Annotated in this window: 53 protein-coding genes (2 of these 53 cut by a window edge); 5 read left to right on the top strand and 48 right to left on the bottom strand. The window is 65.0% G+C overall.

Annotation, left to right across the window (positions count from 1 at the left end; translation table 11 throughout):
• From napA to ehuR, 18 genes are all read right to left on the bottom strand, one after another.
• Positions 1-1,959, bottom strand: partial view of a periplasmic nitrate reductase subunit alpha gene (napA, locus tag LQK81_RS00525; RefSeq protein WP_230802720.1) — the 5' portion only. 549 nt of this gene lie to the left of the window's left edge; the window shows 1,959 of its 2,508 coding nt (coding positions 1-1,959); its start codon is at positions 1,957-1,959; the stop codon falls past the left edge of the window.
• Positions 1,934-2,221, bottom strand: coding sequence for a chaperone NapD (locus LQK81_RS00520; RefSeq protein WP_230802719.1), 288 nt, complete (start codon positions 2,219-2,221; stop codon positions 1,934-1,936). Before LQK81_RS00520 ends, napA begins: the two co-directional genes overlap by 26 nt.
• Positions 2,214-2,732: a ferredoxin-type protein NapF gene (locus tag LQK81_RS00515; protein WP_230802718.1), complete on the bottom strand. Its 519-nt coding sequence runs from the start codon at positions 2,730-2,732 to the stop codon at positions 2,214-2,216. Before LQK81_RS00515 ends, LQK81_RS00520 begins: the two co-directional genes overlap by 8 nt.
• Positions 2,733-2,741: 9 nt before the next feature.
• A complete protein-coding gene (gene napE, locus LQK81_RS00510) occupies positions 2,742-2,921 on the bottom strand; it encodes a periplasmic nitrate reductase, NapE protein (protein WP_230804358.1) in 180 nt (59 codons plus the stop codon).
• A gap of 284 nt (positions 2,922-3,205) precedes the next feature.
• Positions 3,206-3,358, bottom strand: a complete 153-nt coding sequence (locus tag LQK81_RS00505) for a twin-arginine translocase TatA/TatE family subunit (protein WP_183799448.1) — start codon at positions 3,356-3,358, stop codon at positions 3,206-3,208.
• 209 nt (positions 3,359-3,567) lie between these two features.
• Entirely contained in the window at positions 3,568-3,744 is a 177-nt protein-coding gene (locus LQK81_RS00500; protein WP_230802717.1) for a hypothetical protein, read from the bottom strand.
• Positions 3,745-3,833: 89 nt separating this feature from the next.
• Positions 3,834-3,962, bottom strand: coding sequence for a hypothetical protein (locus LQK81_RS26185; protein ID WP_263812065.1), 129 nt, complete (start codon positions 3,960-3,962; stop codon positions 3,834-3,836).
• 100 nt (positions 3,963-4,062) lie between these two features.
• A complete protein-coding gene (locus LQK81_RS00495) occupies positions 4,063-4,962 on the bottom strand; it encodes a DMT family transporter (RefSeq protein WP_442967044.1) in 900 nt (299 codons plus the stop codon).
• A 132-nt stretch (positions 4,963-5,094) separates the two neighbouring features.
• Positions 5,095-6,099 (bottom strand): N(2)-acetyl-L-2,4-diaminobutanoate deacetylase DoeB, encoded by a 1,005-nt coding sequence (doeB, locus tag LQK81_RS00490; protein WP_230802716.1) that lies wholly within the window; start codon positions 6,097-6,099, stop codon positions 5,095-5,097.
• Between the two features lie 7 nt (positions 6,100-6,106).
• Positions 6,107-7,288, bottom strand: coding sequence for an ectoine hydrolase DoeA (doeA, locus tag LQK81_RS00485; RefSeq protein ID WP_230802715.1), 1,182 nt, complete (start codon positions 7,286-7,288; stop codon positions 6,107-6,109).
• A 32-nt stretch (positions 7,289-7,320) separates the two neighbouring features.
• Entirely contained in the window at positions 7,321-8,313 is a 993-nt protein-coding gene (eutC, locus tag LQK81_RS00480) for an ectoine utilization protein EutC (RefSeq protein WP_230802714.1), read from the bottom strand.
• Positions 8,310-9,314, bottom strand: a complete 1,005-nt coding sequence (eutB, locus tag LQK81_RS00475; protein ID WP_230802713.1) for a hydroxyectoine utilization dehydratase EutB — start codon at positions 9,312-9,314, stop codon at positions 8,310-8,312. The genes eutC and eutB overlap by 4 nt, the downstream gene beginning before the upstream one ends.
• Positions 9,315-9,318: 4 nt before the next feature.
• On the bottom strand, positions 9,319-10,101 hold the full coding sequence (gene eutA / locus LQK81_RS00470; RefSeq protein ID WP_230802712.1) for an ectoine utilization protein EutA: 783 nt from the start codon (positions 10,099-10,101) through the stop codon (positions 9,319-9,321).
• Positions 10,098-10,760: an ectoine/hydroxyectoine ABC transporter permease subunit EhuD gene (ehuD, locus tag LQK81_RS00465; protein ID WP_230802711.1), complete on the bottom strand. Its 663-nt coding sequence runs from the start codon at positions 10,758-10,760 to the stop codon at positions 10,098-10,100. Before ehuD ends, eutA begins: the two co-directional genes overlap by 4 nt.
• Positions 10,761-10,762: 2 nt before the next feature.
• Complete coding sequence (ehuC, locus tag LQK81_RS00460; protein ID WP_230802710.1) at positions 10,763-11,422, bottom strand: ectoine/hydroxyectoine ABC transporter permease subunit EhuC; 660 nt, start codon at positions 11,420-11,422, stop codon at positions 10,763-10,765.
• Positions 11,423-11,584: 162 nt separating this feature from the next.
• Positions 11,585-12,436, bottom strand: coding sequence for an ectoine/hydroxyectoine ABC transporter substrate-binding protein EhuB (gene ehuB, locus LQK81_RS00455; RefSeq protein ID WP_230802709.1), 852 nt, complete (start codon positions 12,434-12,436; stop codon positions 11,585-11,587).
• A gap of 61 nt (positions 12,437-12,497) precedes the next feature.
• Complete coding sequence (ehuA, locus tag LQK81_RS00450; protein ID WP_230802708.1) at positions 12,498-13,283, bottom strand: ectoine/hydroxyectoine ABC transporter ATP-binding protein EhuA; 786 nt, start codon at positions 13,281-13,283, stop codon at positions 12,498-12,500.
• 121 nt (positions 13,284-13,404) lie between these two features.
• Positions 13,405-14,790, bottom strand: a complete 1,386-nt coding sequence (gene ehuR / locus LQK81_RS00445) for a MocR-like ectoine utilization transcription factor EhuR (RefSeq protein WP_230802707.1) — start codon at positions 14,788-14,790, stop codon at positions 13,405-13,407.
• A 104-nt stretch (positions 14,791-14,894) separates the two neighbouring features.
• Here ehuR and LQK81_RS00440 point away from each other — a divergent pair, with 104 nt between their 5' ends.
• The 3 genes from LQK81_RS00440 (at position 14,895) to LQK81_RS00430 (ending at position 18,428) form a co-directional block, all read left to right on the top strand.
• A complete protein-coding gene (locus LQK81_RS00440; RefSeq protein ID WP_230802706.1) occupies positions 14,895-15,392 on the top strand; it encodes an Lrp/AsnC family transcriptional regulator in 498 nt (165 codons plus the stop codon).
• 121 nt (positions 15,393-15,513) lie between these two features.
• On the top strand, positions 15,514-17,010 hold the full coding sequence (locus LQK81_RS00435; protein ID WP_230802705.1) for an NAD-dependent succinate-semialdehyde dehydrogenase: 1,497 nt from the start codon (positions 15,514-15,516) through the stop codon (positions 17,008-17,010).
• 41 nt (positions 17,011-17,051) lie between these two features.
• Positions 17,052-18,428, top strand: a complete 1,377-nt coding sequence (locus LQK81_RS00430) for an aspartate aminotransferase family protein (protein WP_230802704.1) — start codon at positions 17,052-17,054, stop codon at positions 18,426-18,428.
• 78 nt (positions 18,429-18,506) lie between these two features.
• On the opposite strand, the gene LQK81_RS00425 is transcribed toward LQK81_RS00430, so the two are convergent.
• From LQK81_RS00425 to LQK81_RS00335, 19 genes are all read right to left on the bottom strand, one after another.
• The gene (locus tag LQK81_RS00425; protein WP_230802703.1) at positions 18,507-21,662 is read right to left on the bottom strand and encodes an efflux RND transporter permease subunit; all 3,156 of its coding nucleotides are present in this window, start codon (positions 21,660-21,662) and stop codon (positions 18,507-18,509) included.
• A 21-nt stretch (positions 21,663-21,683) separates the two neighbouring features.
• Entirely contained in the window at positions 21,684-22,838 is a 1,155-nt protein-coding gene (locus tag LQK81_RS00420; RefSeq protein WP_230802702.1) for an efflux RND transporter periplasmic adaptor subunit, read from the bottom strand.
• 56 nt (positions 22,839-22,894) lie between these two features.
• Positions 22,895-23,506 (bottom strand): TetR family transcriptional regulator, encoded by a 612-nt coding sequence (locus tag LQK81_RS00415; protein WP_230802701.1) that lies wholly within the window; start codon positions 23,504-23,506, stop codon positions 22,895-22,897.
• A gap of 193 nt (positions 23,507-23,699) precedes the next feature.
• On the bottom strand, positions 23,700-24,854 hold the full coding sequence (locus tag LQK81_RS00410) for a fumarylacetoacetate hydrolase family protein (RefSeq protein ID WP_230802700.1): 1,155 nt from the start codon (positions 24,852-24,854) through the stop codon (positions 23,700-23,702).
• A gap of 3 nt (positions 24,855-24,857) precedes the next feature.
• Positions 24,858-26,405, bottom strand: coding sequence for a sugar ABC transporter ATP-binding protein (locus LQK81_RS00405; RefSeq protein ID WP_230802699.1), 1,548 nt, complete (start codon positions 26,403-26,405; stop codon positions 24,858-24,860).
• Complete coding sequence (locus tag LQK81_RS00400) at positions 26,395-27,369, bottom strand: sugar ABC transporter substrate-binding protein (protein ID WP_230802698.1); 975 nt, start codon at positions 27,367-27,369, stop codon at positions 26,395-26,397. Before LQK81_RS00400 ends, LQK81_RS00405 begins: the two co-directional genes overlap by 11 nt.
• Positions 27,370-27,394: 25 nt before the next feature.
• Positions 27,395-28,351 carry an ABC transporter permease gene (locus tag LQK81_RS00395; protein ID WP_230802697.1) on the bottom strand — a complete coding sequence of 319 codons (957 nt, stop codon included), beginning with the start codon at positions 28,349-28,351 and terminating at the stop codon, positions 27,395-27,397.
• Positions 28,352-28,356: 5 nt separating this feature from the next.
• Complete coding sequence (locus LQK81_RS00390; protein ID WP_230802696.1) at positions 28,357-29,127, bottom strand: enoyl-CoA hydratase/isomerase family protein; 771 nt, start codon at positions 29,125-29,127, stop codon at positions 28,357-28,359.
• A 7-nt stretch (positions 29,128-29,134) separates the two neighbouring features.
• On the bottom strand, positions 29,135-30,283 hold the full coding sequence (locus LQK81_RS00385; protein ID WP_230802695.1) for a carbohydrate ABC transporter substrate-binding protein: 1,149 nt from the start codon (positions 30,281-30,283) through the stop codon (positions 29,135-29,137).
• Between the two features lies 1 nt (position 30,284).
• A complete protein-coding gene (locus LQK81_RS00380; protein WP_230802694.1) occupies positions 30,285-31,478 on the bottom strand; it encodes a CaiB/BaiF CoA transferase family protein in 1,194 nt (397 codons plus the stop codon).
• Positions 31,479-31,509: 31 nt separating this feature from the next.
• The gene (locus tag LQK81_RS00375; protein WP_230802693.1) at positions 31,510-32,304 is read right to left on the bottom strand and encodes an SDR family NAD(P)-dependent oxidoreductase; all 795 of its coding nucleotides are present in this window, start codon (positions 32,302-32,304) and stop codon (positions 31,510-31,512) included.
• The gene (locus tag LQK81_RS00370) at positions 32,304-33,482 is read right to left on the bottom strand and encodes an aldose 1-epimerase family protein (protein ID WP_230802692.1); all 1,179 of its coding nucleotides are present in this window, start codon (positions 33,480-33,482) and stop codon (positions 32,304-32,306) included. Before LQK81_RS00370 ends, LQK81_RS00375 begins: the two co-directional genes overlap by 1 nt.
• Before the next feature lie 87 nt (positions 33,483-33,569).
• Positions 33,570-34,484, bottom strand: a complete 915-nt coding sequence (locus LQK81_RS00365; RefSeq protein WP_230802691.1) for a sugar phosphate isomerase/epimerase family protein — start codon at positions 34,482-34,484, stop codon at positions 33,570-33,572.
• Between the two features lie 22 nt (positions 34,485-34,506).
• Positions 34,507-35,628 carry a Gfo/Idh/MocA family protein gene (locus LQK81_RS00360; protein WP_442967043.1) on the bottom strand — a complete coding sequence of 374 codons (1,122 nt, stop codon included), beginning with the start codon at positions 35,626-35,628 and terminating at the stop codon, positions 34,507-34,509.
• Complete coding sequence (locus tag LQK81_RS00355) at positions 35,625-36,683, bottom strand: ABC transporter ATP-binding protein (RefSeq protein WP_230802690.1); 1,059 nt, start codon at positions 36,681-36,683, stop codon at positions 35,625-35,627. Before LQK81_RS00355 ends, LQK81_RS00360 begins: the two co-directional genes overlap by 4 nt.
• A gap of 2 nt (positions 36,684-36,685) precedes the next feature.
• The gene (locus tag LQK81_RS00350; protein WP_230802689.1) at positions 36,686-37,780 is read right to left on the bottom strand and encodes an ABC transporter ATP-binding protein; all 1,095 of its coding nucleotides are present in this window, start codon (positions 37,778-37,780) and stop codon (positions 36,686-36,688) included.
• Between the two features lie 3 nt (positions 37,781-37,783).
• Positions 37,784-38,707: a carbohydrate ABC transporter permease gene (locus LQK81_RS00345; protein ID WP_230804352.1), complete on the bottom strand. Its 924-nt coding sequence runs from the start codon at positions 38,705-38,707 to the stop codon at positions 37,784-37,786.
• Between the two features lie 29 nt (positions 38,708-38,736).
• Positions 38,737-39,597, bottom strand: a complete 861-nt coding sequence (locus tag LQK81_RS00340) for a carbohydrate ABC transporter permease (protein ID WP_230802688.1) — start codon at positions 39,595-39,597, stop codon at positions 38,737-38,739.
• A 76-nt stretch (positions 39,598-39,673) separates the two neighbouring features.
• Positions 39,674-41,290: an extracellular solute-binding protein gene (locus LQK81_RS00335; protein WP_230802687.1), complete on the bottom strand. Its 1,617-nt coding sequence runs from the start codon at positions 41,288-41,290 to the stop codon at positions 39,674-39,676.
• A 297-nt stretch (positions 41,291-41,587) separates the two neighbouring features.
• Between LQK81_RS00335 and LQK81_RS00330 the strand changes: the two genes are divergently transcribed.
• On the top strand, positions 41,588-42,604 hold the full coding sequence (locus LQK81_RS00330) for a LacI family DNA-binding transcriptional regulator (protein ID WP_230802686.1): 1,017 nt from the start codon (positions 41,588-41,590) through the stop codon (positions 42,602-42,604).
• Positions 42,605-42,736: 132 nt separating this feature from the next.
• Here LQK81_RS00330 and LQK81_RS00325 read toward each other — a convergent pair whose 3' ends face one another.
• The 8 genes from LQK81_RS00325 to kdpF all read right to left on the bottom strand — a co-directional run bounded on the left by LQK81_RS00325 (position 42,737) and on the right by kdpF (position 51,382).
• On the bottom strand, positions 42,737-43,180 hold the full coding sequence (locus LQK81_RS00325) for a PTS sugar transporter subunit IIA (protein WP_230802685.1): 444 nt from the start codon (positions 43,178-43,180) through the stop codon (positions 42,737-42,739).
• Between the two features lie 24 nt (positions 43,181-43,204).
• Entirely contained in the window at positions 43,205-43,897 is a 693-nt protein-coding gene (locus tag LQK81_RS00320) for a response regulator transcription factor (protein ID WP_230802684.1), read from the bottom strand.
• Positions 43,894-46,593, bottom strand: coding sequence for a sensor histidine kinase (locus LQK81_RS00315; protein ID WP_230802683.1), 2,700 nt, complete (start codon positions 46,591-46,593; stop codon positions 43,894-43,896). Before LQK81_RS00315 ends, LQK81_RS00320 begins: the two co-directional genes overlap by 4 nt.
• 61 nt (positions 46,594-46,654) lie before the next feature.
• On the bottom strand, positions 46,655-47,215 hold the full coding sequence (gene kdpC / locus LQK81_RS00310; protein WP_230802682.1) for a K(+)-transporting ATPase subunit C: 561 nt from the start codon (positions 47,213-47,215) through the stop codon (positions 46,655-46,657).
• 12 nt (positions 47,216-47,227) lie between these two features.
• Positions 47,228-48,904, bottom strand: coding sequence for a potassium-transporting ATPase subunit KdpA (gene kdpA, locus LQK81_RS00305; RefSeq protein ID WP_230802681.1), 1,677 nt, complete (start codon positions 48,902-48,904; stop codon positions 47,228-47,230).
• 120 nt (positions 48,905-49,024) lie between these two features.
• On the bottom strand, positions 49,025-51,094 hold the full coding sequence (kdpB, locus tag LQK81_RS00300; RefSeq protein ID WP_230802680.1) for a potassium-transporting ATPase subunit KdpB: 2,070 nt from the start codon (positions 51,092-51,094) through the stop codon (positions 49,025-49,027).
• A 34-nt stretch (positions 51,095-51,128) separates the two neighbouring features.
• The gene (locus tag LQK81_RS00295) at positions 51,129-51,281 is read right to left on the bottom strand and encodes a hypothetical protein (protein WP_230802679.1); all 153 of its coding nucleotides are present in this window, start codon (positions 51,279-51,281) and stop codon (positions 51,129-51,131) included.
• A gap of 11 nt (positions 51,282-51,292) precedes the next feature.
• Positions 51,293-51,382, bottom strand: coding sequence for a K(+)-transporting ATPase subunit F (gene kdpF / locus LQK81_RS00290; protein ID WP_230804350.1), 90 nt, complete (start codon positions 51,380-51,382; stop codon positions 51,293-51,295).
• A 555-nt stretch (positions 51,383-51,937) separates the two neighbouring features.
• Here kdpF and nhaA point away from each other — a divergent pair.
• A complete protein-coding gene (gene nhaA, locus LQK81_RS00285) occupies positions 51,938-53,122 on the top strand; it encodes a Na+/H+ antiporter NhaA (RefSeq protein ID WP_230802678.1) in 1,185 nt (394 codons plus the stop codon).
• A 251-nt stretch (positions 53,123-53,373) separates the two neighbouring features.
• On the opposite strand, the gene LQK81_RS00280 is transcribed toward nhaA, so the two are convergent.
• From LQK81_RS00280 to LQK81_RS00270, 3 genes are all read right to left on the bottom strand, one after another.
• Entirely contained in the window at positions 53,374-53,562 is a 189-nt protein-coding gene (locus LQK81_RS00280; protein WP_230802677.1) for a hypothetical protein, read from the bottom strand.
• 1,384 nt (positions 53,563-54,946) lie between these two features.
• Positions 54,947-56,197 (bottom strand): DUF5996 family protein, encoded by a 1,251-nt coding sequence (locus LQK81_RS00275; protein WP_230802676.1) that lies wholly within the window; start codon positions 56,195-56,197, stop codon positions 54,947-54,949.
• A 100-nt stretch (positions 56,198-56,297) separates the two neighbouring features.
• On the bottom strand, positions 56,298-57,155 hold the 3' portion of the coding sequence (locus tag LQK81_RS00270) for a pirin family protein (protein WP_230802675.1). Its footprint extends 78 nt past the window's final position; only the last 858 of its 936 coding nucleotides appear in the window; the start codon falls outside the window, past its right edge; it ends in the stop codon at positions 56,298-56,300.

Raw genomic sequence — 57,155 nt, 5'->3', positions numbered from 1 at the left:
GTCGTAGGGCCCGAGGTCGTGGCCATGGCCGCGCCCGAAGGCGGCATATTCCTCGAACAGGCCCTTCTGGATGTAGAAGCCGAAGGCCTCGGCCTCGTTGTTGTCGTACTCCGCATTCACCTCGCTGAGCGGGAAGCGATCCACCTCGCCGTTCTTGAACAGCACCTCATAGAGCGTCTTGCCGCGGTATTGCGGATTTGCCTCCAGGGTCTCGGCGGGCCAGACCTCGTCGGTCGTGAACCGCTTGGAGAACTCCACCATCTGCCACAGGTCGGACCGCGCCTCGCCCTTGGCCTGGACGAGCTGGTGCCAGACATGGGTGCGGCGCTCGGCATTGCCATAGGCGCCCTCCTTCTCCACCCACATGGCGGCCGGCAGGATCAGGTCGGCGCTCATCGCGGTGATCGTCGGATAGGCATCGGAGACGACGATGAAGTTGTCCGGATTGCGGTAGCCCTGCCAGGTCTCATTGGCGGTATTGGGGCCTGCCTGGACGTTGTTGTTCACCTGCACCCAGTAGAAATTGAGCTTGCCGTCCTTCAGCATCCGGTCCTGCTGGACCGCATGATAGCCCGGCTTCTCCGGGATGATGCCGTGCGGGATGCGCCAGATCTCCTCGGCGTGCTTGCGGTGCTCGGGATTGGTCACCGTCATGTCCGCCGGCAGGCGATGGGCGAAGGTGCCGACCTCGCGCGCCGTGCCGCAGGCCGACGGCTGCCCGGTCAGCGAGAACGGGCTGTTGCCGGGCTCGGAGATCTTTCCGGTCAGGAGATGGAGGTTATAGACCATCTGGTTGGCCCAGACGCCGCGGACATGCTGGTTGAACCCCATGGTCCAGAGCGACATGACCTTGCGATCCGGATCAGCATAGAGTTCGGCCAGTTGTTCGAGGAAGCCGGGATCGACGCCGGTCATTTCCGCCGTCTTTTTCAGCGTGTACTCGGAGACGAATTCCTTGAAGGCCTCGAAGTCGATCGGTTCGGTCTTTGTCGGGTCGGCCGAATTGGCAGCCTTCGTCTCCAGCGGATCGTCCGGCCTGAGACCGTAGCCGATGTCTGTGGCGCCACGGGCAAACTTCGCGTGCTGGCGGACGAAATCCTCGTTCACCCGCCCCGTCTGGATGATGTGGTTGGCGATGTAGTTGAGGATGACCAGGTCCGTTCCGGGCTTGAACACCATCGGGATGTCGGCCAGGTCCATGCTGCGGTGGGTGAAGGTCGACAGCACCGCGACCCGCACATGCGGATGGCCGAGGCGGCGGTCGGCAACGCGGGTCCACAGGATCGGATGCATCTCCGCCATGTTCGAACCCCAGAGCACGAAGGCGTCGGCGTGTTCGAAATCGTCGTAGCAGCCCATCGGCTCGTCCATGCCGAAGGTGCGCATGAAGGCGTAGGCGGCGGACGCCATGCAATGGCGCGCGTTCGGATCGAGGTTGTTGGAGCGGAAGCCCGCCCGCATCAGCTTGGTCGCCGCATAGCCCTCGAAGATGGTCCACTGGCCGGATCCGAACATGCCGACGGCAGTCGGCCCCTTCTCCTTCAGCACCTTCTTGCACTGCTCGGCCATGACGTCGAAGGCCTCGTCCCAGCTCACCGGCTCGAACTCGCCGTCCTTGGCGTAGGCGCCGTTGCGCTTGCGCAGAAGCGGCGTCTGCAGCCGATCCTCGCCATACATGATCTTGGAGAGGAAATAGCCCTTGATGCAGTTCAGCCCGCGGTTGACCTCGGCCTGCATGTCGCCATGGGTCGCGACCACCTGGCCTTCCTTGACGCCGACCATGACGCCGCAGCCGGTGCCGCAGAACCGGCACGGTGCCTTCGACCACTTTATCTCCAGCGCCTCCACCCCGCCCGGCACCGGCTGGGCGGCTGCGGGAAGCGCTACGCCGGCCGTGGCCGCGGCAATGCCGGCGGCATGGGCCTTCAGGATGTCACGCCGCGTCAGTGTTCCGGTCATCGCTTCCAGTCTCCTCTGTCTCGACGTGCTCGAAAACCATGTTTGCAGAGATCACTCCGTCGAGGAGCGACATGTGCGTCAAACATTCCCCGAGCATGCCCGTGGACGTTCCCTCGATCACGACGACGATCTTGCCGCCGCCTTCGCCGTGGACTTCCACATTCTCCATCTTCGCGATCTCGGCGAGGACCGCCGCGGTGCGGGCGGGCATCGTCGCGATCACGGCGCTCGAAATATGATGGCGTTGCGGCCGCTCAGGCATCGGCAGCCTCCCTCTCGCCAAGCTCGGTCTCGCGCGGTGCAAGGCCGATCGCATTGACCGGGCACACGGAGAGGCAGGCGCCGCAACCGCTGCACTGATCGGCGCTCAGCTCCGGTTCGAACGGTCCGCCGATGCGCGGGCGAAAGCGGATCGCCTGCACGGGACAGCTCTCGCCGCAGGAGAGACAGGAGACGCCGCGCCGGGCAAGGCACGCGTCGCCGATGGCGGCGACGTGCGGAAAGCACGTCGCCTGTTCGGCCGCAAAGACCGGCTCGGGACAGGCGGCACTGCATTGCCCGCAGAAGGTACATTCGCCAAGCGCGAAATCGATCGACGGAACGCCGTCGACAAGCGCGATGATGCCGGTGGGACATCGCTCCGCGCAAAGCCCGCAGCCGGTGCAGGCGGCCTCGAGGCTTGCGATCGTGGCGCCGGGCGGACAGAGGATGGCCGCCCTAGCCGTCGGCCGGCCAAGCAGGAGTTCACGCCGTGAGAGCGAAGCCGTCTGCATGTCGACGCCTCAATGACCGAGCGGCCCGGGCGGGCCGTAGATGATCTGGAACATCCAGACGAGGAAGCCGTATCCGCCGACGATGGCGACGGCGACCAGCGGCCAGATGCCGAACGCCAGCACGAAGAACGCGATCAGTTCGGCACGGCGCCGCGAACGCTTGTCGGAAACGGGGTGATCGCCAGACAGATCAGACACGTCCTCACCTCTCCTGACTGCAACCAACCCGGCTACGGACCACATTGCGTGACCGCGGCCGGGGGTCGGGGGCGCCTGACACGCCATTTTCGTTGCCTTCGGCGCGACGCCGATCGCAACACCTCCCGGAATGACTAATGGTATCCTCGATTTGCAGGATTGCCAGTCCGATGGTCCAAAGAGGATACGCCTGATTCGGTTCACTTTTTATTTCAGCTTCGAAAGAATGTGGCCGTTGCCGTCCTCGCCTGCGAACGATCTCCGGGCGCGGGCTGTCATGCCGCGGCATCGTCGTCCTTGAGGCCCTTCCTGAAATCGCGGATGCCCTTGGCGACATCGCCCATGAGTTCCGGGATCTTGCCGCGCCCGAACAGGAGCAGCACGACGGCGAGAACGATCAGCCAGTGCCAGATACTGAAGGAACCCATGGACTTCGCCTCTCTCACTCAGATGCCGGCGAGGATAGGGGCAAGGGCCCGGGATGTCCTTGTTCTAGATCAAGAGGAATGGCGCGCACCGTGCGCGAAGCTGTGGCGGGCGCGCGTGCGCCGCCTGACCGGATACGGGGCGGTCGAGACGATTGCCCCCGGCCTGCCCGAGTGGTGGTGGCGCTCGCCGGGAGCGCCACGCGTGCGTTCTACTGCCGGACCAGTTCCTCGAGCTCCCGGCGCGACAGGCACCGCTCCTGCCTGGCATCGGCTGTTGCCTGGCAGAACCTGAACGCGGTCAGATGCGGCAGGTCCAGCGCCTGCCGGACGGTGAGCAGGCCCAGCGGAACGCAGCTGCCGGCGACCACCGCGGATACTTCTATCATCTGTGGCATTGTTTTTCCTCCCTGATTGCGGGGGTCTATGCCTGACATTGAGGGCAACTTGATGGCGTTGGCCCGCGGGAAATGCCCGTCTATTGCCCCATCGCCGCCAGGACGATCGCCGTCGGGATCCCGACCGTTACCAGGGTGCCGGCCACCATCGAGGCCAGCTTCCATATGCGTTCACGCGTCGCCTGCTTGTGGTCCCATTCATACGCCATTGGCTTCCTCCTCGCCTGACGGCAAAGAAGCAGCTGGCCGCAGCCGAGTCGAGTCGGGCGTGAGTGAGGACGGGGGCCAATCCGACAACGGATCAGATTGTCACCCACTCCTGCGTGCATAGAGGATACCGCACAGGACGATGGCGCCACCGATCGCCTGCGTGACGCCGACGGCTTCGCCGAGCACGACCACGCCGAGAAGGGCGGCGACGACCGGCTGGAGCAGCAGGGTGAGCGAGGAGAAGGCCGTCGGCAGGAAAGCGAGCGCATAGGTGATCGCCACCTGCCCGCCGGCATGGCTGATCAGCGCCAGCCCCAGCAGCATCGCCCAGCCGAAGATCGTGACGGGGGCGAACTGGCTCTCGGTCAGAAGCACCACCGGCAGCAGGCAGACCGCCGCCGAAGCCGTACTCCAGAGCATGACGCGGGCGGTGTCGAAGCGGCCGCGCAACCGGGCGACGCCCAGCATGTAGCCGGCATAGAAAAGGGCTGCGAGAACCGCCAGCGCATCGCCCGACGGATTGCCGGCCGAAAGCCCGCTCAGCCCGCCTTTCAGGATGACGATACCGGTGATCGCAACGGCGAGGCCGATGAGGAAGGCGCGGCTGATCGATGCGCCGAGAAACAGCCAGCCGACCGCGGTCACGAAGACAGGGGCCAGATTGGCGAGCAGCGTCGCATTGGCAACCGTCGTCACATGGATCGCGGCGTGCCAGGCAACGAGATCGGCCGCGAGGAAGACACCCGGCAGCGCGAGCGCGATCATGTCGCGCAGCCCCGCAGGCCCCGCGGCCCGACGCTTCTCCGACAGGCGGAAGAACAGGAAGAGCGGCACCAGCGCGAGGGCGACGCGCCAGAAGGCCGTCGCCATCGGGCCGATCTCGGACAGCCGGACGAAGATCGGCGAGCCGCCGATCGCGACCGCGCCGGCCAGCAGCGCCATCAACGCCAGCCGGTTCCGGGCTGCGGGTGCCGTGGCGGCGAATTCGGTCTGCGTCACGGCGATGTCCAGTCTGCGTGGGGCGTGAATGCCGTGAACTAAAGCGCGTCGCGATCCTTCGTGCGCGCTTTAATTCCAGTTCTTTTGCATGTCGCTGTCGCAAAACCGCTGCGCACTTTTGCGCGACATGCTTTAGACCGTGACCGCCAGAACTGCAACACAGTCGCCGGCCTTGACGAGGCCGGGGAAATGCCGGGCGCAAAGGATGCCGTCCATCTTCGCGCGGATCTCGGAGGGCTGCGCGCCTGTGCGACCCGTCGGGTAGATGCGGGCCACCACCTGGTCCCGGGCCACGGCGTCGCCCATGTCCACCAGCGGCTCGATCAGCCCGCCTTCCTCGGCGAAGGCGAAGCAGTCGCCATCCGGCATGTCGAGCCACTGTGTCGGGGCGACCTCCGCCTTGCCCTTCACGATGCCGGCCTGCCGCAGAACGTTGATGACTCCGCGCTTGGCGATCCCCGCACTTCTTGCCGTCGCCGTACCGCCGCCGCCGAGTTCGGTGGTGATGAACACCTTGCCCATCTCCTCGGCCGCCGTGTCGTACATGCCGACCGCATCGATCTCGAGCATCTTCATGGAGTAAGGCGCAGAGAATGCCTGCACCAGTTCGAAGGACCGCTGCTCCTGCGCCTTGTCCGGCAGGATGTGCGCAGCGCAGAAGGGCAGGAAGTCGAGCGTCTTGCCGCCCGAGTGGAAGTCCAGGACGATGTCGGCCAACGGCAGCAGTTCGCGCTGGAAATAGTCGGCGATCTTCTGCGTCACCGTACCGTCCGGCCGGCCCGGAAAGCTGCGGTTCAGGTTGCCCTTGTCGATCGGGGACGTGCGGGTGCCGGCGAGAAAGGCCGGGTAGTTCATCGCGGGGACGATGATGACCCGCCCGGACACGTCCTCCGCCTTCAGGCTGCGCGCGAGGTCGAACAGCGCGATCGGCCCCTCGTATTCGTCGCCGTGATTGCCGCCGGTGAGAAGGGCCGTCGGCCCCTCCCCATTCTTGACGACCGTGATCGGGATCATCACCGAGCCCCAGGCGGAATCGTCGCGGCTATAGGGCAGCCGGAGGAAGCCGTGCTGGATGCCATGGGCCGAAAAATCGACCGTGGGCGTGATCGGCGAGGCGCGCAGTTCGGTTTCGCTCATGGCAGGCTCAATCCTTGACGAACAGCTTGCGCGGCACGTCGGCGAGGCATTCGACGCCGGTGTCGGTGATCAGGATGCTCTCGGTGATCTCCAGACCCATGGTTTCCAGCCAGAGACCCGTCATGAAGTGGAAGGTCATGCCCGGTTTCAGCTCTGTGCGGTCGCCGGGGCGCAGGCTCATGGTGCGCTCGCCCCAGTCCGGCGGATAGGAGAGACCGATGCCGTAGCCGGTGCGGTTGTCCTTGACGATGCCGTATTTCTTGAGGACCGCGAAGAAACCGTTGGCGATGTCCTCGCAGGTGTTGCCCGGCTTGGCGGCGGCGAGCCCCGCCTCCATGCCTTCCAGCGTCGCCTTCTCGGCATCGAGGAATTCCTGCGTCGGCTTGCCGAGGAAGACGGTGCGCGACAGCGGGCAATGGTAGCGGTTATAGGCGCCGGCGATCTCGAAGAATGTGCCCTCGCCGCGCTTCATCGGCCGGTCGTCCCAGGTCAGGTGCGGCGCGGACGCGTCGACGCCCGACGGCAGCAGCGGCACGATCGCCGGATAGTCGCCGCCGATTCCGTCGACGCCGCGCGTACCGGCGTCGTAGATCTCGGCCACCAGGTCGCACTTGCGCATGCCGACCTCGATCTTGTCGAAGATGCGCTGGTGCATGCCTTCCACGATGCGGGCGGCATTGCGCATATACTTGATCTCGGTCTCGCTCTTCACCGCCCGCTGCCAGTTGACCAGCGCCGTGACGTCAACGAAGCGGGCGTTCGGCAGGTGCTTGACCAGGCTCGCGAAGGCGGCGGCGGAGAACCAGTAGTTGTCCATCTCGACGCCGATCGTCAGCTTGTCCAGACCGCGCTCGACCAGCCTGGCTGAGAGATAGTCCATCGGATGGCGCTCGGTCGACTGCACGTAGTGGTCCGGGTAGCCGATGATGTTCTCGTGCTTGAGATAGGCCGTGAGCTTGGCGCCGTTGGCATCCTGGCCGCGGCCGTACCAGATCGGCTCGCCGGTCGGCGGCACGACGACGGCCTGGTGCACGTAGAACGACCAGCCATCGTAGCCCGTCAGCCACGCCATGTTCGACGGGTCGCTGACAATCAGAAGATCGACGCCTTTCGCCTCCATGGCCTTGCGCGTCTTTGCCAGGCGCGTCTCATATTCCCCAAGGGAAAATTTGAGGTTCGGTTGGGTCATGCTTCTCCCTCATTCTCCGGCATCTGCCGGTCTCAACTTTCAAATGGCGTGCCGGCACCGGCCGAGGTCGCGCGCGAAAAGGCGAGCGTGGCGATGGCCGTGTCCTGAATGCCCGTCCCGGTCAGGTCGGCAATGGTGATCTGGTCCGCGTCACGGCGCCCCTGTTCCAGCCCGGCCGCGATCCCGCCGAGTTCGGCGAAGGCGGCGTCCGGGGCCACGAGGCCCGCCTCGATGGCGTGATGCAGTTCGCCGAGGCGGCGGGTCTGGCCGAGGCTGTCTGCGACGTAGAGGCCGGCGTTGACGATCGCCGCCGGCTCGATCTCGTTCTTGTGCTCGGCGTCCGAGCCCATGGCTGTGACATGCTGGCCGGGCTGCAGCCATGCCGCCTTCAGGATCGGCGCCTCAGACGGCGTCGTGGTCACGACGATGTCCGCGCCGGCAACGGCTGCTTGCGGATCGGCCACGGCGGCAACGGAGATGCCGAGTGTCCGTGTGAGCTCGGCCGCGACCCTTTCGGCCTTGGCCACGTCGCGCGCCCAGATCCGGGCCTCGCGGATCGGCCGCACCAGCGTCAGCGCCTGCAGTTGCAGCCTGGCCTGCATGCCCGCGCCGAAGATCGCGGCCACGCCGGAATCCGGCCGGGACAGGTATCGTGCGGCGACGGCGCCGGCTGCGGCCGTTCGCACGTCCGTCAGGTAGCCGTTGTCGAGCAGCAGCGCCTGAACGAGGCCTGTCTTGGCCGACAGGAGCACCATCATGCCGTTGGTGCTCGGCAGGCCGATCTCCGGATTGCCGAAGAAGCCGGGGCTGATCTTGATGGCGAAACCGTCGAGACCGGGGACATAGGCCGTCTTCACGTCGACCTCGCCGCGGTGCTCGGGAATGTCGAGCCGCAGGATCGGCGGCATGGCGACGGCCTTGGTGGCGAGCGCCCGAAAGGCATCCTCCACGCAGGCGACAGCCCCGGCGTCCAGTGTCACGACCTTCCTCAGGTCGGCCTCGGTCAGGATGATCATCCGGCTCATGCCGCCACCTCTTCTTCGACAGACGTCGCGCCGTTGACGATCCTGCGGTGCAGGGTCATGTCGACATTGCGGCCGGACAGGATCGCGACAACAGGCCCGGCAAACCGGATCCGCCCGGCAAGCAGCGCCGCGATGCCGACCGCGCCCGCCCCTTCGACGATCTCGCGCTCGACGGCATAGGCATGCCGCATGCCGGCGGCGATCTCAGCTTCCGGAAGCAGCAGCACATCGTCGAGCAGGTCGCGGCACATGGCGAAGGTCAGGGCATTGTCGAGCCCGATGCCGCCGCCGAGCGAATCCGCAAGGCTCGGCAGTTCCTCCACCTGCACCGGATGTCCGACATCGAGGCTCGCCTTCATCGCCGCACCCCGTTCCATGGTGAGCCCGATCACTTTTGCCTTCGGGTTCGCGCCCTTGACGGCCGCGGCCACGCCGGCCGCGAGCCCGCCGCCCGAAAGCGGCACGAGCACGGTGGCCACCTGCGGCAATTGTTCGATGATCTCGAGCCCGAGCGTGCCCTGCCCGGCGATGACGGCGGCATCGTCGAAGGGCGGCACCATGACCATGCCCTTTTCCGCCACCAGCCGGTCGACTTCCTCCTGCGCCTCGTCCTGCGAGCTGCCGACGATGCGGACCTCGGCGCCGAGCCTGCGGATCTCCGCGACCTTGTTTTCCGGCACCAGCCTCGACATGCAGATGGTGGCGACCGCGCCTTCCGCCTTTGCCGCATGCGCCAGCGCCCGGCCGTGATTGCCGGTGGAGGCGGCGACGACGCCACGGGCACGTTGCGCCGGCGTCAGCGACAGGACCGCGTTGGTCGCGCCGCGCAGCTTGAAGCTGCCGGTCGTCTGATAGTGTTCGAGCTTGAGGTGGACGAGAGCGCCGGTCCTCTCCTGAAGGATGGCGGATGGCACCATCGGCGTGCGCAGGACCCGCCCGGCGATGCGGGCGGATGCGGCACGGATGTCGTCGATCGAGACGGAGGCCGGTTGCGCGCACATGGGGTCAACCTTCGAGATAGGGCTTGGTCATGAGAGTACCGAGCTCCGGCCGCGCCGTCGCATCGCCGCAGAGGCGCAGGCATGCCCAGGCCGTCGCGAGGTTGCTGCTGACCACGGGCTTTCCGATCGTCTTCTCGATGCGCGGGGCGACCTCGGCGGCGCGAACGGCCGTGCAGGATATGAACAGCGCATCCGATTGCGGCGCCGTCGCCTCTTCGGCGAAGGCTGCGATCTCGTCGTGCGAGATCCGCGCCATCTCCCGGTCGTCGGTCAACCCGAGGCAGGTGAAGCGGTCGATCCGGAAGCCGAGGTCGGCGAAGTAGCGCGCCATCGGCCGGCTGGTCTCGACGGTGTAGGGCGTCAGGATCGAAATCCGCTTCGCGCCCACGGCCTTCAGACCCTTCACGGAAGCTGCAGTCGGCGTCACGACGGGAACGCCGGGCTTTGCCGCCTGCACGGCCGCCTCAATTTGCCTGTCTCCTATGACCACGGAGGCCGAAGTGCAGGAGTACATGACCGCGTCCAGCGGTTCGTCAGGCAGGATCAGCGCCGCACCCGCCGTCAGTTGCGGCTGCATCTTCATCAGGTTCTCGGGCGTCACCGGGTTCGCATAGGGAATGCGCGTGACGTAGACGCCGATCCGCTCGCTCGCCACCATGCACCGGAAATCGACCTCGGTCGTGTGGTCCGTCGCCAGGATGATCAGGCCGACCCGCTTTTCCAGCGGGCGGTCGTCGAGGCGCGGGGCGCGGCTTGCCGTGCCGATGGGGATATCGTCCGGCGTCATCGCTCGTCCACCCTGGCATAGCGTTCTTCCAGGAAGCGCAGCGCAACGACGGAGATCAGGCTGATGACCAGGAAGAACACGCCGACCAGCGTCATCGGCTCGATATAGCGGTAGCTGCTGTTGGCGACACTCTTGGCCTGGTTCATCAGTTCGAGAACGGTGATGGCCGACAGCAGCGGCGTCTCCTTGAACATGGCGATGAAATAGTTGGCAAGCGCCGGGATCATCGGCGGGATCGCCTGCGGCAGCACCACATGGATCCACGCCTGCCGGATGCTGAGATTGGTGGCCCGGGCCGCCTCCCACTGGCCGCGCGGCACGTTGTCGATGCCGGCGCGGTAGACTTCGGCGGCATAGGTGCCGTAGTGGATGCCGAGCCCGATCACGCCGGCGACCAGCGGCGACAGCCGGATGCCGATGTCGGGCAGCACGTAGAAGATGAAATAGAGCTGCACGAGCAGCGGCGTGCCGCGGATGAAATCGGCGAAGAAGCCAACCGGGCGTGCGATCAGCGGGTTCGGCGAGCGCCGGGCGATGGCCAGCACCAGGCCGAAGACGGCGGCGACGATCGCGCCGAGCACGGTGGCGAGAATGGTGATCTTCAGCCCTTCGAGAAGGGTCGGCATGATCTGCCAGACGAATGCCCAGTCCCATTCCATGGTCAGACCCTCACGCCGTCGAGGCCACGCGCCGCCCGGCGTTCCAGCCAGCGCACCCCGGCCGAAATGGCCATGGCCATGGCAAAGTAGAGAACGAGGACGGTCGCGAACGGGATCAGCGTATTGCCCGTCTGCGCCCTGACCACCTGCGCCTGGAAGGTCATGTCGGTCAGCGAGATCAGCGAGACCACGGCCGTTCCCTTCAGAAGCTCGATGGCGTTGTTGCCGAAGGTCGGCAGCATCAGCGGCAGTGCCTGCGGCAGGATCACGTGGCGCAGGCGCTGGTAGCGGCCGAGATTGAGGGCGACGCAGGCCTCGTGCTGCTCCCGGCCGATCGCCCGCACCGCACCGCGCACCACTTCCGCGCCATAGGCGCCGACGTTCAGCCCCAGCGCCAGCACGCCTGCCTGCAGCGGCGTCAGCGTGATGCCGGCAAAAGGCAGGACGAAATAGGCCCAGAAGAGCTGCACGAAGATCGAGGTGCCGCGGAAGAATTCGATATAGGTCGTGGCCAGCGCCCGGACCGCGGCAAAGCGCGACAGACGGCCGAGGCCGGCGGCGAAGGCCATGACGAGCGCCAGCGCCGAACCCATGAGCGTGAGCTCGATCGTCACCAGCGCGCCTTGCAGGATCAGTCCGATATAGCCTGTCCAGTCGATCATGATGTGTTCCGCCCGCTGGAAGCATAGGCAGTCGGCGACGCACCCCCCTCTGCCCTGCCGGGCATCTCCCCCTCAAGGGGGGAGACTGGCTGGAGCCTGGCCCTGCACGGAGAGGGGTGCGATCGCGTCATCTGCGGTTACCCGTTTCGCTACATCCGAGGATCACTGCGCCGCGCAGAGCTTCTCGCGGGTGGTGGACATCGCGGCGGCTGCCGAGAAGCCGTAGGGCTCGATGATCTTGGCGAACTCGCCCGATTCCTTCAGCTTGGCGAGTTCCACGTCGAAGGCATCGCGCAGCGCCTCGTCGCCCTTCTTGAAGGCGGCGCCGTCGCAATAGACCGGGGCACCCTGAACGGGAGCTATGACCTCGAGGTTCGGGTCGTTGGCCTTCATCACGAGATCGTTGATCGACAGGACCGGCAGCGAATAGGCGTCGATGCGGCCGTCCTGCAGCATCTTCAGGCCGCTCTGGCCATCTGGCACCACGATGACGCGCTCGCGCGGTACGCCGGCTTCCAGCGCCAGCTTCTCTTCCGTGCCGCCGCCGGGCGCGCCGATGGTGGCCGACTGGTCCTTGGCGACATCGGCATAGCTCTTGAAGCCTTTCGGATTGCCCTTCTTGACGAGCATGGCCTCGGCGTCGCAGAGGACCGGCTCGGAGTAGGCGACGGCCGCGCAGCGCTCCGGCTTCATGAACAGGCCGGCGGTGACGGCATCATGGCGTCCGGCCTGCAGGCCGGGGATCATGGCGCCGTATTCGGAGATCGAGGCGACGACGTCGCCGACGCCGAGGCGCTTGAAGACCTCGCGGGCGACGTCGGGAGCCGCTCCCGAGACCTTGCCGTCGGCGCCGACGGCGGTGAACGGCGGTTCGTTGGCGATCGCGATGCGGGCGAAGCCCTGCGCCTTCAGCTCTTCCAGCTTGGCGTCGTCGGCGTTTGCGGGGGCTGCGGCAAACGCCGCCATCAAAGCCGTGGCACCGGCTGCCATCGTCATGAAATGTTTCAATGTCATCGTTTTATCTCCTCTGGATTTTCCGTTTTTTATCGGAGGCATTGTCGGGTCGCCCCGGCGGTCAGACGCGGTGCCCCGCCGCGATTATCTTGCGCAGGAAGGTCTGTGTCCGCTCCTGCCTGGGATTTCGGAATATGTCGTCCGGCTTGCCCTCCTCGACGATCCGGCCCTTGTCGAAGAACAGGACGCGATCGGCGAAGTCGTGGGCAAAGCCCATCTCGTGGGTGACGAGCAGCATCGTCATGTCGGTCTCGGCGGCGAGCTTGCGCATGACGTTCAGGACCTCCTCGACCAGTTCCGGGTCGAGCGCCGAGGTGACCTCGTCGAACAGCATGATCTTCGGCGACAGCGCGAGCGCGCGGGCGATGGCGACGCGCTGCTTCTGTCCGCCGGACAGTTGCGCCGGCATGCTCTTCGCCTTGTCGGCCATGCCCACCATGTCGAGAAGCTTCATCGCCCGGTCTTCGGCCGCCGCCTTCGCCACGCCCTTGGTCAGCATCGGCGCCAGCGTGATGTTGTCGAGCACGCATTTGTGCGGAAACAGGTTGAAGTGCTGGAAGACCATGCCGATCTTCTCGCGCATCTTCTGCAGATGCCGTTCGTCGGCCGGGACCAGGCTGCCGCCCCTCGGCATGTGGTAAAGCTGATCGCCGTCCACCTCGATGTGGCCGCCGTCGATCTTCTCAAGCGTCATCAGGATGCGCAGGATGGTGGTCTTTCCCGATCCCGACGGCCCGATCAGCGCCAGCTTCTCGCCCGGCATGACATTCATCGACAGACCGTCGAGCACCGTCAGCGGCCCGTAGGTCTTCGTGATGTTGTCGATGCGAATGATGGGCGAGGCCATGCATGTCTCTCCCTGTTGAGACGAGCGATGCCCAACGATGAACAGCTTATGAAATCATGTCAATTATCAAAATAATATCATGACAATTATTCTTTTCCTGCCCAAATGGCAGGCGGAACCGTCAAATAGCAAGCAGGAGCGCTTCCGGATTTCCCTGCGCCAGCGAGGCGACGATGCCGAGCCCCGTGCGTAGTTCCGCCTCGGACGTGGAGCCGAGCGAGATGCGAACGGCGGGAGCGTGACCCTGGTCTGCGGTGTGGAAGGAGGCGCCGGGGGCGATCGCCACGCCGCGCAGCCGCGCCTGCGCCACGAAGCCCTCCTCGGTATGCTGGCAGGTGAGCGGCAGCCAGACGTGCAGGCTCTGCGGGTGGGCGTTATAGGCGAGCCCGGAAAGCATCTCGGCGGCGATTTCGTGACGCCGCGCCAGCGCCCGCCTCTGCCAGTTCACCAGCTCCATCGCCGTGCCGTTGCCGACCCAGCGCGTGGCGACCTCGACGATCGCCGGCGTGGCCATCCAGTTGGACACCAGGTGCCGGTTGGCGACGGCTGCGACATAGCGGTCGGGCGCGACGAGATAGCCGATGCGCAGGCCGGGAACGGTGATCTTGGTGAAACTGGTGACATAGAGCGTGCGGTCCGGCGCAAAGGCCTGCAGCGGCGGCGGCCGGTCTTCGACCAGCGGCCCGAGAATGTCGTTCTCGATGATCGCGATATCGTGCCTGGCGGCGACGGCGGCCAGTTCCTCGCGTCGCCTGGCGCTCATCAGCGTCGCCCTGGGGTTGATGACCGAAGGCTGAAGGAACACCGCCCGGATCGGCCCCTTGCGGCAGGCAGCGTCCAGGGCGGCCGGGATCATCCCGTCCGCATCGATCGCCAGGCCCTCGAGGTGGATGCCGAGATAGGTGGAGAGCGGCACCAGGGTATGATGGCTGATGGCCTCGGTCGCGACCGTCGATCCGGGCGGCGCGACGCTCATCAGGGCGACCGTCATGGCCGAGGTGGCGCCGTTCGTGAGGTTGACGTTGAGCGGGGAAACGTCCAGCCCGCAAAGCTGCAGCCATTCCGCCGCAACGGCCCGGTGACGCGGGAACACCATGTTGGGGCGGAACGAGAGCGCCGAACTGGACGGCAGGTTTTCCGCCAGCCAGCCGAAGGCCTCGCGCATGCGGTCGAGATGGAGCTGCTCGCAGACGGGCTTGAGGATCGACAGGTCGATCACCTCGCCCAGCCGCTCCGGCAGATAGGGCGGCTCGGGCTCCTTCGACCGGGTCTGCACGAAGGAACCGCGGCCGATCTCGCCGGCGACCATGCCGCGCCGGGTCAATTCTTCATAGGCGCGGCTCACCGTCTGGATCGAAAGGCCGAGGTCTTCCGCAAGCTTGCGATGGGTGGGCAGGCGGTCGCCGTCGGCAAGCTTGCCGTCGTGGATGGCATTGGCGATCTGCTCGGCCAAAGAGAGGTAGGCCGGACGGCGGAGCTGCAGCGGATCGGGGCGCCAATTTGTCATGATTTGACAGTGATAAAATTCAGGTCATTTGACAATGCAAAATTGCATTCGTCTCGGCTTTTTCATAGTCTTTGCCATGATTTCGATTTGAGGCCGTCCTCCGCATGAAACTTGACGCGATCGACCTGCGCATCCTCGACGCCGTCCAGCGGGACGGCCGCATCACCAAGGTGGCGCTCGCCGAAGAGGTCGGCCTGTCGCCTACGCCGTGCTGGATGCGCCTGCGCAAGCTCGAAAAGGCCGGCATCATTTCGGGCTATCATGCCCGCGTCGCGGTCCGCCGCGTCGCGCCGGTCGCAAGCGTGATGATGGAAGTCACCCTCGAAAACCATCGCCAGGCCGATTTCGACCGCTTCGAACGCGCCGTCGCGGCGATCCCCGAAATCGTCGCCTGCTGGTCGGTCGGCGGCGGGGTCGATTACATCGTCAAGATCATGGCCGCTGATATCGACGCCTACCAGCGGCTGGTCGACGGCCTGCTGGACCGGCAGATCGGCATCGCCCGCTACTTCACCTACATCGTCACCAAGACGGTGAAGGAGGAAACCGTCCTGCCCCTGACGGCGCTGCTGCCGGCTCCGGAACCCGCGAACGGCCGATAGAGGATTCCTCTGCGGCGCCTTGCTCCCTTGGACCAATCCTCTGCCGCCGCATGCGACAACAGACCATCTATCGCGCCGAACCTGCCAGACTCTCCGCCAACGACAGCCCGAGGAGCCGGAGATGAACGCCATATTCGCACGACCTGCCTGCCATGACGCGCTCGAGCGCCTGAAGGACAGGCATCTGCTGAAATCGCTGGCCTATGTCGGCGGCCGCTGGGTCGCCAACAGCGCAAACCGCACCTTCGAGGTGCGCGATCCCGCATCCTCCGTTCCGCTCGCCTGGGTTTCCGCTCTGGACGCCGGCGAGACAGCAGACGCCATCGATGCGGCATCGGCCGCCCTTGCCGAATGGCGCGCCATGCTTCCGCAGGATCGTGCGGCGATCCTGCGGCGCTGGTACGACCTCATGCTGGCGGCCCGGGACGACCTCGCGCTGATCATGACGCTGGAGCAGGGAAAGCCGCTGTCGGAATCGCAAGGCGAGATCGCCTATGCGGCCTCGTTCGTCGAATGGTATGCCGAGGAGGGCAAGCGGCTGAACGCCGAAAACGTGACGAGCCACCTGCCCGGCGCCGAAATGATCGTGCGCCGCGAGGCGCTCGGCGTCGTCGGCATCGTGACCCCCTGGAACTTCCCCTCCGCCATGGTCACCCGCAAGGCGGCAGCCGCACTTGCCGCCGGCTGCACGGTGGTCGCCCATCCCTCGTCCGAGACGCCCCTGTCCGCACTGGCTCTGGCGGAACTGGGCGAGCGGGCCGGCCTTCCGGCCGGCGTCTTCAACGTCGTCACCGGCGACGCCGCGACGATCGTCGGGCGGATGTGCGAGGATCAGCGCATCCGCGCCGTCAGCTTCACCGGCTCGACCGAAGTCGGCAGGATCATCGCCGGCCAGTGTGCATCGACCATGAAGCGGCTGGTGATGGAACTCGGCGGCCACGCTCCGCTGATCGTCTTCGACGACGCGGATATCGACAGGGCCGTGGACATCGCCGTCAATGCCAAGTTCGCAACCTCCGGCCAGGACTGCCTCGCCGCCAACCGCATCTATGTTCAGCGCCCGGTGCTCGAGGCCTTCAACGCCGCCTTCAAGGCGCGGATCGAGGCCCTGAGGGTCGGCGCCGGCCTTGAGCCCGGCGTCGAGATCGGGCCGCTGATGCATGCGCGTGCCGTCGCAAAGGTCGACGAGCAGGTCAGGGACGCGATCGGCCGCGGCGCCCGCTGCCTCACCGGCGGCGCGGTTCACGCGGCCGGTCCGCTGTTCTACGCGCCGACGCTCCTGACCGAGGTGCCCGACGATGCCCTGATCATGCGCGAGGAGACCTTCGGGCCGGTCGCGGCTGTCGCCGTCTTCGACACCGAGGCCGACGCCGTCGCCCGGGCCAACGACAGCGAATACGGCCTCGTCGCCTATGTCGTCACGGAGAACGGCGCCCGCCAGATGCGGCTCGGCCGCGCGCTGGAATACGGCATGGTGGCGATCAACCGGGTCAAGATCACCGGCGGGCCGATCCCCTTCGGCGGCTGGAAGCAGTCCGGCATCGGCCGCGAAGGCTCCCGCCATGGGCTCGAGGCCTTCACCGAACTCAAGTATCTCTGCATCGACACCGCCGCCTGACACCTCCCGGGCCGGTACCAAACTTTAAAAAGGAAAGCAGCATGTCTGAACACAGCAATGAAATGACCGCCTGGGACCGCGACCACTTCTTCCATCCGTCCACCCACATGGGCATGCACGCCCGCGGCGAGACGCCGACACGCGTCATCGCCGGCGGCGAAGGCGTGCACATCACCGATGCCAGCGGCCGCACCAGCCTCGACGCCTTTGCCGGGCTCTACTGCGTCAACGTCGGCTACGGCCGCCGCAAGATCTCCGATGCGATCGCCGAGCAGGCGAAAAACCTCGCCTACTACCACGCCTATGTCGGCCACGGCACAGAGGCCTCGATCACCCTGTCGAAGATGATCATCGACCGCGCGCCGGAAGGCATGAGCCGCGTCTATTTCGGCCTTTCCGGCTCCGACGCCAACGAGACCAACATCAAGCTGATCTGGTACTACAACAACATCCTCGGCCGCCCGGAGAAGAAGAAGATCATCTCGCGCTGGCGCGGCTATCACGGCTCCGGCGTCATGACCGGTTCGCTGACCGGGCTCGAACTGTTCCACAACCTGTTCGACCTGCCGCGCGCGCCGATCCTGCACACCGAAGCGCCCTATTATTTCCGCCGGCCCGACCGCGCGATGAGCGAGGAGCAGTTCTCGCAATATTGCGCCGACAAGCTGGAGGAAATGATCCTGGCCGAAGGCCCCGAAACGATCGCCGCCTTCATCGGCGAACCGATCCTCGGGACCGGCGGCATCGTCCCGCCGCCCAAGGGCTACTGGCAGAAGATCCAGGCGGTGCTGGAGAAATACGACATCCTGCTCGTCGCCGACGAGGTCGTCACCGGCTTCGGGCGGCTCGGCTCGATGTTCGGCTCCGATCACTACGGCATCAAGCCAGACCTGATCACCATCGCCAAGGGCCTGACGTCCGCCTATGCGCCGCTCTCCGGCTCGATCGTCTCGGACAAGGTCTGGCAGGTTCTCGTGCAGGGCTCGGACGCGGCAGGCGCGATCGGCCATGGCTGGACCTATTCCGCCCACCCGATCTGCGCGGCAGCCGGTGTCGCCAACCTCGAACTCGTCGACGAACTCGGCCTCGTCGAGAACGCCGGCTCCACCGGCGCCTATTTCCGCGCCGAACTGGCAAAAGCCGTGAGTGGCCACAAGCATGTCGGCGACGTCCGCGGCGACGGATTGATGGCCGCGGTCGAATTCGTCGAGGACAAGGACGACCGCGTCTTCTTCGACCCCGCCCGCAAGATCGGCCCGCAGGTCTCGGCCGCCCTTCTGGAACGCGGCGTCATCGGCCGCGCCATGCCCCAGGGCGACATCCTCGGCTTCGCACCGCCGCTCTGCCTCACCCGCGACGAGGCCGACACCGTCGTCAAGGCCACAGCCCAGGCGATCGAAGCGGTCCTCGGCCGCTGAGGAAACCCCGCCCGCGGGAACGGAAAGCGTCGGCCACGATGATGCGGGCCGGCGCCCGTCGAACGATCGCCTCGCCCGCTATTCGGCGGCGAGTTGCTGTTGGAAGGGGGCATGCTCGCGGCCCGCTTCGGTTGCCGCGCCGCCCGCCTGCTCCGGCGCCTGCGTCCCCGTCTTCGGCTCCCGGCCGAAGAACAGGGCGTAGGCGGCTGGCAGGACGAGGATCGTGAGCACGGTTGCGACCAGGATGCCGCCCATCATCGCATAGGCGAGCGGCCCCCAGAAAACGCCGCGCGAGATCGGGATCAGCGCGAGGACGGCGGTCAGCGCGGTCAGCATGATCGGCCGGAAACGCCGGACGGTCGCCCCGACGATCGCCTCGGACCGCTGTATGCCGGCTGCGATATCCTGGTCGATCTGGTCGACGAGGATGATCGAGTTGCGGATGATGATACCGAGCAGCGCGATGACGCCGAGGATCGCGACGAAGCCGAAGGGCGCCCCGCTGATGAGGAGTGCTGCCGCCGCGCCGATGATGCCGAGCGGGCCGGTGGCGAGCACGAGCATCGCCTTGCCGAAGTGCTGGAGCTGGATCATCAATAGCACGAGGATGACGAGCAGCATGATCGGCGCCTTGGCCGCGATCGAAGCCTGGCTTTCGGCCGCGTCCTCCGCCCCGCCCTGGATCTCGACGCGGTAGCCGGGTGCAAGACCGTCGCGTAGGGGCTGCAATTCGCCATAGAGCTTCAGCGCCACGTCGTTCGGTTGAACGCCGTCCGGCAGCGTCGCGCGCACGGTGATCGTCGGCAGGCGGTCCCGGCGCCACTCGATGCCCTGTTCCATCACCGGAACGACCCTGGCGACCTGGGACAGCGGCACGAAGCCGCCGAAGTCCGTCGGAATGTAGACCGACCCGACAGCCGTCAGCAGGCGGCGGCTGTCGTCCGGCTCGCGGGCGACGATCGACACGGTTTCCTCGCCGTCTCGGAAGTCGCCGAGCGGCGCGCCGCTCATCGTTGCCTGCAGCATCTGGCGGATGCGCTGCGAGGTGATGCCGAGCGCGCGGGCACGGTCCTGGTCGATGACGAGCTTCATGCCCGGCACCGGTTCGAGCCAGTCGTCGTGGATGGCCGCCAGTTGCGGATTCTCCTGGAACTTCGCCTTGACCTGGTCGGCGATGCGGCGAACCTCGTCCCGATCGGGCCCGGTCACGCGCATCTGCACCGGCCAGCCGGTCGGCGGCCCGAGGAAGAGGCGATCGACCTTGGAGCGGATCGACGGGAAATCGGCGGCCAGGATGGAGCGCAGCTTGACTATCAGCCGTTCGCGCGCGGGCTCGTCCTTCGCCATGATGAGCAACTGGGCGAAGTTCGGATTGCGAAGCTGCTGGTCGAGCGGCAGGAAGAAACGCGGGGCGCCCTCGCCGATATAGGTGGCGATGAACCGCTTGTCCTCATCGTCCATCATGCGCGCCTCGAGCGCTTTGGCCTGTGTCTCGACCTCCTCGACGCTGGTGCCTTCCGGCAGCCAGAGGTCGACGAGGATTTCCGGCCGCGAGGACTGCGGGAAGAAATTCTGTGGGATGAACTGGAAGGCCCACAGGCTGCCGGCGAAGGTGCCGATGGTCAAGGCGAGCACGATCAGCCGATGGCGAACGGCCCAGCCGACGGTCGCGCGCAGACGACGATAGAAGCGGGTGTCGAAGACGTCGTGGTGGCCGCCGGCATGGTGGCGCTGCTTGAGGATCATGTGGCCGAGCCAGGGCGTGAAATAGACCGCCACAAACCAGGACACGACGAGCGAGATGCCGACCACGTAGAACAACGAGCGGACATATTCCCCGGCCGTCGATTCGGCAAAGCCGACCGGTATGAAGCCGGCGATGGTGATGAGCGTTCCCGTCAGCATCGGGAAGGCGGTGGACGAATAGGCGAAGCTCGCCGCGTCGATCTTGACGAGCCCCTCCTCAAGCTTGCGCTCCATCATCTCGACGACGATCATCGCGTCGTCCACCAGAAGGCCGAGCGCGATGATGAGCGCGCCGAGCGAGATGCGCTGCAGGTCGATGCCGAGCTCGTACATGATGGCGAAGGTTGCAGCCAGCACGAGCGGAATGGCGATCGCGATGACCAGGCCGGAACGCCAGCCGATCGACAGGAAGGAGACGACGAGCACGATCGCCAGCGCCTCGCCGAGCGCCTTCATGAACTCGCCGATCGCCTCGCGCACCACTTCCGGCTGGTCGGAGATCTGGTCCACGGCGACACCGTAGGGCAGTGCGCCTTCGAAGCGGGCGAAGGTCTCGGCGACGGCCGTGCCGACGCTCGTCACGTTGAACCCCTTGGCCATCACCACGCCGACCTGGACGCTGTCGCGGCCGTTGAAGCGGTACTTGCGCTGGTAGGGGTCCTCCAGACCCGCCGTCACGGTGGCGATATCGCCGAGACGCGTCACCTGGTCGCCGGCGCGCAGCCGGAGTTCGCGGATGTCGTCCACCCGGTCCACGGCGCCCTCGACGGAAATGCGGACGGACTGCCGGCCGGTGTCGACCGAGCCGGCCGGATCGACGCTGTTCTGGCCGGCAATGGCGGCCTGCAGATCGGAAAGCGTCAGACCGCGCTCGGCGAGCGCCTTCGAGGACACGTCGATGAAGATCTTTTCGGGCTGGTCGCCGATGATGACCGCTTTTTCGACGCCCGGCGTCGTCAGCAGCATGTCGCGCGCCTGGATCGCGAACGTCTTGAGTTCGGGATAGCTGTAGCCGTCGCCGGAGAGCGAGTAGAGCGTGATGAAGGTATCGCCGAACTCGTCGTTGAAATAGGGGCCGAGCAGGCCGTCGGGCAGTTCGCTCGCGATATCGCCGACCTTCTTGCGGGCCTGGTAGAAGGCATCGGCGACGTCCTGGGCATCCGTGTCGCCCTCGACCTGCAGCGTGATGATGGCGCTGCCGGCCCGGGTATAGGACTTGACCCAGTCCAGATGCGGCGTCTCCTGCAGCTTGCGCTCGATCTTGTTGACGACCTGATCCTGCATGTCCTCGATGGAGGCGCCCGGCCAGACCGCCTGCACCACCATGATGCGGAAGGTGAAATCGGGGTCTTCCTTCTGCCCCATGCGCATCAGGCCGAAAACGCCGGCGACGATGATGAGCCCGAAGAGGAAGCGGGCGATGCTCGGATGGCCGATGGCCCACCGGGAAAGATTGAACGAACGCTTTTCGTCGGTGGACGTGTTCATGGCTCCGCTCCCCTTCCCGGCTCAGCGCATCGTGAGGTGTTCGGCGGATGCGGAGAGGGCCGACTGCGCCACCTCCGACGGCAACTTGACCTTGAGGTCCTCGGTCATGAACTGCGTGCCGGCCGCGACGACGAGGTCGCCGGCGGAGAGCCCGCTGGCGATGCGAACGCCGTCAGCGTCGAAGGAGACGACCTCGACGTCGCGTGCATGCACCGTCGCGCGTGCAGGATCGACCGTCCAGACGATCGGCTTGTCGTCCTTTTCCGCCAATGCGGCAAGGGGGACGCTGACCAGCGTCTCGTCGGTATCGGCGGCGGCCCGTACCGCCGCGGTCATGCCGAGCAGCACGCGATCGTCCGCCGGGATGCCGATACGCACCGCGAAGGTGCGGGAGCGCAGATCGGCGCTGCCGGCCACCTCGCGCACCTTTCCCTTCAGCGTGAGGCCCGGATAGGACCAGAACCCGACGTCGACCGCCTTGCCCGGCTGGAAGGCGAGGATGTCCGTTTCGGGTACTGCGACCAGCACCTCTTTCTCGCCATCGACGGCAACCGTCACGACAGGCGTTCCCGACGAGACGACCTGGCCGACCTCGCCGCTCGCCGCCGTCACGATGCCGTTTTCAGCGGCCGCCAGATCGGTGTAGCGCACCTGGTTGCGGCTCTGGTCCAGCGTGCTTGCCGCATCGTCGCGCGCAGCCACGGCCTGGTTGTAGGAAAGTTCGGCCTGTTCGAGACTGGACTTCGATGCCACGTTCTTGGCGAAGAGATCGCGCGCCCGCTTCAAGGAAAGCTCGGTGGTTTCGACCTGGCGCTCTGCCGCGGCCACGTTCGCCTCGGCGCTGCGCACCTGCAATTCGTAGTCGGACGTGTCGAGACGCGCCAGAACGTCGCCTGTTGCGACGCGGTCGCCGACATCCACCAGGCGCTCGGTGATTTTCCCCGACACGCGGAAACCGAGCGCCATTTCGCGGCGCGCCCGCACCTGGCCGGAATAGTCGAGGCTGCGGGTGGTGCCCGGCGCCTTCACTTCCACGACCTTGACGGGGCGCAGCACCTCGACGGTGTTTTCGGACGTCTCCGCCTCGGTGCATCCCGCCAGCGCGAGAACCGACAAAAGCAGAAGCGGGGCGAAACGGGACTTTTGAAACGACTTGGGAAACACCGGCGAAAACATCTTCGCTCTCCAACTGAAAATCCGGCCTTCGTGACGCGGTCTGAGCGCGCTTCCGGTCATCGCAGCGCCTGTATGGCGAATTCGATCAGGTCTTCGGGCCGCGCCTGGTTCTCCTTCATCAGGCACTGCGCGACCATCTGCGGATGGCACAGGGTGACGAGGCTCGCGCCGAAGCATTTCGACGCAATGACGGGATCCTGCGGGCGGAACTCGCCGGCGGCGATGCCCTCGGCGATGATCTCCGCGACGATGGCGTGCAGCCTGATGATGTGCTTCTCGATGACATGCCAGTCGCGCTCGATCGCGACGACGACCATCTCGTGCACCTTCTCCTGATCGAGCATGGTGTCGACGGTCATCTTGTGCTGCGTCGAGGCGTAGCGACGAAGCCGCTCGACCGCACTTGCGGGTTCTTCGGCGACCGCGCGGGCGAGATCGTAGGCGGCCTGCAGCATGCGGCTGCAGAGCGCCTGATGAATGTCCTGCTTGGAGGCGAAGAACCGGTAGATGTTCGCCGTCGACATGCCGAGGTCGCGCGCGATGTCAGCGACCGTCGTCTTGCTGTAGCCATAGTGCCGGAAGAGACGCTCGGCCGCATCGAGAATGCGGCTGATGTTTTCCTGCCGCACCGAATCCTGTCCGTCATCAAGAAGAAGAGTGTCGGTCATGAGCGCATTCCTGACGAGTGACGATTTTTAAATTTCGTCAGTCATAACTCGAAACTCGTCATGCGTCAATTCAGATTGGTTGCCGGAAATTCACGCGCAGATACGACCCGCCGGGCCGCGCCGGGCCAGGCAGGGTGCTTCAGGCTGCCAGAAATGGGCCGCGCCCGGATCGCTCCGGGCACAGCACCTGCCTTCAGATGAGATGTCGTGCGGCGAGGTTGCGCATCAGGTGCGAGACGCCGAATGTCCAGGGCGGGCACTCGGTCGAAAGCCGCACGCGGTTCGTCAGCGCCCCGAGCCGGTCATTTGCAATCGTGACGATGTCGCCGACCTTGTGGGTGAACCCCTGCCCCGGCACGTCGCGGTCCTCCGTCGGCGCGAAGAGCGTTCCCATGAAAAGCATGAAGCCGTCCGGATACTGATGGTGGCGGCCGATCGTCTGGGCGACGAGGTCGAGCGGATCGCGGCTGATCTCCTTCATCGAACTGCGGCCGTTCAGGACGAAGCCGTCCTCGCCCTCGACGCGCAGGGTTAGTTCCGCATTGCGCACGTCGTCGATGGTATAGCCTGCGTCGAACAGGCGAATGAAGGGGCCGATCGAGCACGAGGCGTTGTTATCCTTGGCCTTGCCGAGAAGGAGGGCCGAGCGACCCTCCACGTCGCGCAGGTTGACGTCGTTGCCGAGCGTGGCTCCCTGCACGACGCCCCGCGAATTGACCGCGAGCACGATCTCCGGCTCGGGATTGTTCCACTTCGAGATCGGATGCAACCCGACATCGGCGGCATGACCGACGGAGGACAGGACCTGCGCCTTGGAGAAGACCTCGGCATCGGGCCCGATGCCGACCTCCAAATACTGCGACCAGACGCCTTCCTCGATGAGCGCCTGCTTGACCTTTTCTGCGGCCGGCGAACCGGCCTTGAGGTCACGCAGACTGTCTCCGATGATGGCAGTCACCTTCTCGCGGACCTTCTCGGCGAGGTCCGGATTGCCCGCCGCGCGCTCCTCGATCACGCGTTCGATCATCGAGCGGGCGAACGTCACGCCGCAGGCCTTCACCGCCTGGAGGTCGTTCGGCGCAAGGAGGTGCGGCCTGTCCCCGTCGAACGAACCGACGTCGGCAGAGAGCAGCGCCTGCAGGGGCGCAAGCACGGGGCCTTCGGCCTCGGTCGCATAGGCTGCCGCATCGTCGCGCTCGAGCAGGTCGCGCATGGTCGGGACGACTCTGGAGGTGATGTCGACGATCTGGCCGTCCCGGACCGCGACCAGGCTCGGCCCCGCCGCCCCGGGGTTCCAGACGCGTCCGACGAATGTGCCGGTGCCGATGGGATGCTGCTGCGTGCTCACGTCTCAATGCTCCTTGAATGCCATGGTCAGTATCGTGTCTTCCGTCATCGCCGCCCGGTCGAGGATCCCGGCGAGCCGTCCCTTGGAGAGGATCGCGACCCGGTCGCAGAGCGCCAGTATCTCCGGTACTTCCGAAGAGGCGATGACGACCGTCAGCCCCTTCTCGGCCTCGCGCGTGACGATGTCGTAGAGATCGGCCTTGGCGCCGACGTCGACGCCGTGCGTCGGTTCGTCGAGCAGCAGCAGGCGCGGCTCGGCCATCAGCGCGCGGGCGAAGATCACCTTCTGCTGATTCCCGCCCGACAGCGTCGAAATCGCCTGCGTATCCGTCGCCATGCGGATGCCGAGGCTCTGGCGATAGGATGCCATGCGCCGCGGGTCCCCGCCGCGATCCGAGAACAGACCGCGGGAAAAGCGCCGCAGGCTGCTGATCGCCGCATTGTCGCGCACGGAATGCTGCGGCAGGATGCCGGCGGTCTTGCGCCCCTCCGGCACGAGCGCGATTCCGGCCCGCACCGCCTCGCTCGGATCACGCAGGCAAAGCCCCTCGCCGAAAAGCGAGATCGTGCCTGCGGTCGGACGATGGACGCCGTGGATGAGATCCAGCAATTCCGTGCGTCCGGCGCCGACGAGGCCGAAGAGCCCGAAGATTTCCCCCTTGCGCACGTCGAGGTCGATGCCGGCGAGCAGGCGGCCGTCGGACACGCCCTTCATCGAAAGGGCGATCGTGTCACCGTTGATGGTCCGTGGCCGGTGCTCGTAGATCGCGGGCTTTCCCGTCATGTCGGTGATCAGTTGCTGACGGCTGGTTTCGGCGGGGCGCCGTTCGCTGACGATCGCGCCGTTGCGCAGCACGACGACCCGGTCGCAGAGCGCCATCGCCTCTTCCAGCCGGTGCGTGATGAAGATGATGGCCACACCCGCCGCCCGCGCCTCGCGAACGTAGGAAAAGAAGCCGCCGACCTCGTGCGGCGTCAGCGAGGAGGTCGGTTCGTCGAGGATCAGCAGCCGTGGCTTGCGTGCGGCCGCCTTGGCGATCTCGACCAGTTGCTGTTCGCCGGCGCGCAAGGTCGCCGCCTCGCGGCGCGGCTCGATGTGGCCGGCGCCCACCCGCTCGAGAAGCGCACGCGACGCTTCCTCCATCAGCCCGAAATCGACGAGACCCGCCCGGCTCCGGCTCATCCGGCCGAGGTGCAGGTTCTCGGCAACGCTGAGCGCGCCCACCACCGACAGTTCCTGGTGCACGAAGCTGACGCCCGCCTCGATGCCGTCGGCGACGGAGCCGAAGCGCACCGGCGCCCCCTCCATTTCGAGCGTGCCGGCGTCGGGCTGCAGGCCGCCCGACAGGATGTGCATGAGCGTCGACTTGCCGGCGCCGTTTTCTCCCAGAAGCCCGACCACCTCGCCGGCACGGAGATCGAGATCGACCGAATGGAGCACCGCATTGCCGGAGAAGCTCTTGGCGATGCCCCGTACGCGGACGAGCGGCGGCGGCGAAGAGGAGGCGACCGCGCCGGGTACGGCCGCCTCCTTCAGGCTGTCACTTCGCATCGTCAGGCGTCAGCAGCTTGCCGGTCACCGGGATGACCTTGGCGGGCGGTTCCTGGCCGGCGACGATGTAATTGTAGAGCATCACGCTGGAATCGAGCGCCTGCTGGTAGGGCGCCTGGTCGAGCAGGCCGACCATCTCGCCGGTCTTCAGATACTGCATGTTATCAGGTGTGTGATCGAAGCCGACGACGCCGACCTTGCCGGTGAGGTTCAGGTCCTTCACCGCCTTGGCCGCGCCGAACGGCCCGCCGGCAGTCACATAGACCATCGAGAGATCCGGATTGGCGGTCATCATGTCCTGCACCAGCGAATAGGCCGATTCCGCCTTGTCCTTGTTCTCGAACGGGCCGACGATCTGGATATCGGGGAAGTTCGCCTTGAGGTAATCGACTGCGCCGTTCATGCGCTGGGTATGCTGGGTGGCGCCGAAATAGCCGGTGATCACGCCAAGCTTGCCCTTGCCGTCCATCTCCTTGGCGATGTACTCGCCGATCTGCTTGCCGGCCGAGGTCGCATCCTGGCCGATGAAGGCGAGGCGCTTCGATTCCGTCGCGCCCTCGGCGACGATGTTGAAGACCGGCACGCCCTCGTCGGTCGCCTCGTTGATGATGCGCGCCGTGCCGTCGAAGATCGGCACCACGACGATGCCGTCATATTTCTTGGCAAGCGCGCCCTCGATGCCGGCGACGACGGCCTCGGCGGAAAGTTCGTCGCCGAGATCGACGAAGTCGACCGTGGCGTCGAACTTGGTCAGATAGTCGTTCGCCGCCTTCGCGCCTTCGGTCACCGGCGTCCAGAACGGATTGTTCTGGAACGACAGGAAGGCGATGCGGACCGGTCCCTTGGTGTTTTCCACCGCGGCCACGCTGCCGCCTTCGGGGGCCTCGGCGGCGATTGCGGGAAATGCGACCGCCGTCGCGGCAATTGCCGCCATCGCGGTCATCCTGATCTTCTTCAGCAACATGATGGTCTCCTCCACTTGTCCGTTGTCAGTCGTCGTCGCCGCGGCGCTGGAGTCCGTCCAGCCCGACGGCAAAAATGATCACCAGCCCCTTCGTCACCACCTGCCAGTAGGCGGAGATGCCGAGGAGCACGAAGGCGTTGTTGAGCAGCGCCATCAGCAGCGCGCCGATGACGACGCCGAGGATCGAGCCGCGGCCGCCGCTGAGCGCGGTACCGCCGAGAATGACGGCCGCGATGACGTCGAGTTCGTATCCCATGCCGAGATTGGGATCGGCGCTGGCGAGATTGCCGGCGAGGATCAGCCCGCCGAGGCCCGCAAGAAGGCCGCAAAGCCCAAAGACGACCAGGCGGATCGCCCTGAGGTTCACGCCGGCAAGGCGCGCGGCCTTCGGGTTGTCACCGATCGCATAGATCTCCCGGCCCATCACGGTGCGGCTTGCGAAGACATGCACGACGATGGCGAGCACGATCATCAACAGGAAGGACACGGGAATGTCGAAGATGCGGCCGGCGCCCACGAATTCGGCAAGGCCGCCGAACGGCACAGGTATGCCGCCGGTCATCAGGAGCGCGATGCCGCGCGCGATCGACAGGGTGCCGAGCGTGGCGATGAAGGGATTGATGCGGAAGCGGGTATAGAGGACGCCGTTGACGAGGCCGCAGGCAAGCCCGGTCAGGAGGCCCGCCATGAGCCCGATCGTCTCGCTCCCCGTATCGCGCATCAGGACCGCCGCGACCACTGCCGACAGGCCGATCACCGAGCCGACCGACAGGTCGATGCCGCGGGCGATGATGACCAACGCCTGGCCGAGCGCGACGATGGCGACGACCGAGGCCTGGCGCCCGACGTTGAGAAGGTTGCGCGGCTCCAGGAAGTAGTCGCTGGCAAAGGACAGATAGAGGGCGACGGCGGCGAGCATCGCAAGCACGGAGGCTTCGCGATAACGGCCGAGGCTGCGGATATAGGCGACACCGGTCTGCATGGCCGTCACCGCCGCCGGAATACGGGCGCGCGCTTCTCCTTGAAGGCGGCGCGGCCCTCAGCGGCATCCGCCGTCGCAAAGCAGATCGTCTGCAGGTCACGCTCGTATTCGATCGCCTTGTCGAGCGGCATCGAGACGGCGGCCTTCAGGTTGGCCTTCGCCGTTTCCGCGGCGATCGGCGCCCGCGAGGCGATAACCTCGGCGATGGCGCGGGCGCGCGGCAGAAGCTCCGCCGGCGCCACCACTTCGCTGACGAGACCCCAGGCCAGGGCTTTTTCCGCCGGGATGGCGTCGCCCGTCATCAGCATCAGCGCCGCATTGGAGGCGCCGATCGAATGCATCAGATGCGCCGCCATGCCGCCGCCTCCGATCCAGCCGAGCTTGATCTCCGGGGCGGCAAACTGGGCATTGTCGGACGCGATGCGGATATCGCAGGACATCGCCGTTTCCAGACCGCCGCCGAGCGCATAGCCGTTGACGGCGCAGATCGTCGGCTTCAGCAGCGCCCGGAAGGCGTCGCAATAGTCGGGGCGGTTGCGGAATTGCCAGGGCGTCTCGTAGGTGTCGAGTTCGCGGATGTCGGAGCCGGCGCAGAAAGCCCGTTCGCCGGCGCCCGTCAGGATGACGCAGCGGATCGTGTCGCTGTCGTTGCATTCCTCCACGGCGGCCACGATCGCATCCGCCATTTCCGGCGTCACCGCATTGAGCTTCTGCGGACGGTTCAGCGTGATGGTCGCGATCGCGCCGTCGATGGCAAAGAGAACATCGTCTGTCATGTCATTCCTACCTTTCGCCGCCGGCTGCGCGGTGGCTTGCATAAAGGGCCTGCAGGCTGTCGAGCACGCCGTCGGCCGGTGCGCCCTCCTCAAAGGCCTGCCTCAGCAGCGCCGATGCCTTTCCCTGGAAGGCGATGTAGCCGTCATGGCGCGGGCGGACATAGGCCTGCTCGAGCGTGTCGGCGGTGTTTTCGTAGAAGCTGCCCCAGCGCGCGTTCACCCCGGCATCGTGCCAGGCCTCGCGGCGCGACGGCTGGCCGTCGTGACCGGGTATGAAGCCGATCTGTGCCTCCCGTCCCATCAGCCAGAGGAGGTGCTGCTTCAAGGCGGGCGTGACCTCGCATCGCTTAGAAATGCCGATGCCCGTGCCGCCCAGCGTCGATCCCGGCCGGCCGCCGGCGGCCCGGCGCGGCGCATTGTGGAATGCAATCGCATGGCCCTCCAAAGGCGCCGCGTAGTTCACGTAGCCGTAGACCAGGGGGCAAAGCACGACGTCGTCATGGCTTGCCATGTGCCCGAGAATGCCGATCGGATTCTTCTCGCGCACCGATCGCGGACTGCGCGCGGCAAGGTCGCCCATCAGCTCGTAGACCTGCCGGCCCGTATCCTTCGAGACCAGCAGGCCGGGATCTTTCTCCGCCGGCGGTTCGCCGAAGGCGGCTGCAATCGAGAGGAAGGAGAGCGCGGCATGCGGCCCCGCGAGCGACAGCGCCACCTTGCCCGTCGATCGCGAAATCTCCGCGATCTCGTCCCAGAGAAGCGGCATCGGTCGCCCCAGGAGGTCGCCCCGCACCGCCATCACCTGCGTCGCCGCATCCAGCGGCAGCGCCCAGTGGGCACCGGCAAACCGGTAGCTCCGCAGGGACGGGCCGATGCTTTCGGCCTGAAGCGCCTGCACCGCCGCGTCGCCGAACACGCTCTCCAGCGATTGCAGGCAATCCCCGGCAACCGCCTCGCCGACATGCGGATGGTCGAGCACGACCAGATCGTAGCGGGCGCAGAGATCTGCGATCGGATGGGACTCGAAGCCTTCGAGCGGCTGCTTGTCCCAATCGATCGAAAGCCCGCTTTCCGCAAGCTCCGGCCGTCTCGCCGCTGCCGCAAGCGCGTTGTAGCCGCGCGGGTGATCCCACGTCAGCGCCTTCAGCCGCTGCATGTCAAAGCTCCCCGGCGGCTACGGCACCGGCCTGCTCCAGCCCGGCGATACGGGCATCGTCGTAGCCGGCCTCCTTGAGGATCTCGCGCGTATGCTGGCCGACGATCGGCGCGCCGCGGTCGATCGCCGACGGCGTTTTGGAGAACTTGATCGGAAAGCCCGGGGTCTTCACCTTGCCTTCGGTCGGGTGCTCGTATTCGACGAAGGTGCCGTTGTGCTTGACCTGGGCATCCTCGACGACATCGGCATAGCCATAGACCGGACCGCACCAGATGTCGGCGGCGCGCATGCGCTCCAGCCATTCGGCCGACGTCCGCGTCTTCAGCCGCTCGCGGGTCTTGGCGAAGATCTCGTCGCGCCTGGCCCAGCTGTCGACCTCGTCCTCCATGGTCAGGAAGCTCTCCTCGCCGATCACCTCGCCCAGCGTCTTCAGCTTGGGGAAGGCGACGATGATGAAGCCGTCGCTGGTGGCAAACGCACCGTAGGGCGCGCGGATATAGACATGCGCATGCGGCTCGGCCGAGCGCGTCTGCGGCTTGTTGCCGATGGTGAAGACGGAGAGCTCCTGCATCTGGATCGTGGTGATCGCGTCCAGCATGTTGACCTGCACCAGTTGCCCTTCGCCCGTCCGCTCGCGGTGGAAGAGTGCCGCGAGTGCGCCTTCGAAGGCGTTATAGGCGGTGATCGCATCGACGAGATACTGTCCGGCGGCCGTCGGCGGCTCGTCGGCGCGACCGGCCGAAAGCATGGCACCCGACATGCCCTGCAGCACGAGATCCTGCCCCGGCCGGTCGATATAGGGACCGTCCTCGCCATAACCGGACATGGACACGTAGACGAGGCGCGGATTGATCTTCGACAGCGTCTCGTAGTCGACGCTGAGCCGCTTGGCGACGCCCGGCCGATAGTTCTGCAGGAAGACGTCCGCCGTCCTGACCAGATCGAGCAGCACCTGCTTGCCGTCAGGCGACTTCAGGTCGACGGCCAGCGAGCGCTTGTTGCGGTTGAGCGACAGGAACGAGACGTTGATCTTGTTGCCGCCGGCACCGCCGGCTGCGACGTGCCGCTGCCATTCGCCGGTCACCGGCTCGACCTTGATCACGTCCGCGCCGAGATCGCCGAGCCTTTGCGCGGCAAACGGCCCGGCCATGGCGATCGAGCAGTCGAGGACGCGAATTCCGCTGAGAATTCCCATTTTCTTTCAATTCCTTATCAATAAAAGGCGATCAGTGCATGACCCAGCCGCCATCGACGTTCAGCGTCTGACCGGTGATGAAGCCCGCGGCATCGGAGATCAGGAACGACAGGGCGGCGGCGATGTCGGCCGGGCTGCCGCGCCGCTTGACGGCCTGATGGTCCAGCACGAAGCGCGTATAGCCTTCCGGGTCGGGGTGGATCTTCTCGGCATCCGTCGGAAAGGCGCCGGGGGCGACCGCGTTGACGGTGACGCCATAGGCGCCGAATTCGCGCGCCCAGGCCCGCGTCAGCCCGACGAGTGCGCCCTTGGACTGGACGTAGGGCGAGAGGTTCGCCCAGCCGCCATAGAAGGTGACGCTGGCGATGTTGACGATGCGGCCCCAGCCCTTTTTGCGCATGTGCGGCAGGGCCGCCTGGACGCAGACGATGCCGGCATCGACGTTCACCCGCTGCACCATCTGGAAATCTTCGATGCTGTACTCCTCGAAGGGCTTCGACGGGTAGATGGCGGCGTTGTTGATGACGACGTCGAAGCCGCCGACCTCGGCGGCAACGCGGTCGAGTTCGGTCCGCAGCGCAGAGAGGTCCGACAGGTCGATGGCGCGCACCGTCAGGCCCGCCAGTCCCTCCCCCGCCACGGCATCGCGCAGCGCCTGCGTCTTGCGCTCGTCATTGTCGATGGCGACCACCTTCGCCCCCGATCGCAGGAAGCTCAGCGTCGTCTCGGTGCCGAGCCCGCCGGCGGCACCGGTGTAGAGAATAACCTTGCCCGCGATCGACGCCGCGGCGACCGTGTCGGCTTTTGGAGAGAGCTGCATGTTCATCAACGCCCCCCGATCGCCACGTGATTGCCGGTCGGTTCCGGAAACGCTTCGGCCGGCTGCCCAGAGAGGCTCCGGATTCGCCGCTCGCTCGCCGCGATGGCGTCCGCGTCGGGCAGGATGCGGAAGGTCGTGTCGTAGCGGCGCTCTTCGGCATGCTCCAGCCAGATCAGTTCGCCCCGCTCGCGGGCGGCAGTATGGCCGAGCACATGGTTGGTGGACGGCTCGATGCCGAGCGCATACTGGCCTGACTGCAGGTTCTGCCACTCGAACATGCAGGGAAACTGGTCCTTGCGGGTGACGACCTCGAAGCCGACGCCGAGCGCATCGTTGACGAGCGCGACGGGCACTTCGCCATTGCCGTCGGCGACCATCTCGTGCTGCCAGACCTGCTCGTGGAAGTTCATCTGCGGTGCCGGCATGGTGCGGTAGCCGACCTCCTGCTTGCGGTAGTCGGCGCCCGCATGGGCCGCCCAGACCACCTCCCTGATCGGCGCGAGATAGCGCGATCCCTCCGCCAGCACCGGATGGCCGACGTTGATGTGGTAGCAGTACATATGCGGGGTCCGGTAGAAGCCGCGATTGACGACCCGGTCGGTCAGCCTGATGTCGTTGGTGCCGGCCTTGATCTCGATGCGGCGGACGAGTTCCAGGTGCTCGCCGAACACCGTTCCCTGCGTCACCACGCCTTCGCACCAGAGCGTGCAATCGTCGCCGATCCATTCCTCGCCGTATCCCGTGAGCTTGCCCGGGATGGTGCCGATGCGGCCGTGCAGGGAATGGCTGATGGTCTTGCGCGGACCGTAGACATAGCTGTCGCCCGGCTCGTCGTTCATGAACAGGATGTGGTCGAGGCCGCAGGTGACCATCAGGCCGGAGAAGGACCGCAGCCACGCGAGCCCGCCCTCGCCCTCATATTCGGCAAGGCCCGGATGCTTGAAGCCGGCCGGCGAGTTCCAGCCGATCGCCAGCCCACGATAGTCGCAGTCGGCGATGTCGAAGGCACGGTCGACGAGGACGGTGAAGCGCAGCCCGGTGCCGCTGCGAAACTCCAGCATGCGGATGCCGCGCTCGACGCCGTCTTCGAGCGTCATCAGGCGCACGCCGGCAAATTGCGAGAAGGATCCGGCACTGGCGGCGATGTCGCGGCGCGACATGGCCCTCCCGTAGAGTTCGACCATGAGAGTATTCCTGTTGTGAGCCCGACCGCTGCGGACTGTCCTGTCTTCAATTGCGGCGGCCGGACGATGCCGGCCGCCGGGTTGGCTTCAGAGGCCGTTGGCGCGAAGCTTCCCGTCGAGGAACTTCTTGGCCCGCGGCACGTCGCTTTCATCGAGGTGCTCGATGATGATCGGGATGTTCGGGTGCTTCTTCGAAAGCCGCTGCAGGTAGAGATCGTAGTTCAGCGAACCGAGCCCAGGTGCCGGCAGCTCGATCTCGCCGACGCCGCGGAAGGTGTGGCTTTCCAGAGCGTCCGCATCACCGATGTCGGCATGCTTCTCCGTCTTGTCGTCGCCCGAACGCTTCACGTCCTTGGCGTGAGCGATCCTGATCTTGTCGGAGAGCGTGTCGAAGACCTGGTCGAGGATCGCGTCCATGCGGTCGATGTTGTGGCTTTCGAAGTAGTTGGTCGGGTCCATCAGGAGCCCGAGGCCCGGATGATCGACCTGCGCGAACATCTTCACCGTCTCCTCGACCGAACCGACGACGTTGTTGACGTAGGTCTCGAGAAGGAACACGGCGCCGTGGTCATAGGCGTGCTGCGACAGGTCGGCGATGACCTTGCGGCATTCCTCGAAGCCTTCCTCGGTCTTGTTCTTCGGATGATGGACCCAGTCGGATTCGGTGTTGAACGTACCCGTCTCGGAAATGACGTAGGGCGTGCCGAGATGCTGCGCGTAGCGGATGATCTCCTTCAGGTAGCCGACGCGCCGCTCGCGCTCCGCCTTGTCCGGGTGGATGATGTTGGTGTAGCCGGAGATGCAGCAGATCGGCAGGTTGTGGTCACGGAACGTCTCGCGGACACGGACGCACTTGTCCTTGGTGATCTGACCCGCCGACAGGTCGACGTCCTTGAAGTGCATGTCGAGCTGGACGGTGTTGAAGCCGAGCCCCCTGATCTTCTGGGCCGTCTCCTCGAGGCCGTAGGGGAAATATCCGGAGAAAATGCCGGTTTGCATCATGATGAAAATCCTCCCTTGGAATTCAGTCGATTGCGATTTCGGAAAGCCTGACCGTGCGCCGCTCTTCGATGGAGCGGTATCCCGCCTCCACGAGCGCCACGGTCCTGACATTGTCGGCGACGGAGAGGGCCGGCGGCTCGCCGGACTTCACCGCATATTGCAGCTGTTCCATCACGCCGACGAAGGCGTGCGGGAACCACATGGTGTCCCATTTGGGCGAAACCCACTTGCCACCGGTGGTCTTCTTCGAGGCATAGGACAGGGTGGACGGCGAACCGTCCGGCCAGCCGATCGTGCCCTGCGCGACGCCGTCCGTGCCCTCGACGCGCCATTTGATGTAGATGTCGCTGTCGAAGCCTTCCTCGCGCGGGCCCGACCAGACGTCCTCCATGGATACGGCAAGAACGCCGCTCGGGAATGTCAGCGTCGACACGGTGATCCCGTCCTTGTGGGCGAATGTCGTGCGCGGGTCCGTGCGCGTCACCGTGGTGATCGCGTCGGGATCGCCGAACAGGAAGCGCAGCACGTCGAGATGGTGCACGCTCATGTTGGACAGCGTCAGCCGGTCGTAGTCTTCCAGGAACGTCTGCCAGTGCGGGATGGCGCGCATCTCGATCGTCGCCATGACGACGGTGCCGAGTTCGTCCCTGTCGAGGATCTGCTTCAGCACGCGCATCGACTGGTCGTAGCGCATGTTCTGGTTGACGGAGAGGATCTTGCCGGCCTTCGCCGCCTCGTCGCGGAGCGACCGGGCCTCATCGAGCGTCAGCGCCAGCGGTTTCTGCGCCAGGATTCCCTTGATATGCGGCGCCTTGAGCGCCTCGCGGATCAGCGCCGGCTGCTGGTCCGGCGGGAAGGCGATGTCGAGGATTTCGACCTGGGGATCGGCGATCAGCGCCGAGGGCGTGTCATGCACCGTCGGAATGCCCCAGCGCTCGGCGACGGCCTTCGCCTTGTCCTTCGTCCGCGACGCGATGGCTGCGACCGGGAAGCCCGCCTCCCTGTAGGCGGCGAGATGGCACTCGGCCATGATCATGCCGGCGCCGATGCAGCCGATCCGGTAGTCCTTCGCCCGCACCGGCGGATCCGGCACGAAGCTCCCGTTTTCTCCCATGGTCTCCTCCCATTTCGTATGTTCGTTCATGGACGCAGCGCCTCTCCCGCGGACCCGAAGAAATGTATCCTCTCCGGATTGCAGCTCAGCGCCACATCGCTGTCGATGAGAATGTCCGGCTGCCCGCGCAGAAGGGCGCGCAGCTTCTGGTGCCCCGTATCCAGCGTGACCACGGTGTAGCCGCCGAGCGGTTCCACCTCGTAGACCCGGGCCGGCCGTCCGGGCCGTCCCGCCTGCCAGGGCTCCACCTTGAGATCCTCGGGGCGAATGCCCATCCCCGCGACATCCGCCGGGACTGCGCCGGACGGCAGGACGATCGTCCCGTCCGCCGCAGCCAGCGGGTCCCGGTCTCCCGTCGCCATGATGTTCATCATCGGCGCCCCGAGAAGCTGGGCGACATAGCGGTTCGCCGGCCGGTCGTAGATGTCGACCGGGGTGCCGACCTGGCGGATCGCGCCATGCTCCAGGATCGCCATCCGGTCGGCGACCGACATGGCTTCCTCCTGATCGTGGGTGACGTAGACCAGCGTCTGGCCGAGATCGCGCTGGATGCGCTTCAGCTCTACGCGCGTCTCCTCGCGCAGGCGCGCGTCTAGCGCCGAGATCGGATCGTCCATGAGATAGGCAACCGGATCGCGCACCAGCGCGCGCGCGATCGCCACGCGCTGGCGCTCGCCGCCGGAAAGCTGCGCCGGCGGCTTGTGCAGCAGGTGCCCGATATGCAGCTTGGCCGCGACCGCATCCACGCGCGTGCGGATATCCTGCTCCGGCACCCGGCGCTCGACCAGCGGGAAGCGCACGTTCTGCATCGCCGTCATGTGCGGGAACAGCGCCAGGTTCTGGAACACCATCGCGATGTTGCGGCCCGCCGGCGAAACACTGGTCACCGGCCGGCCATCGATCAGCACCTCGCCCTCGTCCGGCGTCTCCAGCCCGAGGATGAGCTTCAGGATCGTCGACTTTCCCGAAAGCGGTGGACCGAAGAAGCAGAAGAACTCGCCGGACTGGATGTCGAAAGTCGCGTCGGCCACAGCGACGGTCTTGCCGTAGCGCTTGGTGACGTTGCGGAAGGAAATCGAGCCCATCTTCACGCCTCCCTGATGCATTGGCCGGTGGCCGCATCGAAGAGCCGCACCGAACCGGGCTCGACCGCAACGGCAACGGAGACGCCCGCCTCGACCGCCACGTCGTTGTCGAACACCGCCTTGATCCGCTGCCCGTCCGGGCCGAGATGGACGATGGTGCGGGCGCCGATCCGCTCGACGAACACGACCGGCATCATCATGCCCTCGCCCGAAGCCGCCAGCGACACGCGTTCCGGCCGGAAACCGTAGACGACGTCGCGGGTGCCGTTCGCACGGGCGGCCGCGGCCAGGGCTGGATCGAGCGGGGCGGACCGTCCGAGCGCGCCGAGGTCGACGACGAGGCCGCGGTCGCAGTCGGCGAGTTCGCCCTTCAGCAGGTTCATCCCCGGCGCCCCGATGAAGCCGGCGACGAACAGATTGTCGGGGTTGTTGTAGACCTCCAGCGGCGTGCCCACCTGCTGCAGCACGCCGTGGTCCATGACGGCGATCCGGTCGGCCATGGTCATGGCCTCGAGCTGGTCATGCGTCACATAGACCATCGTCTGCCTGAACTGGCGCTGCAGGTGCTTCAGTTCCGTGCGCATGACCGCGCGGAAGGCCGCGTCGACGTTCGAAAGCGGCTCGTCGAGGAGAAAGATCGCCGGCTCGACGATCGCCGAGCGGCCGATCGCCAGCCGTTGCAGGATGTTGACCGAGAGCTTCGCCGACGGCTGTTTCAGGAGCGGGCCCAGTTGCAGGAAATCGGCGGTCTTCCGGACCCGGCCATCGACCTCGCTCTCCGGCAGCCGGCGCATGCGCAGGCCATAGGCGAGATTGTCGTAGACGTTCATGTGGGTGAAGATCGCGTAGTTCTGGAAGACGAAGCCGACGCCGCGCCGGCCCATCGCTACGCCGTTCATGTCCTTGCCGTCGAACAGGATCCGCCCCTCGGAGGGGTTCTCCATGCCGGCGATCATGTTCATCGTCGTCGACTTGCCGCAGCCGGACGGCCCGAGCAGCGCCATGAACTCGCCGTCGCGGATTTCCAGGTCCATCGTCTTCAGCGCCGTGAAGGCCCCGAAGCGCTTGACCAGGTTTTCGAGGTGGATCGCAGTCATCGCTCAGGCTTCCTTTCCGGCATTCATGCGGCTGATCGCCAGCGAGACGAGAATGGAGAGAGCGACGAGGATGACGAGCGCGATGGCCGCAACATAGCCCCAGATCAGGTCCTGTTGCGTCACCTTGTAGATGTAGACGGAGATCGTCTCGGTCGCGACGCCGGGGCCGCCGCCGGTCATGATGTAGAGCGTATCGAAGATCTTGAAGTTCTCGATGACGCGGATCGCGAGCGCGATGACGATGATGGTCTTCATCTTCGGCAGCACGATCGTGCGGAAGCGCTGCCACCAGGACGCGCCGAGCAGCGTCGCCGCGCGGACCTGGTCCTCGGGCACGCCGACGAGGCCGGCCAGCAGGATCAGAAACATCAGCGGCGTCCACTGCCAGATATCGGCGATCATCACGGCGATCAGCGCGGTGGTCGGGTTTGAAAGCCAGGCGATCGAAACGTCCATCCCCGTCAGGCTCGACAGGATATCGTTCACCGGCCCGCCGGACTGGAACAGCATGAAGAACATGTAACCGGCGACGGCGGGCACCACCATCATCGGGATCAGCATGATCGAATAGAACACGCGCTTGCCGACGAAATCGTCCATGAACAGGATCGCAAGCCCGAGCCCGAGCAGGAACTCGGCCGGAACGCAGATCGCCATGACGAGTGCGGTGCGCCCGAGCGCGCTCCAGAAGCGGCTGTCCGCCATCAGGTCGGTATAGTTGGCGAAGCCGTTCCACAGCTCATAGGCCTGCCACCAGCCGATGCCGTCGAGCGGCGACCAGTCGGTCAGGCTGATATAGAGCTGCACGAGCAGCGGAAAGACGGCGATGAACAGGACCAGCACCTGCGCCGGCAGCGTCAGCAGGAAGCCGAGGCGACGGCCGCCATCCTCCGCCTGCGGGCTATCGCCCTGCGCCAGGTCTGCCATGGACACCTTCTCCGGGGTTGCGAGGCTGGTCATTGCTTCAGCGCTCCGAAGGTCAGGCCGCGCACGAGATGGCGCTGGATGGCGATGCCCATGATGACGGGCGGGACGGCCGCGATGAGGCCGAGCGCCGCCTTGGCGCCATAGAGCTGGCCGGTCATGGAGGACGACAGCGACGCCATGTAGACGGGGATCGTCACCCATTCGCGCGTCGTGAGCAGCAGCGCGATCAGATAGTCGGACCAGTTGAGGATGAAGACGAACAGGGCCGAGCTTGCGAGCGCCGGCCGCATCATCGGCAGCGTGATCTTCATGAAGACGCGGCTGCGCGAGCAGCCCTCCACCAGTGCCGCATCCTCGATCTCGCGCGGCATGTCGTCGAAGAACGTCTTCATCAGCCAGAAGGCAAAGGGCAGCGTGACGATGCCGTAGATCAGCGCCAGCCCCCACCAGCTGTCGACCAGGCCGAGAAAGGCCCACATGATCATGACCGGAATCATCACCGCCATCGGCGGGAAGAGCCGAAGCTGGATCAGCGCCAGCGGCAGGTTCTTCCCCGAACCGAAGCGCGACAAGCCGTAGGCGGCGGCGGTTCCGCAGCCCATGGCGATCAGCGTGCCGAAGACGGCCGACAGCAGCGACGACAGGATCGGCTTTCCGGCCGTACGGTCGAGCGCCACGATCAGGTCGCTGGTCGAGGTGCCGAAGATGAAGCGGAAATTGTCGAGCGTCGGGTTCTTCGGCCACCAGGTGAGATCCGCCCCCGCGGCAGACCATTCGGCGATGGGCTTGAAGGCCATGGAGGCCATCCACAGCGTCGGAACCAGCGTGACCGCAAGCGCCAGCGAGATGGCGGCATAGCGAAAGACTTCGAAAGGCAAGGAGCGGTTCATGGCATCAACTGCAGCGTTTGCGTGTCTTCGGAAAGGGCGGGGTCTTGCCCGCCCCTTCCGCCGATGAGACGGCCGGTCAGCCGGTCACCGGATCGAGCACGGTGGGCCACGCCTCCTTGTTGGACTTGATGGCGGCCACGAGCTTGTCCTCGCCGATGCGCCGCGCGATCCGGTTCCACTGCCGTTCCGTGTCGGCCATCGCGTCTTCCGGGCTCTTGGTCTTCGTCAGCGCGGCGACAAGGTTCTCGTCGAGCGCATTGTGGAAGGCGGTGGCACCCGGATAGTTGATCGTCGGCACGGTGCGGGCCACCGTCTCGCGGACAACATCCATGTGGTAGTCGTGGTAGGTCTGGCGCACGAGCGGATCGGCGAAGTTCGACAGCTGGAACGGATCGAAGTAGCCGCCCGGATTGGCCGTCATCCACGAATAGATGCGGCTGGAACCCAGCCACTGCAGCAGCAGGTAGCAGGCCTCCGGATGCTGGCTCTGCGAGGAGACCGACGCCGAGAGGTTGAGCCAGAGGACGGAGCGCCGGACGAGCTGCCCGTCGATCTCGCGACCGGGCGGCAGCATCGAACCGACCTTGCCGGTCACCGTCGAACCCTGGTTTGCGGCATTGTCGAGGAACTTCGGCAGGTTCGAGAAGGCGCAGGTCATCGCCGCACCGCCGCCGGCGAAATTGCCGTATTGCTCCGGCCAGCCCCAGGAAATCGCATCGGGCGAGTGATAGGACAGGCTGTCGATATATTCCCGGGTCGCCTGGAAACCCGCCTCGCCGTTGATCAGCGGCTTGCCGTCGTCGTCGAACAGGAACTGGTTCGGCGACGCCATCGAGACGAAGCGCTGGTACCAGTTGGTGTAGCCCCAGCCCTGGTTGCGCAGGTCGGTGCAGCCGAACAGGCCCTTGTCCGGCCGGTGGAAGAAGGCGGCGATCGCGTCGAGCTCCTTCCAGGTCCTCGGCGGCGCCAGTTCGTAGCCGTTCTTGTCGGCGAAGGCCTTCTTTTCCGCCTCGTCGCTGAAGAGGTCGGTGCGGAAGTTCCATGTCTGGAAGTCGCCGTCGAGCGAGACCCCGTAGGTCGAGCCGCGATACTGGTTCAAGAGCGAGACGCCCTTCTGGCCGTTGACATAGCCCCGTTCGGCATCGTCCCACTCGGGCCTGTGCTGGGCGACGTAGTCGTCGAGCGCGACGATGCCGCCGGCCTCCGCAAGGTCGCCGAGCCGGTTCCATTCGACGGCATAGATGTCGAAGGCACCTCCCTTGGTGGAGATGTCCTGCATCGTCTTGGTGAATTCCTGGCCGTTCGGCACGCCGACGATGTCGAGCGTGATGCCGGTTTCCTTCTCCCAGAGCGCCTTGATCGACGGCGCGCCTTGCGGGAAGGGCTGCGTCAGCTGGCCGATCGAGCCGTCCGACAGGCCGAGCACGATGCGGGCCGGCGCCTTGCCGGCACCCTTGAGCGCCTTGACGGCCTCGATGGCGCGTCCCTCCGGCGTATCCGGGCCATACTGGTAGCGTTCGGCTCCGTCGAAACCCGTCGGCCCGCCGATCATTCCGGGCGCCAGCGCATCCGAGGCGAAGGCACGCCCCGGGCGAATGAATTGCGGCGCAATGCCTGCGGCCGCGGTCAGCGCGATGGCCTGCCCGCTGCCCGCGAGAAAACGACGCCGCGACGTACGATATATCTCTGCCATGATGTTCCCTCCCCCTCGGCAGACTCCTCCTCTGCTGCCGAATTGACGGGATACTGCGGCGACACACCATCAATGTCAACATCAGAAAAGATCATTTTACATCATAAAATTCTTCATCAACAATCACAGAGAACATCTCGACCTCACAGAAACATGATCGACCATGATGATAACGCTTATATCTCCATGTTTTCAGGCCGGAATTGCACATTCTGCTGCGGAAAACCGCCGACAGGGGCTTGCATCTCGCCGCCGACGATTTACATCAAATTACATCATTTCAAGAAAGGATTCGTCTTGCGATCGACCTTGATTGACATCGCCCGGGCCGCCGGAGTTTCCAGCGCCACGGTCGATCGTGTCATCAACAACCGCAGCGGCGTGAAGGAGCGCACGCGCGAGATCGTGATGGAGGCTGCGCAACGGCTCGGCTATCTGAGCGCCGGCGGCGTGATGCCGGAAACCGTCCGAAAAATTCGGCTCGACTTCGTCCTGCCCGCCGGTACGAACACGTTCATCGCCGACCTGCTTTCGCAACTGGAGAGCCAGGCCTCGGCGCGTTCCGACCTCGATGTCCGCATCCATTCGATCGAGGGCTTCAATCCGGACACGCTGGCGCGGACGCTGCAGGACCTGCACGGGCAGACGATGGGCGTCGGCGTGATCGCGCTGGACCACCCGACCGTGCGCGAGGCCATGCGCTCCCTTTGTGCGTCCGGCGTCCCGGTCGTCACGCTGGTCTCCGACATCCTGCACGTGCCGCGGATCGGCTATATCGGCATCGACAATCGCGCGGCCGGGAGGCTCGGCGGCTATCTGCTCGGGCGCTTCCTCGGGCGCGGGGTCAGGCGCAAGATCGCCCTTTTTGCCGGATCGCTGTCCTATCGCGGCCATGAGGAGCGCGAGATGGGCTTTCGCCACATCATCGCCGACGAATTCCCGGATCTCGAGGTGGTCGAACTGCGCGAGGTTCGCGACGACCGCGACCGCGCCTACGAGGAAGCCACGGCCCTCTTCCGGCGGCACCCCGACCTCGCCGGCATCTACAACATCGGCGCAGGAAACTCGGGCATCGGCCGGGCGCTGGTCGAGGCCGAGATGGCCGGAAATCTCATCTTCGTCGGCCATGAACTGACCGAATACACCAGAAAGCTCCTGCTCAGCGGCGTGATGGACGCCGTCATCGACCAGAATCCGAGGGTCGAGGCCCGGGAGGCCCTGTCCATGCTGACGAGGACCGCCCAGGGCCTTCCGATCGACTACCACCCGCCCCGGCTGCAGGTGATCTTTCGCGAGAACATACCTGAGACCTAGGCTTATACTCTTGACACATCGTACTCGCGAGACTTGAGACCGGGGCAGCGAGCATTGTCCCCGAGACACCCATTCACGGCGCTGTGCCGGTGTTGTCCTGCTATGGGTCCACTTCCATAATCCGCTGCCACCTCAGCCGAGGAGAAGGGCGAAGAACTCGCCCTGGGTGCGAGCGGCCCGGAGCACGCCCACCAGATCGTCGTCGCGAAAGCGGCGTGCAACGCAGGAAAGCACGTTGAGGGCGTCGCTCTGTGCCCCTGCCGGGGTCAAAAGGAGGACGACGATATCGACCGGAATGTCGTCCACGGCCTGGAAGTCGATCGGTTTTGACAGCCGTGCGATGATGCAGATCGACGTCTCGAGGTCCTTCACGACGGCATGCGGTATCGCGATGCCGCTGCCGATCCCGGTGGATCCCAGTGCCTCGCGCTCGAACAGCGCCTTCGACAGGAGAGAGGCCGGAACCGATGTCTTCTCGCCCACCTTTTCCGCCAGCAGCCGGATCAACTGGCTTTTCGATGACGCGGTCAAACCCACGAAGACGTTCTCCTCGCGGAGAAAATCCTTCAGATACATGCAATTCTCCATATGATGCGGCGATCAGACCGTTTCCGAGAGCCGATAGCCCACACCGGTCTCGGTGAGGATGTAGCGCGGCTGATCGGGGCTCTCCTCGATCTTCTGGCGCAGCTGCCTGACGTAGACCCGAAGGTACTGCACGTCGGTGAATTCACCCCAGACCTTGTCCAGGATGAAGCGGTGGGTCAGGACCCGCCCGTGATGCTGGACAAGAAGCTGGAGGATGTCGTATTCCTTCGGCGTGAGCTTTATCTCTTCGTCCCTGACCTTGACGATCCGCTTCACGAGATCGACGGACAATTCGCCCAGTTGAAGCACCGGCGGCTCCCCGTTTGCCTGCAGGCGATGCCGCAGCGCCACCCGGATACGGGCAACGAGTTCGTTCATCCTGAACGGCTTGGTGACGTAATCATCTGCGCCGAGTTCGAGCGCTTTCACGATCCCCTCCTCATCGGTGCGGCTGGAGAGGATGATGATTGGGAAAGAGACGCCCTCGGCGCGCCATTTGGCGAGAAGTTCATGACCTCCCATGTCCGGCAGCCCGAGATCCAGCAGCACCAGGTCCGGTGTCTCCGATGCCGCCATGGTGATCGCCGCCTTCGCGTTCTGCGCGCCCTGGACGAGAAAATCCTGGGAAGACAGGCCGACGTCCAGCAGCTTGCGGATAGCGGGCTCGTCGTCCACGACGAGGATCTTCACCGCGGGATGGTTCATTTTTGCTCTCCTTGGAGCGTGGCCGGGGCTGGCATCGATACAGTGAAAACCGCCCCCTGGCGATCCGGGCGGTTCTCCGCGCCTATGCTGCCGCCCATCGCTTCCACGAAGCCCCGGCAGATGGAAAGCCCGAGCCCGGTCCCGGCCTTGACCTGGTCGATCTTGCGCACCCGGTAGAAGCTGTCGAAGATCCGCTCGAAGTCGCCCTCGGGAATGCCCGGCCCCTCGTCGACGACCTGAATGCGGACCTGCCTCTCCTCGGCCCATGCCCTGACGATGATGGTAGAGCCGTCAGGAGAATATTTCGCGGCATTGTCGATCAGATTGAAAAGAACCTGCTCGAAGAGGACGGCATCGATCCGGATCATCGGCAGGCTATCGGGAATGTGAACCTCGACCTTGCGCCTCCCGGTGATCTTGCGGGCACGGTTGAGCGCGGAGCCGACGACGTCGCCGACGAAGTGCAGCGCGAAATTCGGCTGCATCGCGCCAGACTCGATCCGGGTCATGTCAAGCAGATTGACGATGAAGCGGTTGAGGCGCTCGGATTCCTCTATGATTGTCGCCAGCAACTCGTCCCGCGCATTCTCCGACAGGCCTCCACCGAAATCCTTGACCGTCCCGGCCGCGCCGAGAATGGCCGCCAAGGGCGTCTTGAGATCGTGGGATATCGAGGTCAGGAGTGCAGTCCGCAGCCGGTCGGTCTCCGCCGCGAGGCGCGCCTGGTCCACATCGGCCACGAGCTGGATGCGTTCGATTGCGAGTGCCGCCTGGTCGGCCAGCGCGTCGAACAGACGCTGCTGTTCCGGTGTCAGGAGCGGCCCCTGCCGATCGTTGTCGAGCCCGACGACGCCGATCGCCCCGCGTCCGGTCCTGAGCGGGAGGTAGAGCCGTCGGGCTCCGGGCAACGTATCGGCGGCGCGCCCGGCCGGTCTATTGTGTTCCCACGCCCATTTGGCGGCGGCGATGTCGGCATCCACGAGGCTGTCGTCAGGGGGATAGCCGGCCTTGACGGCGATCGTGCCGTCCTCGGGCAAAAGGATGACCACCCGGACCTTCAGCATGGAGGCGATCTGATACGCCGTTGCCCAGAGCACGTCATCGAGCGTGCCGGTTCCGGCAAGCTTCTTGGAGAAGAGATAAAGGTCTTCCGTCGTCCGCGCCCGCTGACGTGCGGCGGCTGCCTGTCGCTGGACGGTGGCCGTCAGGTTGCTGGCGACGAAGGCCGTCCCGAGAAAGAACAGGAGCGCGACCACGCTTTCAGGGTCGCGGATCGTCAGCGTATAGCGCGGTTCGAGGAAGAAGAAGTTGAAGGCCAGCGCGCCGAGCACGGATGCGAACAGCCCGGCACCGATGCCGCCCCGGACGGTGGCGGCAAGCACGCCCATCAGGAACACCAGGGCGAGGTTCTGGACGTTGAGCGTCTGGTCGAGCAGCGTGCCGATCACGACAGCGACAGACATGAACGCGACACTGCTCAGGTAGTTCTTGAGCTTGAACCGCCTGGCAGGCGCGGCGGTCCGCACACCCGGGGACGCAATGGTCTCGTCTCCGCCGGACATGACATGAACGCTGATCGCACCGGAATGGCGGATGAGGTCGTGGGTGATAGAGCCGTCCCAGATCTCGCGCCAGCGCGGTCTGTTCGACTTGCCGACGATCAGGTGGTTGAAGTTGTTTGCGTTCGCATAGGCGATGATTTCCCGCGAGACATCGGCTGCGGGAAGCGTGACCGTGTCGGCGCCGAGCTGTTCTGCGAGCCGCATGCAACCCGCAAGACGGTCCTTGTCGGCCTCGGGCATGGCGGCCGATTTCGGCGTCTCCAGGTGCAGTGCCGTCCATGGCGCCTTCAGTCGATCCGCCTGGCGCCTGCCGTACCGCACCAGTGCCGCGCCGTTGCGGCCGTGGTCGAGACAAACGAGGATCCGCTCGCCTGCCGCCCAGGGACCCGAAATCGCATGGGCCTGCATGTGGTTCAGGAGCTGCTCGTCCACCCGCTGAGCGGTGCGGCGCAGGGCGAGTTCGCGCAAGGCCGTCAGATTGCCCGGAGAAAAGTAGTTCTCGATCGCCCGGCGCGCCGTTTTCGGCACGTAGACCTTGCCGTCCTGCAGCCGCTTGATCAGGTCCTGCGGCGTGATGTCGATGATCTCGATATCGTCGGCCCTGTCGATGACCGAATCGGGCACGGTCTCCCGGACCCTGATGCGGGTGATCTGGGCGACCACATCGTTGAGGCTTTCGACATGCTGAATGTTCAAAGTGGAATAGACGTCGATGCCGTGGGCGAGAAGTTCGAGGACATCGAGGTAGCGTTTTGGGTGACGGCTTCCAGGCGCATTCGTGTGGGCGAGTTCGTCGACCAGAACGAGCGTCGGCCGGCGCTCCAGGATGGCGTCGATGTCCATCTCGTCCAGCTGCTGCCCCTTGTATTCGACGGCCTTGCGCGGGACGAGCTCCATGCCGTGGACGAGGGCTTCCGTCTCCTGCCGACCGTGCGTCTCCACGACGCCGATCACGACGTCGACACCATCGGCCTTGCGCGCCCGTGCCGACATCAGCATCTCGTAGGTCTTGCCTACCCCCGGAGCCGCGCCGAGGAAGATCTTGAGTTTCCCGCGGGTCTCCTGGTCTGCCCGCTCGAGAAGGGCCTCCGGAGAGGGACGCCTGTCCTGGCCGTCCTGCATTTCAATCGACATTCATCCATTCCTCCGATGTCGTCGGCACCGCTGCGGCGCCGACGACAGGCTCGTCCAGCCGTTAACCGGCCTTATTCTCGTCCAGAGCGAGATTCATCTCCAGCACATTCACAAGCCGATCCGGCGTGAACATGCCGCCCGGGGAGAACGCGTTCTGGTCGATGACCCGTTCGACCTGGTCGACCGGCAGGTTACGGGCCTGTGCGATCCGCTGGACCTGGTAGCGCGCCGCACGTTCGGTGATGTGCGGGTCGAGGCCCGCTCCGGACGCTGCCGCCAGTTCCGCCGGAAGCGGATTGGCGGCCGTCGCGCCATAGGCGGCGACGGTTTCCGTCGCCCGGTCCGTCAGGTCCGTGCTGGTCGGCGACTTGTTGGAGCCGCCAGCACCGGCGCCGTTGTAGTCGACGGCCGAGGGACGCGGCCAGAAATACTGCGGCTGGGTGAAGGCCTGGGCCACCTGGCGGCTGCCTACGACCGTGCCATCGGCGCGGGTGATCAGTGAACCTTCGGCGGTGTCCGGGGTGACCGCCTGGCCGATAGCCCAGACGGCAGCGGAATAGCCGCCAACGCAGATCGCCATGGTAGCGACGGTGATGCGAAGGCTTGAAAGCAGGGTTTCCATGATCTGTGTCTCTCACTTCATGAACATGACGTGTTCGGCGATCGGGCCGAGCGTGGCGGCGGGGAAGAAGGTCAGCGCGCCGACAATGAGGACCGTGGCGGTCAGCATGCCTGCGAACGTCCCGTCCTCGACCGAGAGCGTGCCGCTCGATTCCGTCGCGCGACGTTTTGACGACAGCGAGCCAACGATTGCCAGCGGCAGGATGATCGGGATGAAGCGGGCAAGCAGCATCACGATACCGGTCGCGATGTTCCAAGGCGTTGTAGCGTCACCTAGACCTTCGAAGCCCGAACCATTGTTGGCGGCAGCCGACGAGAATTCATAGAGAATTTCGCTGAAGCCGTGCGGTCCGACATTGTTGAGCGTATCGGCGCCCCAGGGGGTTGCCGCGAAGATTGCCGTGCCGACCAGGATGAAGAGACCATGCGACAGCAGGGCCATCATCGCGAACTTCACTTCCTTGGATTCGACGCGCCAGCCGAGATATTCCGGCGTGCGGCCGATCATCATGCCGGCAATGAAGACGCCAACGACGATATAGAGGAACATGTTGACCATGCCGACGCCGACGCCGCCGAAGTCTTCGTTCAGCCACATGCCGATCATCGGCATCATGCCCGTCAGCGGATTGAGGCTGTCATGCATGGCGTTGACCGAACCGTTGCTGGTCGAGGTCGTCAGCACGGCCCAGAGCGGACCGGCCGAGGTGCCGAAGCGAAGCTCCTTGCCTTCGAGGTTGCCGACATCCTGCGTGATCGGCAGCGAGACGAAGGCTTGCGTCGGTACGGATTCAAAGCCCACCGAGGCAGTAATGCGAGCGCCCATCAAGATGAGCATGACGGCGAACAGAACGCCGGCGTGCTTCAGACGGCCGATGATTCGACCAAACATCCAAACGCATCCCATCGGGATAAGGATAAGCGATACAGTCTCGACAACGTTTGACCAGAAGGTCGGATTTTCCAGAGGATGCGTCGAGTTCGGGCCGAAGAAGCCGCCACCATTGGTGCCGAGCTGCTTGATCGAAACGAAGGCTGCAACCGGACCGCGGGCGATCGTCTGCTGCACGCCTTCCAGCGTGGTGGCTACGACGGAGCCGTTGAAAGTCATCGGTACACCGGTCAGCACGAGCAGAACGGCAACGATGAAGGCAGCCGGCAGCAGGACCAGGAAGGTCGCGCGCTGCACGTCGACAAAGAAGTTGCCGAGCTTGCGGCCAGAAAGGCCACGAGCAAGAGCGGCCAGGGCGGAGAGACCGACAGCCGCCGAGACGAACTGCAACCACATCAGACCGCCGAGCTGGGTCAGGTAGCTGAACGAAACTTCACCGGAATAGTGCTGCAAGTTGGTGTTGGTCGTGAACGACGCAGCCGTGTTGAAGATCAGGCTCGGGTCGAGCGCTTCCTTCGCGTCCGGGTTCAGCGGCAGATACTGCTGCAGAGCGAGAACCGAGAAGACGACGATGAACATGACGACGTTGAAGCCGAGAAGGGAAACGGCATAACGCTTCCAGTCCTGCTCCTGACGGGCCAGCGAGCCACCGACGCCCTGGAAGAGCGTGGTAAAGCCGTTCGGTCTGCCCTGCCCTTTGGCCGGATCCATGGCCCATGTCATGTAGCGGCCGAGCGGCCACGACAGAAGCGCGGTGCCGGCCAATATGAAGAGCACGAAAAGTATTGCTTGTGTCATTGTGATGTCTCCAACATCAGGCCAGCATCAGGCGCGATCAAGCGCAGAGGCCAGGGCGAAGAGCAGTCCGAAGACGACGAGCCCGAGGATGAGATAAAGAATGGTCATGATCTTCTCCGATCAGGCGAGATTGAGGGCTGCGACGATCATGTCGATCAGCTTGATGCCGACAAACGGCACCACCAGACCACCGAGGCCGTAAATCAGCAGGTTGCGGCGAAGCAGCGGACCGGCGCCGATCGCCTTGTAGGCGACGCCCCGGAGAGCCAGCGGGATCAGCGCGATGATGATCAACGCGTTGAAGATGATGGCCGACAGGATGGCGCTTTCCGGCGAGGACAGGCGCATGATGTTGAGCGCGTCGAGCCCCGGATAAAGCGTGACGAACATCGCCGGGATGATCGCGAAGTACTTGGCCACGTCGTTGGCGATCGAGAACGTGGTCAGCGACCCGCGGGTCATCAAGAGCTGCTTGCCGATCTCGACGATCTCGATGAGCTTCGTCGGGTCCGAATCAAGGTCGACCATGTTGCCGGCCTCGCGGGCGGCAACGGTGCCGGTGTTCATGGCAACGCCTACGTCGGCCTGCGCCAGCGCCGGCGCGTCGTTGGTGCCGTCGCCGCACATGGCGACCAGCTTGCCCTTGGCCTGCTCCTCGCGGATCAGCGACAGCTTGTTCTCGGGCGTCGCCTGGGCGAGGAAGTCGTCGACGCCGGCTTCGGCGGCGATCGCGGCAGCCGTCATCGGGTTGTCGCCGGTGATCATGACGGTGCGGATGCCCATCTTGCGCAGTTCGGCGAAACGCTCGCGGATGCCACCCTTGACGATGTCCTTGAGGTGGACGATGCCGAGCAGTTTGCCGTCGCGGGCGACCGCCAGCGGCGTGCCGCCGGCCTTGGCGATGTCGTCGGCGATCGCCTGCCCTTCCTTGATCGACGCCTCGGAGACGGCCGTGCCGCCGGATACGGACTGGAGCTGCAGGTGCTTCAGGACGGCGTCGACCGCGCCCTTGCGGATCGAGTGGCCGTCGAAGTCAACGCCGCTCATCCGGCTCTGCGCCGTGAACGGAACGAAGGTGGCCCTGAGCTCCTTCATGTCGCGGGCGCGGATACCGTATTTTTCCTTGGCCAGAACGACGATCGAACGGCCTTCCGGCGTTTCGTCGGCGAGCGAGGATAGCTGTGCTGCATCCGCCAGCTGTTCTTCGGTCACGCCGCGAACGGGGCGGAACTCTGTCGCCTGGCGGTTGCCGAGCGTGATCGTTCCGGTCTTGTCGAGCAGCAGCCTATCGACGTCGCCCGCCGCCTCCACGGCACGACCGGACATGGCGAGCACGTTGAAGCGGACGAGACGGTCCATGCCGGCGATGCCGATCGCCGACAGCAGCGCGCCGATCGTGGTCGGGATCAGCGTGACGAACAGCGCAACGAGAACGACGACCGGGATCGCACCGCCCGCGTAGCTCGCGAAGGCCGGGATGGTCGCGGTCGCCATGACGAAGATCAGGGTCATCGCGGCGAGCAGGATGTTCAACGCGATCTCGTTCGGCGTCTTCTGGCGCTCCGCACCCTCGACGAGCTTGATCATGCGGTCGATGAAGGTCGAGCCGGCAGCGGCGGTGATGCGGACCTTGATCCAGTCGGACAGGACCTGCGTTCCGCCGGTCACCGCCGAGCGGTCGCCGCCGGATTCGCGGATGACGGGTGCGGATTCGCCCGTGATCGCCGCCTCGTTGACGGAGGCAATGCCCTCGATGATCTCGCCGTCGGAGGGGATGATGTCGCCGGCCTCGACGAGGACGATGTCGTTGACCTTCAGCGACGTGCCGGCGACTTCCTTCCATTCGCGCCCATCGGCGGAAGTGAGAAGCTTGGCCTGCGTTTCGGTACGGGTCTTGCGCAGGCTATCGGCCTGCGCCTTGCCGCGGCCTTCGGCCACGGCCTCTGCAAAGTTGGCAAACAGGACCGTGAACCATAGCCAGAGAATGATCTGGAAGGAAAAGCCGAGGCCATCCGCCCCCGTTGCCAGGTCTTTGACGAACAGCACCGTCGTCAGAAGCGAGACGACGGCTACGACGAACATAACCGGGTTCTTGGCCAGGGTTCGCGGGTTGAGTTTGGTGAAGGCACCGCCTGTCGCGGGCACGAGTATGCGAGCATCGAACATGCTCGACGTCTTGGGCTGGCTCATATGAGACCCCGAAGTTCGTTGAATTTTGACTGAATCAGATTGCGGCGACGAGCCGGGAGATCAGCATCGCCGCTGTGGCGGCCACGCCGACAATCAGGACCAAGCCGAATATGACGTTGGATCCGCAGCAGGCCTCCTTCGAGGCGATGCGGGGATAGACCGACTGGCGGCAGAAACGCCGGATCATCTTTCGCACTCCTAGAACCGTTCCGGCCGCCAGAGCGCGTAGGCGAGGTATGCGGTTATGAAGACCGTTACCGCGCCGCTGAGAATATAGTCGAATATCATGTGGCACCTGTCGTTCGTGTCGAAACTGCGGCCTTCTTCAGGCCGGAGCTGACCGCTTATGCGCGCGAAGACCATAGGAATTCGAGACGGAATGACGGAAGAAGAAATAAGGATTTTATAAAGATAGAATCTTCTTCTCTTTAAATAATCGTTATAATTCAACGCGTTGATCGCAACGATCCAACGTTGGGTGTCCAACGAGGCCTCACACTCCCCTATACCGGCTATGCCGCGGCGTGAGCGAGGACGCCTTTCATCGTTGGACGATCCGCACTTCGATCGCATTCTGACGGGCTGACGAATCCATGGTCGTCGCCCTACCGGCAGACGGGCATGTCGTCGGCTTGCCGACATCAGAGTGAAAACGACCGAGGTCAGTGCCAACTGTGCCTGATGACTTCGGCATCAACACTTCGTGCACACGGTTCAGCAAGCTGGAAACGGTCGCAACGATCGCCTAAACAAGCCACCTATGGCGTGTGCTGCGTGCGCCGCGGGCTTCCCCGAAACCGACGGAGACTTCGATCAACCTTCCAAACGAGGGAGCGCGAACCCGTGTCTTCGACCATATCAAAGGGCCGCATTCAATCCACACTCCGCCAGTTCCTCGATGCCGAGGCCTCTGGCGGCATCGTACTCATGACGGTCGCCGCCTTGGCGATCCTCACTGCCAATTCCGCCCTGCAGGACGACTACTTCCGCCTGCTCCACGTCTATATCGGTCCGATGAGCCTACAGCACTGGATCAACGACGCCTTGATGGCGCTCTTTTTCCTGCTGGTCGGACTTGAGATCAAGCGCGAGATGCTGGACGGCCAGCTGTCGAGCTGGAGCAGACGCATCCTTCCAGGAGCGGCCGCGGCCGGCGGCATGCTCTTTCCGGCACTGGTCTATCTTTCGTTCAATTGGAACGATCCGGCCAGCGCGCGCGGTTGGGCGATCCCAACGGCGACGGACATCGCGTTCGCGCTGGGCGTCATCTCCCTCTTCGGGTCGCGCGTGCCGGCGTCACTGAAGATATTCCTGGCGGCGCTCGCCATCATCGACGACCTGGGGGCGGTGATCGTGATCGCGCTGTTCTATACGGCAGAGCTCGATGTCGTGGCGCTCGGCGGAGCTGCCATCGTGCTGGCGGCCCTTTTCGGTCTCAATCGCATGAGAGTTCAGACGCTGTCGCCCTATCTGGCATTCGGCGCCGTTCTCTGGCTTCTCGTCTTCGCATCCGGCGTCCACGCCACGCTGGCCGGCGTCATGCTGGCCCTGGCGATCCCTCTGAAGCTCACCCCCGGCACGCCGGAGGCAACCCCGGCGGAATCGCCGCTCCATCGCCTCGAGCACGCACTCCAGAAGCCGGTGGCCTTTTTGATCGTCCCCGTCTTCGGCTTTGCCAATGCGGGCGTTTCCTTTGCCGGCGTTTCGGCTTCGCTGTTCTCGGAGCCGCTGACGATGGGCGTTGCCGCCGGCCTCCTGCTCGGCAAGCTCATCGGTGTTCTGGGTGTCGTGGCTCTGCTTGTCAGGCTTGGCGTCGCCAACCTGCCCGCCATGGCCAGTTGGGGACAGATGACGGGCGTGGCACTGCTCTGCGGAATCGGCTTCACCATGAGCCTGTTCATCGGCCTTCTGGCCTTCGACGAACCCGCCGTCCAGGACAAGGTCAAGCTCGGCATCCTTCTGGGGTCTGCGGTGTCAGGCATGCTCGGAGCAATTTGCCTGTCCGCTTTCGGTCGAAGGGAAGGATAGCCCCTCCACGTGAGCTAACCCATCAGAACCCGCCAGGCGATACCGGCGGCGATCATCGCGATCAGCAAGGCTTCGCGCCGGCGCCGCCGCTCCGCGCCGGCGAGGGGCGCTGTCGCCAGAGAATGCGGATCCGCGCATAGCAATTCCATTCGGGAAGCCCCCGGATGGAATCAAAATCCCATAGTGGCGCCGGCCACCGGCGAACCTTTCAAGGTCGGCTTGCGCCGCGCGGACGGCGCGACGTCACCGGGTCAGTGCGAAGCCCAGGGAATGAGCGCGATCGCCGAGAGAATGGCGATGAGGACGATCGCCAGCCGCAGGAACATCGCGGGGACTTCCGGATCGGACTGCGTCTCGGGCTGAAGGCCGTGCTGGATTGCAACGGATCGGATCTGATGATGATCGTTCTGGGGGAAATATGTGCCGATGCGGGGATACATTTTGTCGTGTCATCCTTTCTCCCGGATGCCGGGCGCATTCGCGTCCTAATTGAAAGGCATCCGTCTTCAAGGAGAGACTATCGGCGAGCCCATAGCTTTTCGATGGGAGGGCATCGGCGCGGGAATAGTGTCTTCATAGCCTCCGGCGGTTGAGGCATTGCGCCGAATGTGGAGGACCCTACGCCATCATGACCAGGAACCGTTACCGCTGCATCGATCACAGGAAGCGCCTGTCCAATCGACGGTCTCGGCGGTCAATGCTGCCGGAACCAGAAGACGATCCTGCGCAACGACATCGAGGATCGCGTTCTCGCATGCCTGCCGGTCGCTTTCCTGCATCTGGGGATTTTCGAGCAGGTGGCCACGGAGACGCCGCAGCGCCAGACGGCCATGCTCAAGTCGGGGCCGTCCGAGAGCCGGACGCTAAAAAACCGAACTTCAGAAGGTCGAGCAGGAGCAGGAGACCATCATCCGGCAGAGATCAGCGATCGCGCGGCCGAGAGCCGCCCACGGCTCTCCGCTCTCGATGACCTGCTCGACCGGTTGGAGGAGAAAAGGACCGGCCTTTCAGCGCAACTGACGGCAGCCGGCGGCGATGAGCCCTATATGCCAGATCGGCTCGCCAGCCTACAGGCGTAGATCAATCCGGACGCCGTCCGGCATATCGTAGATACCCTGCTATTCTATCTGCGCGACCATGCCGACAGGACCACCAAACAGCCCTTCGTCGACTTGGTCCGTCAACTCGTTCAGAAGGTCGTCATCGGCAAGACACCCGGCCATCAGCCGGCATCACTTGATGTCCATGGCCGGATCGCCTTGATCCGCGCGGCGATGGATGCGACGACGATCATGGAGGAGCGATTCAGACTACTGAGGCAACACGATTATCTTACGCGGATCGAGCGCCGGCGAACTGGACAACAGAGCTAGAACGCAAAAAGCTCCTCGACGCATATGCGGAGGAGCTTTCTGTGCGGCCGGAAGCCCACTCGACGGAACCATCCTCCTGCTGAAGGGCGGACAGGTCGGCGCGGCCGACCTGTTTGAACGCTTCGCGGCGCGGTTCCCACGGTAGCTCCCGTCTCCGTTGTCGACCGCATTTCTCCGTTGTCGACCGCATTCCGGAAACGCAAAGCCCCGTCGCGTATGCGACGGGGTTTGTTCGACCGCTTTGGTTGCGGGGGCCTGATGGCACGGAGACTTGCAAAACCTGACAGTCTTGATTGCATGACGACCGTTGTGCCGCGTTGGCCTGGAATGCCTTCGTCTGCATTTCCTCAATGACGATCCTGGGCATTCCACCAATGCCTGTCGCGCTCCAAAGGTGACATTCGAGCGAAACATACATCCATCATTTCGCGGCTCTGTAGCCGCAAGAACGTCATTTCCGAAGGACGTCCTGCCATTCCTTGTGTCGGTCGATCTGCGCCTTCGCAAATGGACAAAGCGGGATAATGGCAACGCCGTCTCTCCGCGCGTCCTCGACTGCCTGGCGCACCAATCGCTCGCCGAACTTCCGGCCTCGCAACGCTGCGGGAACGTCCGTATGATCGATAATGACCAGCCCTTCACCCGCTCGACTGTAGGTCATCTCGGCCTCGACCCCATCGACGACGAGCCGATAGCGTCCTTTTGATGCGCCGTCTTCGCGTTCGACCTTTTCGTCCCCCAGTCCCGTCGCCGCTTTCGACCGCGCGGCATCTTGCGGCCGTACCTGCCCCGGCAGGCCGTGCGCGCAGTCCAGCAGTTCGCAATCCCAGCCTCCGAGATCTGCCGCCGCCTCGTAACTCGAGACGAGAAATGCCATCAGCATTTCATCAGGATCGGCGGCCGACTGTACGGAATCGTAGGGCAGGATGAACTCCGAGAGGCCATCATGCCAGAATGCAGTCTCGGGCCGGATCGCCGCACTCCGGTAGCCATTCGGCGCCGGATAGGCGTAGGCATAGAAGGCCGGATAGTCGATACCGCCGCCGCCCGGCCAGAAGCCGGCCGACGAGACCTCGCGGTCGTAGGCTTCCCGTGTCACTTCGTCAGGCAATGACGGGATGCCGCCCGGGTGAATTGGCGCGCGCCGCCCGGAGAATCGCGTGACGGCCAGATCGAAACTACCCCAGAACAGGTGGACGGGACTGGACTTGCCGAGAAAGGACGTCCGGAACTGCTTGAAGACCTTATCGATCGCCATCAAGGCCTGATGAAAACGATGAGTGGCGGCAGGGTCATAAGGCCGCTCGCGGTAGTCTTCCTCGAACGGCACCGGAAACGGCACTTCGTTCGGCTCTCCGTGGAAGAGCGGCGTGCCGCCGAGCTCTGAAACCAGCTTGACGAAATCGCCATGAAACGCCGCAACGGTGGAGGCCCCTAGCGCAAATGACGCCTTGCGACCATCGCCGCTTGTGCCCACGACCATATGGTCATGAAAATCGAAGAGGATCTCGATCCCAGCCGCATCCGGGATCGTTGCGGACGTCAGGCCGCGAGGCGTGACATAAAATGTCGCGTTCCAGGAGTGGTTCAACCAAGGCGTGGATGCCAGGCGATACTTGCCGACGACCTGAAGATAGAGATGCAAGGCGGAACATGTTTCGTGCCAGCCGAGATAGTCGAGATGCGGCCACGTCTTGCTCAATTTGCTTCCTCCAGCCATGAATTCAAGTGTCGCATGCCGACATGATGACAATCCCGGCTCGACCATTCAGATTTTACCCGACAGCCAACTGCCGGCGATGTCACTCCGGCAGGGGAATGTGCTCGTCACGATCGTCGATCGGGAGGTCGAATCGACCCTCACCCCATTTCTGCGCTCGCCATTCCGCCTTGGCTTCCTCGATGCGCTCCTTCGATGAGGCGACGAAATTCCACCAGATGTAGCGCGGGCCGGACAGTGTCGCACCGCCGAGGATCATCAATCGCGCGCCTTTTTCTGCGGCTGCGACCGTGATCCTGTCGCCGGGACGAAACACCATCATCTGCGGTGCTTCAAATTCCTGACCTGCAACGGAGATGGAGCCTTCGACGATATAGATGCCCCTGTCTTCGTGGTTATCCGGCATCGGCAGGCGAGCGCCGGCCTCAAGCGTGACATCGGCATAGAATGTTTCCGAAAACATGGCCGCGGGGGCGGTCTTGCCGTAAGCGCTTCCGAGAATGAGCCGAACCGAGACGCCGTTGTCCTCGATCACCGGCAGCGCCTCCTTGCCATGGTGTTCGAACATCGGCTCCATGTCCTCGTCGCGTTCCGGCAGCGCCAGCCAGGTCTGGATGCCAAACAGGCTGTTCGGCCCGGTTCGGGCGGCTGCCGATGTCCGCTCCGAATGGGAAACGCCCCGCCCCGCGACCATCCAGTTCAACGCACCGGGCCGAATGATCTGGTCGGCCCCGGTGCTGTCGCGATGGTGAAAGTCGCCACGATAGAGATAGGTCACCGTGCCAAGACCGATATGCGGGTGGGGGCGGACATCGATGCCCTGGCCGGTCAACAGCTCGGCCGGACCGGCCTGGTCGAAAAAGATGAATGGTCCCACCATCTGCCGCTTCGGCGCCGGCAGGGCACGCCGGACCTCGAAGCCGCCGAGGTCACGGGCGCG

The sequence above is a fragment of the Rhizobium sp. GN54 genome, assembly GCF_021026345.1.
Lineage (GTDB): Bacteria > Pseudomonadota > Alphaproteobacteria > Rhizobiales > Rhizobiaceae > Mycoplana.
Note: the sequence above shows the minus strand (reverse complement) of the source record. Positions and strands in the feature narration are given on the sequence as shown.

Coding starts and splice junctions, on each gene's coding strand:
- LQK81_RS00520 (WP_230802719.1), bottom strand. CDS start 2,221: ATGCCTGAGCGGCCGCAACGCCATCATATTTCGAGCGCCGTGATCGCG.
- LQK81_RS00280 (WP_230802677.1), bottom strand. CDS start 53,562: ATGTATCCCCGCATCGGCACATATTTCCCCCAGAACGATCATCATCAG.
- LQK81_RS00385 (WP_230802695.1), bottom strand. CDS start 30,283: ATGCAGCGGCTGAAGGCGCTGACGTGGGATCACCCGCGCGGCTACAAC.
- LQK81_RS00390 (WP_230802696.1), bottom strand. CDS start 29,127: ATGACAGACGATGTTCTCTTTGCCATCGACGGCGCGATCGCGACCATC.
- ehuR (WP_230802707.1), bottom strand. CDS start 14,790: ATGACAAATTGGCGCCCCGATCCGCTGCAGCTCCGCCGTCCGGCCTAC.
- LQK81_RS00360 (WP_442967043.1), bottom strand. CDS start 35,628: ATGAACGAACATACGAAATGGGAGGAGACCATGGGAGAAAACGGGAGC.
- LQK81_RS00320 (WP_230802684.1), bottom strand. CDS start 43,897: ATGAACCATCCCGCGGTGAAGATCCTCGTCGTGGACGACGAGCCCGCT.
- LQK81_RS00505 (WP_183799448.1), bottom strand. CDS start 3,358: ATGGGTTCCTTCAGTATCTGGCACTGGCTGATCGTTCTCGCCGTCGTG.
- kdpC (WP_230802682.1), bottom strand. CDS start 47,215: ATGGAAACCCTGCTTTCAAGCCTTCGCATCACCGTCGCTACCATGGCG.
- LQK81_RS00335 (WP_230802687.1), bottom strand. CDS start 41,290: ATGGCAGAGATATATCGTACGTCGCGGCGTCGTTTTCTCGCGGGCAGC.
- kdpA (WP_230802681.1), bottom strand. CDS start 48,904: ATGACACAAGCAATACTTTTCGTGCTCTTCATATTGGCCGGCACCGCG.
- LQK81_RS00515 (WP_230802718.1), bottom strand. CDS start 2,732: ATGCAGACGGCTTCGCTCTCACGGCGTGAACTCCTGCTTGGCCGGCCG.
- LQK81_RS00355 (WP_230802690.1), bottom strand. CDS start 36,683: ATGGGCTCGATTTCCTTCCGCAACGTCACCAAGCGCTACGGCAAGACC.
- LQK81_RS00380 (WP_230802694.1), bottom strand. CDS start 31,478: ATGGGAATTCTCAGCGGAATTCGCGTCCTCGACTGCTCGATCGCCATG.
- LQK81_RS00370 (WP_230802692.1), bottom strand. CDS start 33,482: ATGGTCGAACTCTACGGGAGGGCCATGTCGCGCCGCGACATCGCCGCC.
- LQK81_RS00345 (WP_230804352.1), bottom strand. CDS start 38,707: ATGGCAGACCTGGCGCAGGGCGATAGCCCGCAGGCGGAGGATGGCGGC.
- LQK81_RS00405 (WP_230802699.1), bottom strand. CDS start 26,405: ATGCGAAGTGACAGCCTGAAGGAGGCGGCCGTACCCGGCGCGGTCGCC.
- ehuC (WP_230802710.1), bottom strand. CDS start 11,422: ATGATCGACTGGACAGGCTATATCGGACTGATCCTGCAAGGCGCGCTG.
- ehuA (WP_230802708.1), bottom strand. CDS start 13,283: ATGGCCTCGCCCATCATTCGCATCGACAACATCACGAAGACCTACGGG.
- LQK81_RS00395 (WP_230802697.1), bottom strand. CDS start 28,351: ATGCAGACCGGTGTCGCCTATATCCGCAGCCTCGGCCGTTATCGCGAA.
- kdpF (WP_230804350.1), bottom strand. CDS start 51,382: ATGATATTCGACTATATTCTCAGCGGCGCGGTAACGGTCTTCATAACC.
- LQK81_RS00325 (WP_230802685.1), bottom strand. CDS start 43,180: ATGTATCTGAAGGATTTTCTCCGCGAGGAGAACGTCTTCGTGGGTTTG.
- LQK81_RS00315 (WP_230802683.1), bottom strand. CDS start 46,593: ATGTCGATTGAAATGCAGGACGGCCAGGACAGGCGTCCCTCTCCGGAG.
- LQK81_RS00425 (WP_230802703.1), bottom strand. CDS start 21,662: ATGAACACGTCCACCGACGAAAAGCGTTCGTTCAATCTTTCCCGGTGG.
- doeB (WP_230802716.1), bottom strand. CDS start 6,099: ATGAGCGAAACCGAACTGCGCGCCTCGCCGATCACGCCCACGGTCGAT.
- LQK81_RS00365 (WP_230802691.1), bottom strand. CDS start 34,484: ATGATGCAAACCGGCATTTTCTCCGGATATTTCCCCTACGGCCTCGAG.
- LQK81_RS00435 (WP_230802705.1), top strand. CDS start 15,514: ATGAACGCCATATTCGCACGACCTGCCTGCCATGACGCGCTCGAGCGC.
- ehuD (WP_230802711.1), bottom strand. CDS start 10,760: ATGGAATGGGACTGGGCATTCGTCTGGCAGATCATGCCGACCCTTCTC.
- doeA (WP_230802715.1), bottom strand. CDS start 7,288: ATGACCCAACCGAACCTCAAATTTTCCCTTGGGGAATATGAGACGCGC.
- kdpB (WP_230802680.1), bottom strand. CDS start 51,094: ATGAGCCAGCCCAAGACGTCGAGCATGTTCGATGCTCGCATACTCGTG.
- LQK81_RS00340 (WP_230802688.1), bottom strand. CDS start 39,597: ATGAACCGCTCCTTGCCTTTCGAAGTCTTTCGCTATGCCGCCATCTCG.
- eutA (WP_230802712.1), bottom strand. CDS start 10,101: ATGACGCCGGACGATATCCCCATCGGCACGGCAAGCCGCGCCCCGCGC.
- LQK81_RS26185 (WP_263812065.1), bottom strand. CDS start 3,962: ATGGCGTATGAATGGGACCACAAGCAGGCGACGCGTGAACGCATATGG.
- LQK81_RS00440 (WP_230802706.1), top strand. CDS start 14,895: ATGAAACTTGACGCGATCGACCTGCGCATCCTCGACGCCGTCCAGCGG.
- eutC (WP_230802714.1), bottom strand. CDS start 8,313: ATGAGCCGGATGATCATCCTGACCGAGGCCGACCTGAGGAAGGTCGTG.
- LQK81_RS00350 (WP_230802689.1), bottom strand. CDS start 37,780: ATGACTGCGATCCACCTCGAAAACCTGGTCAAGCGCTTCGGGGCCTTC.
- LQK81_RS00375 (WP_230802693.1), bottom strand. CDS start 32,304: ATGAACATGCAGCTCTCTCCAAAAGCCGACACGGTCGCCGCGGCGTCG.
- LQK81_RS00400 (WP_230802698.1), bottom strand. CDS start 27,369: ATGTTGCTGAAGAAGATCAGGATGACCGCGATGGCGGCAATTGCCGCG.
- ehuB (WP_230802709.1), bottom strand. CDS start 12,436: ATGACATTGAAACATTTCATGACGATGGCAGCCGGTGCCACGGCTTTG.
- LQK81_RS00430 (WP_230802704.1), top strand. CDS start 17,052: ATGTCTGAACACAGCAATGAAATGACCGCCTGGGACCGCGACCACTTC.
- LQK81_RS00415 (WP_230802701.1), bottom strand. CDS start 23,506: ATGACCGACACTCTTCTTCTTGATGACGGACAGGATTCGGTGCGGCAG.
- eutB (WP_230802713.1), bottom strand. CDS start 9,314: ATGTGCGCGCAACCGGCCTCCGTCTCGATCGACGACATCCGTGCCGCA.
- LQK81_RS00500 (WP_230802717.1), bottom strand. CDS start 3,744: ATGATAGAAGTATCCGCGGTGGTCGCCGGCAGCTGCGTTCCGCTGGGC.
- LQK81_RS00295 (WP_230802679.1), bottom strand. CDS start 51,281: ATGATCCGGCGTTTCTGCCGCCAGTCGGTCTATCCCCGCATCGCCTCG.
- LQK81_RS00420 (WP_230802702.1), bottom strand. CDS start 22,838: ATGTTTTCGCCGGTGTTTCCCAAGTCGTTTCAAAAGTCCCGTTTCGCC.